The 56,811-nt window shown below is 60.5% G+C and carries 53 protein-coding genes (2 of these 53 running past the window's edge); 19 read left to right on the top strand and 34 right to left on the bottom strand.

Annotated elements, in window-relative coordinates:
* From F8N43_RS14600 to F8N43_RS14590, 3 genes are all read left to right on the top strand, one after another.
* Positions 1-1,137, top strand: the 3' portion of a protein-coding gene (locus F8N43_RS14600) for a GMC family oxidoreductase (protein ID WP_150653961.1). 459 nt of this gene lie to the left of the window's left edge; the window shows 1,137 of its 1,596 coding nt (coding positions 460-1,596); its start codon lies beyond the left edge, outside the window; it ends in the stop codon at positions 1,135-1,137.
* A 115-nt stretch (positions 1,138-1,252) separates the two neighbouring features.
* The gene (gene coaD, locus F8N43_RS14595; RefSeq protein ID WP_007945531.1) at positions 1,253-1,732 is read left to right on the top strand and encodes a pantetheine-phosphate adenylyltransferase; all 480 of its coding nucleotides are present in this window, start codon (positions 1,253-1,255) and stop codon (positions 1,730-1,732) included.
* Positions 1,733-1,834: 102 nt separating this feature from the next.
* Complete coding sequence (locus F8N43_RS14590; protein ID WP_003195146.1) at positions 1,835-2,086, top strand: YfhL family 4Fe-4S dicluster ferredoxin; 252 nt, start codon at positions 1,835-1,837, stop codon at positions 2,084-2,086.
* A gap of 123 nt (positions 2,087-2,209) precedes the next feature.
* On the opposite strand, the gene F8N43_RS14585 is transcribed toward F8N43_RS14590, so the two are convergent.
* Genes F8N43_RS14585 through F8N43_RS14575 form a run of 3 tightly spaced genes read right to left on the bottom strand, consistent with a single transcriptional unit; the run spans position 2,210 to position 4,240 of the window.
* Positions 2,210-2,533 carry a multidrug transporter gene (locus F8N43_RS14585; RefSeq protein ID WP_150653960.1) on the bottom strand — a complete coding sequence of 108 codons (324 nt, stop codon included), beginning with the start codon at positions 2,531-2,533 and terminating at the stop codon, positions 2,210-2,212.
* A 49-nt stretch (positions 2,534-2,582) separates the two neighbouring features.
* The gene (mutM, locus tag F8N43_RS14580; protein WP_150638018.1) at positions 2,583-3,395 is read right to left on the bottom strand and encodes a bifunctional DNA-formamidopyrimidine glycosylase/DNA-(apurinic or apyrimidinic site) lyase; all 813 of its coding nucleotides are present in this window, start codon (positions 3,393-3,395) and stop codon (positions 2,583-2,585) included.
* A gap of 29 nt (positions 3,396-3,424) precedes the next feature.
* The gene (locus tag F8N43_RS14575) at positions 3,425-4,240 is read right to left on the bottom strand and encodes an HDOD domain-containing protein (RefSeq protein ID WP_191623715.1); all 816 of its coding nucleotides are present in this window, start codon (positions 4,238-4,240) and stop codon (positions 3,425-3,427) included.
* 256 nt (positions 4,241-4,496) lie between these two features.
* On the opposite strand from F8N43_RS14575, the gene F8N43_RS14570 reads away from it, so the two are divergent.
* The 3 genes from F8N43_RS14570 to ilvD all read left to right on the top strand — a co-directional run bounded on the left by F8N43_RS14570 (position 4,497) and on the right by ilvD (position 9,127).
* A complete protein-coding gene (locus F8N43_RS14570) occupies positions 4,497-5,693 on the top strand; it encodes a class I SAM-dependent rRNA methyltransferase (protein ID WP_095052499.1) in 1,197 nt (398 codons plus the stop codon).
* Between the two features lie 133 nt (positions 5,694-5,826).
* Positions 5,827-7,026, top strand: a complete 1,200-nt coding sequence (locus F8N43_RS14565; protein ID WP_150653959.1) for an MFS transporter — start codon at positions 5,827-5,829, stop codon at positions 7,024-7,026.
* 259 nt (positions 7,027-7,285) lie between these two features.
* Positions 7,286-9,127, top strand: coding sequence for a dihydroxy-acid dehydratase (gene ilvD, locus F8N43_RS14560; RefSeq protein WP_150632750.1), 1,842 nt, complete (start codon positions 7,286-7,288; stop codon positions 9,125-9,127).
* Between the two features lie 205 nt (positions 9,128-9,332).
* Here ilvD and F8N43_RS14555 read toward each other — a convergent pair whose 3' ends face one another.
* Positions 9,333-10,388 carry a haloacid dehalogenase-like hydrolase gene (locus F8N43_RS14555; RefSeq protein ID WP_150653958.1) on the bottom strand — a complete coding sequence of 352 codons (1,056 nt, stop codon included), beginning with the start codon at positions 10,386-10,388 and terminating at the stop codon, positions 9,333-9,335.
* A 240-nt stretch (positions 10,389-10,628) separates the two neighbouring features.
* Here F8N43_RS14555 and F8N43_RS14550 point away from each other — a divergent pair, with 240 nt between their 5' ends.
* Positions 10,629-12,020 (top strand): L-cystine transporter, encoded by a 1,392-nt coding sequence (locus F8N43_RS14550; protein WP_150653957.1) that lies wholly within the window; start codon positions 10,629-10,631, stop codon positions 12,018-12,020.
* A 122-nt stretch (positions 12,021-12,142) separates the two neighbouring features.
* On the opposite strand, the gene F8N43_RS14545 is transcribed toward F8N43_RS14550, so the two are convergent.
* Positions 12,143-12,655: a dihydrofolate reductase gene (locus tag F8N43_RS14545; RefSeq protein ID WP_150632747.1), complete on the bottom strand. Its 513-nt coding sequence runs from the start codon at positions 12,653-12,655 to the stop codon at positions 12,143-12,145.
* 85 nt (positions 12,656-12,740) lie between these two features.
* Between F8N43_RS14545 and F8N43_RS14540 the strand changes: the two genes are divergently transcribed.
* Together F8N43_RS14540 and F8N43_RS14535 are read left to right on the top strand one after the other, a co-directional pair.
* The gene (locus F8N43_RS14540; RefSeq protein ID WP_150653956.1) at positions 12,741-14,111 is read left to right on the top strand and encodes a DUF2868 domain-containing protein; all 1,371 of its coding nucleotides are present in this window, start codon (positions 12,741-12,743) and stop codon (positions 14,109-14,111) included.
* Positions 14,104-15,480, top strand: a complete 1,377-nt coding sequence (locus F8N43_RS14535) for a GTPase/DUF3482 domain-containing protein (protein WP_150638026.1) — start codon at positions 14,104-14,106, stop codon at positions 15,478-15,480. The genes F8N43_RS14540 and F8N43_RS14535 overlap by 8 nt, the downstream gene beginning before the upstream one ends.
* A 40-nt stretch (positions 15,481-15,520) precedes the next feature.
* On the opposite strand, the gene F8N43_RS14530 is transcribed toward F8N43_RS14535, so the two are convergent.
* The 8 genes from F8N43_RS14530 to F8N43_RS14495 all read right to left on the bottom strand — a co-directional run bounded on the left by F8N43_RS14530 (position 15,521) and on the right by F8N43_RS14495 (position 25,312).
* Positions 15,521-16,054, bottom strand: coding sequence for a hypothetical protein (locus F8N43_RS14530; RefSeq protein ID WP_150632744.1), 534 nt, complete (start codon positions 16,052-16,054; stop codon positions 15,521-15,523).
* Between the two features lie 94 nt (positions 16,055-16,148).
* Entirely contained in the window at positions 16,149-16,748 is a 600-nt protein-coding gene (locus tag F8N43_RS14525) for a phosphonate degradation HD-domain oxygenase (protein ID WP_150653955.1), read from the bottom strand.
* Positions 16,748-17,881 (bottom strand): TIGR03364 family FAD-dependent oxidoreductase, encoded by a 1,134-nt coding sequence (locus F8N43_RS14520; protein WP_150653954.1) that lies wholly within the window; start codon positions 17,879-17,881, stop codon positions 16,748-16,750. Before F8N43_RS14520 ends, F8N43_RS14525 begins: the two co-directional genes overlap by 1 nt.
* 142 nt (positions 17,882-18,023) lie before the next feature.
* Positions 18,024-19,049, bottom strand: coding sequence for a putative 2-aminoethylphosphonate ABC transporter substrate-binding protein (locus F8N43_RS14515; protein ID WP_123719723.1), 1,026 nt, complete (start codon positions 19,047-19,049; stop codon positions 18,024-18,026).
* Positions 19,050-19,090: 41 nt separating this feature from the next.
* Entirely contained in the window at positions 19,091-20,815 is a 1,725-nt protein-coding gene (locus F8N43_RS14510) for a putative 2-aminoethylphosphonate ABC transporter permease subunit (protein ID WP_150653953.1), read from the bottom strand.
* Positions 20,815-21,891, bottom strand: a complete 1,077-nt coding sequence (locus F8N43_RS14505) for a putative 2-aminoethylphosphonate ABC transporter ATP-binding protein (RefSeq protein ID WP_150653952.1) — start codon at positions 21,889-21,891, stop codon at positions 20,815-20,817. Before F8N43_RS14505 ends, F8N43_RS14510 begins: the two co-directional genes overlap by 1 nt.
* A 255-nt stretch (positions 21,892-22,146) precedes the next feature.
* Positions 22,147-23,010, bottom strand: coding sequence for a LysR family transcriptional regulator (locus F8N43_RS14500; RefSeq protein WP_150632156.1), 864 nt, complete (start codon positions 23,008-23,010; stop codon positions 22,147-22,149).
* Between the two features lie 16 nt (positions 23,011-23,026).
* Positions 23,027-25,312, bottom strand: coding sequence for a heavy metal translocating P-type ATPase (locus tag F8N43_RS14495; RefSeq protein WP_150653951.1), 2,286 nt, complete (start codon positions 25,310-25,312; stop codon positions 23,027-23,029).
* An 84-nt stretch (positions 25,313-25,396) separates the two neighbouring features.
* Here F8N43_RS14495 and cadR point away from each other — a divergent pair, with 84 nt between their 5' ends.
* The gene (gene cadR, locus F8N43_RS14490; RefSeq protein WP_150638036.1) at positions 25,397-25,846 is read left to right on the top strand and encodes a Cd(II)/Pb(II)-responsive transcriptional regulator; all 450 of its coding nucleotides are present in this window, start codon (positions 25,397-25,399) and stop codon (positions 25,844-25,846) included.
* Between the two features lie 125 nt (positions 25,847-25,971).
* Here the strand turns inward: cadR and F8N43_RS14485 are convergent, their stop codons facing one another.
* From F8N43_RS14485 to F8N43_RS14475, 3 genes are all read right to left on the bottom strand, one after another.
* On the bottom strand, positions 25,972-26,943 hold the full coding sequence (locus F8N43_RS14485) for a thymidylate synthase (RefSeq protein ID WP_150638038.1): 972 nt from the start codon (positions 26,941-26,943) through the stop codon (positions 25,972-25,974).
* A 50-nt stretch (positions 26,944-26,993) separates the two neighbouring features.
* Entirely contained in the window at positions 26,994-27,800 is an 807-nt protein-coding gene (lgt, locus tag F8N43_RS14480) for a prolipoprotein diacylglyceryl transferase (protein WP_150638041.1), read from the bottom strand.
* A gap of 83 nt (positions 27,801-27,883) precedes the next feature.
* A complete protein-coding gene (locus F8N43_RS14475; RefSeq protein ID WP_150653950.1) occupies positions 27,884-28,666 on the bottom strand; it encodes a sulfite exporter TauE/SafE family protein in 783 nt (260 codons plus the stop codon).
* A gap of 121 nt (positions 28,667-28,787) precedes the next feature.
* Between F8N43_RS14475 and F8N43_RS14470 the strand changes: the two genes are divergently transcribed.
* Positions 28,788-29,534: an NRDE family protein gene (locus tag F8N43_RS14470; RefSeq protein WP_150632151.1), complete on the top strand. Its 747-nt coding sequence runs from the start codon at positions 28,788-28,790 to the stop codon at positions 29,532-29,534.
* Between the two features lie 109 nt (positions 29,535-29,643).
* Here F8N43_RS14470 and ptsP read toward each other — a convergent pair whose 3' ends face one another.
* On the bottom strand, positions 29,644-31,923 hold the full coding sequence (gene ptsP / locus F8N43_RS14465; RefSeq protein ID WP_150632150.1) for a phosphoenolpyruvate--protein phosphotransferase: 2,280 nt from the start codon (positions 31,921-31,923) through the stop codon (positions 29,644-29,646).
* A gap of 22 nt (positions 31,924-31,945) precedes the next feature.
* Positions 31,946-32,425 carry an RNA pyrophosphohydrolase gene (locus tag F8N43_RS14460; RefSeq protein ID WP_007897732.1) on the bottom strand — a complete coding sequence of 160 codons (480 nt, stop codon included), beginning with the start codon at positions 32,423-32,425 and terminating at the stop codon, positions 31,946-31,948.
* Positions 32,426-32,568: 143 nt separating this feature from the next.
* On the opposite strand from F8N43_RS14460, the gene F8N43_RS14455 reads away from it, so the two are divergent.
* Positions 32,569-33,225, top strand: a complete 657-nt coding sequence (locus F8N43_RS14455; RefSeq protein WP_150653949.1) for an HAD family hydrolase — start codon at positions 32,569-32,571, stop codon at positions 33,223-33,225.
* 120 nt (positions 33,226-33,345) lie between these two features.
* On the opposite strand, the gene F8N43_RS14450 is transcribed toward F8N43_RS14455, so the two are convergent.
* Both F8N43_RS14450 and ilvA read right to left on the bottom strand, forming a co-directional pair.
* Positions 33,346-33,771 (bottom strand): DUF2269 domain-containing protein, encoded by a 426-nt coding sequence (locus F8N43_RS14450; RefSeq protein WP_150653948.1) that lies wholly within the window; start codon positions 33,769-33,771, stop codon positions 33,346-33,348.
* A 39-nt stretch (positions 33,772-33,810) separates the two neighbouring features.
* Complete coding sequence (gene ilvA, locus F8N43_RS14445) at positions 33,811-35,325, bottom strand: threonine ammonia-lyase, biosynthetic (RefSeq protein WP_150632147.1); 1,515 nt, start codon at positions 35,323-35,325, stop codon at positions 33,811-33,813.
* 148 nt (positions 35,326-35,473) lie between these two features.
* On the opposite strand from ilvA, the gene rpiA reads away from it, so the two are divergent.
* Positions 35,474-36,148: a ribose-5-phosphate isomerase RpiA gene (gene rpiA / locus F8N43_RS14440; RefSeq protein ID WP_149416314.1), complete on the top strand. Its 675-nt coding sequence runs from the start codon at positions 35,474-35,476 to the stop codon at positions 36,146-36,148.
* Positions 36,149-36,276: 128 nt separating this feature from the next.
* On the opposite strand, the gene F8N43_RS14435 is transcribed toward rpiA, so the two are convergent.
* From F8N43_RS14435 to F8N43_RS14420, 4 genes are all read right to left on the bottom strand, one after another.
* On the bottom strand, positions 36,277-37,194 hold the full coding sequence (locus tag F8N43_RS14435; protein ID WP_150632145.1) for an SdiA-regulated domain-containing protein: 918 nt from the start codon (positions 37,192-37,194) through the stop codon (positions 36,277-36,279).
* A gap of 117 nt (positions 37,195-37,311) precedes the next feature.
* The gene (locus F8N43_RS14430) at positions 37,312-38,241 is read right to left on the bottom strand and encodes an SdiA-regulated domain-containing protein (protein ID WP_150638043.1); all 930 of its coding nucleotides are present in this window, start codon (positions 38,239-38,241) and stop codon (positions 37,312-37,314) included.
* A 257-nt stretch (positions 38,242-38,498) separates the two neighbouring features.
* Positions 38,499-39,164, bottom strand: coding sequence for a fumarylacetoacetate hydrolase family protein (locus F8N43_RS14425; RefSeq protein WP_150632143.1), 666 nt, complete (start codon positions 39,162-39,164; stop codon positions 38,499-38,501).
* A 37-nt stretch (positions 39,165-39,201) separates the two neighbouring features.
* Entirely contained in the window at positions 39,202-40,596 is a 1,395-nt protein-coding gene (locus F8N43_RS14420; RefSeq protein WP_150632142.1) for an FAD-binding oxidoreductase, read from the bottom strand.
* 204 nt (positions 40,597-40,800) lie between these two features.
* On the opposite strand from F8N43_RS14420, the gene serA reads away from it, so the two are divergent.
* Entirely contained in the window at positions 40,801-42,030 is a 1,230-nt protein-coding gene (serA, locus tag F8N43_RS14415; protein ID WP_150638045.1) for a phosphoglycerate dehydrogenase, read from the top strand.
* A 62-nt stretch (positions 42,031-42,092) separates the two neighbouring features.
* On the opposite strand, the gene F8N43_RS14410 is transcribed toward serA, so the two are convergent.
* A complete protein-coding gene (locus F8N43_RS14410; RefSeq protein ID WP_150632140.1) occupies positions 42,093-42,518 on the bottom strand; it encodes a DUF4399 domain-containing protein in 426 nt (141 codons plus the stop codon).
* A 135-nt stretch (positions 42,519-42,653) separates the two neighbouring features.
* Between F8N43_RS14410 and F8N43_RS14405 the strand changes: the two genes are divergently transcribed.
* A complete protein-coding gene (locus F8N43_RS14405) occupies positions 42,654-43,241 on the top strand; it encodes a transporter substrate-binding domain-containing protein (protein WP_150632139.1) in 588 nt (195 codons plus the stop codon).
* Between the two features lie 138 nt (positions 43,242-43,379).
* Here F8N43_RS14405 and F8N43_RS14395 read toward each other — a convergent pair whose 3' ends face one another.
* Positions 43,380-43,865 (bottom strand): DUF523 domain-containing protein, encoded by a 486-nt coding sequence (locus tag F8N43_RS14395; protein WP_150632138.1) that lies wholly within the window; start codon positions 43,863-43,865, stop codon positions 43,380-43,382.
* 2 nt (positions 43,866-43,867) lie between these two features.
* Positions 43,868-44,500 (bottom strand): 2OG-Fe(II) oxygenase, encoded by a 633-nt coding sequence (locus tag F8N43_RS14390; protein WP_150632137.1) that lies wholly within the window; start codon positions 44,498-44,500, stop codon positions 43,868-43,870.
* 108 nt (positions 44,501-44,608) lie between these two features.
* On the opposite strand from F8N43_RS14390, the gene F8N43_RS14385 reads away from it, so the two are divergent.
* A complete protein-coding gene (locus F8N43_RS14385) occupies positions 44,609-45,361 on the top strand; it encodes a DUF2059 domain-containing protein (protein ID WP_150632136.1) in 753 nt (250 codons plus the stop codon).
* Between the two features lie 129 nt (positions 45,362-45,490).
* Here the strand turns inward: F8N43_RS14385 and F8N43_RS14380 are convergent, their stop codons facing one another.
* Positions 45,491-46,438, bottom strand: coding sequence for an alpha/beta hydrolase (locus tag F8N43_RS14380; RefSeq protein ID WP_150653947.1), 948 nt, complete (start codon positions 46,436-46,438; stop codon positions 45,491-45,493).
* Positions 46,439-46,535: 97 nt separating this feature from the next.
* Here F8N43_RS14380 and F8N43_RS14375 point away from each other — a divergent pair, with 97 nt between their 5' ends.
* Positions 46,536-47,117 (top strand): DUF6436 domain-containing protein, encoded by a 582-nt coding sequence (locus tag F8N43_RS14375; RefSeq protein WP_150653946.1) that lies wholly within the window; start codon positions 46,536-46,538, stop codon positions 47,115-47,117.
* Between the two features lie 114 nt (positions 47,118-47,231).
* A complete protein-coding gene (locus F8N43_RS14370; protein ID WP_150653945.1) occupies positions 47,232-49,643 on the top strand; it encodes a penicillin acylase family protein in 2,412 nt (803 codons plus the stop codon).
* A gap of 127 nt (positions 49,644-49,770) precedes the next feature.
* Here the strand turns inward: F8N43_RS14370 and F8N43_RS14365 are convergent, their stop codons facing one another.
* Positions 49,771-50,736, bottom strand: a complete 966-nt coding sequence (locus F8N43_RS14365; protein WP_150632132.1) for a GlxA family transcriptional regulator — start codon at positions 50,734-50,736, stop codon at positions 49,771-49,773.
* A gap of 238 nt (positions 50,737-50,974) precedes the next feature.
* On the opposite strand from F8N43_RS14365, the gene F8N43_RS14360 reads away from it, so the two are divergent.
* Positions 50,975-51,616, top strand: coding sequence for an HD domain-containing protein (locus F8N43_RS14360; protein ID WP_150638048.1), 642 nt, complete (start codon positions 50,975-50,977; stop codon positions 51,614-51,616).
* 139 nt (positions 51,617-51,755) lie between these two features.
* Here the strand turns inward: F8N43_RS14360 and F8N43_RS14350 are convergent, their stop codons facing one another.
* From F8N43_RS14350 to F8N43_RS14330, 5 genes are all read right to left on the bottom strand, one after another.
* A complete protein-coding gene (locus F8N43_RS14350) occupies positions 51,756-52,649 on the bottom strand; it encodes an ABC transporter permease subunit (protein ID WP_150632129.1) in 894 nt (297 codons plus the stop codon).
* The gene (locus F8N43_RS14345) at positions 52,646-53,527 is read right to left on the bottom strand and encodes an ABC transporter permease subunit (protein ID WP_191623697.1); all 882 of its coding nucleotides are present in this window, start codon (positions 53,525-53,527) and stop codon (positions 52,646-52,648) included. The genes F8N43_RS14350 and F8N43_RS14345 overlap by 4 nt, the downstream gene beginning before the upstream one ends.
* Before the next feature lie 35 nt (positions 53,528-53,562).
* Positions 53,563-54,705 (bottom strand): ABC transporter ATP-binding protein, encoded by a 1,143-nt coding sequence (locus F8N43_RS14340; protein WP_111448387.1) that lies wholly within the window; start codon positions 54,703-54,705, stop codon positions 53,563-53,565.
* A gap of 73 nt (positions 54,706-54,778) precedes the next feature.
* Positions 54,779-55,876 carry a polyamine ABC transporter substrate-binding protein gene (locus tag F8N43_RS14335; RefSeq protein WP_150653944.1) on the bottom strand — a complete coding sequence of 366 codons (1,098 nt, stop codon included), beginning with the start codon at positions 55,874-55,876 and terminating at the stop codon, positions 54,779-54,781.
* A 188-nt stretch (positions 55,877-56,064) separates the two neighbouring features.
* Positions 56,065-56,811, bottom strand: the 3' portion of a protein-coding gene (locus F8N43_RS14330; protein ID WP_150632126.1) for a polyamine ABC transporter substrate-binding protein. 366 nt of this gene lie beyond the right edge of the window; 747 of the gene's 1,113 nt are visible here — the last part of the coding sequence; its start codon lies off the right edge, out of view; the stop codon is at positions 56,065-56,067.

The following is a 56,811-nucleotide window of genomic DNA, read 5'->3' as shown; positions in this document are numbered from 1 at the left end:
CCCTGGAGGGTCCCGCCCAACGCCAACAATGACGTGATCCGCAAGGGCTGCGAGAAGCTCGGTTACGCTTGGCACGTCATCCCGCGCAACGTGCGCGGTTGCTGGAACCTCGGCTATTGCGGCATGGGCTGCCCGACCAACGCCAAGCAATCGATGATGGTGACGACGATTCCGGCGACCCTGGAAAAGGGTGGCGAACTGATTTACCTGGCCCGCGCGGAAAAACTGGAGATCAAGGACGGTAAGGTCACCGGCCTGCAATGCGTGGCGATGGACGACCGTTGCGTCGCCCCCACGGGTAAGACGATCACGGTCAAGGCGCGGCATTACGTGCTGGCTGGCGGCGGGATCAACAGCCCTGCGCTGCTGTTGCGATCGAAGGCGCCGGACCCGCACAAGCGGCTGGGCAAACGGACCTTTCTGCATCTGGTCAACATGTCCGCGGGGCTGTTCGACGAGGTGATCAACCCGTTCTACGGCGCGCCACAGTCGATCTACTCCGACCACTTCCAATGGCAGGACGGCACGACCGGCAAGATGGCTTACAAACTCGAAGTGCCACCGCTGCACCCGGCGCTGGCGGCCACCTTGCTCGGCGGTTTTGGCCAGGAAAGCGCCCGACACATGGAGAACCTGCCGCATACCCACGCCATGCTGGCGTTGCTGCGCGATGGTTTTCACCCCGACAGCCCTGGCGGCAGTGTCGAGTTGCGCGGTGACAACACGCCCGTGCTCGACTATCAGGTTTCACCCTACGCCTGGGACGGACTGCGTCGCGCCTTCCACAGCATGGCCGAAATCCAGTTCGCCGGCGGTGCCAACGCTGTGATGCCGATGCACGCTGATGCGCGCTATGTGAAAACCCTGGCTGAAGCACGCACGCTGATCGACGGTCTGAGCCTTGAGTTGTATCGCACACGGCTGGGCAGTGCCCATGTGATGGGTGGTTGTGCCATGGGCGAGGACCCGAAAAACGCTGTAACCGACAGCCTCGGCCGGCATCATCAGCTCAGCAATCTATCGATCCACGATGGCTCGCTGTTTCCCACCAGCATTGGTGCAAACCCGCAATTGTCGGTCTACGGGCTGACGGCGCAACTGGCAACTTCGCTGGCCGAACGTTTGAAAAAACCTTGAAAAGAGCGAATATTCCCATCGTCTATAGTGCTTTCTTACCCAACAGGCGACTTGGCCGACCGGGAAGGCTGCGATACCATCCGACTCCCCAACGGACTCCCGCCAGGACGACGCGATGAACCGAGTGTTGTACCCAGGTACCTTCGACCCTATTACCAAGGGCCATGGCGACTTGGTCGAACGCGCCGCGCGCCTGTTCGATCATGTGATCATCGCCGTTGCTGCCAGCCCGAAGAAAAACCCGTTGTTTCCCCTGGAACAACGTGTGGAGCTGGCCCGCGAGGTCACTAAACATCTGCCGAACGTTGAAGTCGTCGGCTTCTCGACGCTGTTGGCGCATTTCGCCAAAGAGAAGAATGCCAACGTGTTCCTGCGTGGTTTGCGCGCCGTGTCGGACTTCGAATACGAATTTCAGCTGGCCAACATGAACCGTCAGCTGGCGCCGGATGTGGAAAGCCTGTTTCTTACGCCGTCCGAGCGTTATTCGTTCATCTCCTCGACGCTGGTCCGTGAAATCGCGGCCTTGGGCGGCGATATCACCAAGTTCGTGCACCCTGCGGTGGCGGACGCCCTGACCGAACGCTTCAAGAAGTAACGACCGCTCAAGCGGCGCCCGCGTGCACTGCGGGCGCCAATGCGGCACAATTGCGCGCATTGGTTTTTAGCGCCCGGGCCTGCCGCCCCGGCTGGAGTTAGCATGTCCCTGATCATCACCGACGATTGCATCAACTGCGACGTCTGCGAACCCGAGTGCCCGAACGCCGCCATTTCCCAAGGCGAAGAGATCTACGTGATCGACCCGAACCTGTGCACCCAGTGTGTCGGCCACTATGACGAACCTCAGTGCCAGCAGGTCTGCCCGGTGGATTGCATTCCACTGGACGAGGCGCATCCGGAGACTGAAGAGCAGTTGATGGAGAAGTACCGGAAGATTACCGGCAAGGCTTGAATGTGCGGAGTCTGTCCTGACGCCATCGCGGGCAAGCCCGCTCCCACAGGTATTGCGCGGTCACTTGTGGGAGCGGGCTTGCCCGCGATGAGGCCATCAAACACACCAAACATGTGACTGGTTTCACTCCCGCTGCTCAAACCCCTCCCCGATACACCCCAGACACCGCACGAACGCCGCTTTCGCCGGGTCAACCACCAACGCCTGTCCTGCATCGCCGACATTGCCGCCCAACGCGGTAAACGGCAACGACACCACAAACGCCCCCACGCCGATCACCGTTGCCACGACCAGCAAGGGTCGGGCAATCAGCAAGTCGCCAAGCATGGCGTACGCCGGGGGATTCTGGATGGTGTAGCGCGGATCACCGCTGCCCGTGTTTGCCGCCTGCGCTGGTGCACCGACACTCAGCAGCAAAACGACGACAGCGGTTCGAAGCAGGTTCATGGCTCAGTCCTATAGCAGTGAGAACACTGACTATAGACCGTAGGACATATCAGCTCTGACAGCGCGGGCAAAAGACGCTGGCGCGCTGCCCGAGTTTGACTTCCCGCAGCTCTGTACCGCAGACCTTACACGGCTGACTGCCACGGCCGTACACGAACAACTCCTGCTGGAAATAACCGGGCTGACCGTCGCCACCGATAAAGTCGCGCAACGTCGTACCGCCGCGCTCGATGGCGGCGGCCAGGATGCGTTTGATCTCGATCGCCAATTTCAGATAGCGCGCCCGGGAAATACTCTTGGCCTCACGACGCGGATCGATCCCGGCCGCAAACAGCGCTTCGGTCGCGTAGATATTGCCGACGCCGACCACCACCGCGTTGTCCATGATGAACGGTTTGACCGCCATCGAGCGCCCGCGGGATTGCTGGAACAAGCGCTCACCGTCGAACAGGTCGGTCAACGGCTCCGGGCCCAGGCGAATCAGCAATTCGTGGTTGAGCGGATCGAGGCTCCAGAGCATCGCGCCGAACCGTCGCGGGTCGGTATAACGCAGGGCCAGGCCCGATTCCAGTTCGATGTCCACATGCTCATGCTTGGCCGCCGGCATGCCGACTTCCACCAGACGCAGATTGCCCGACATGCCCAGATGGCTGATCAACGTGCCGACTTCGGCGTTGATCAGCAAGTACTTGGCACGCCGTTCCACCAGCACGATACGCTGGCCGGAAAGGCGCACATCCAGGTCTTCAGGGATCGGCCAGCGCAGGCGACGATCACGCACGACCACCCGGCTGACGCGCTGGCCTTCCAGGTGAGGCGCAATCCCGCGGCGGGTGGTTTCGACTTCTGGCAGTTCAGGCATGGCGCTCTCGAATCAGGCTCTGACGACACTCAGCGGTGAGTGCCGAGGTCGCGAATCGTTTGTTTGAGGGTTTCGAAGTCGTAGTCCGAGAGGCCGACGTAATCGAGCACCAGCGGCGCGATGGTGTTCCATTCATGGTCATCGTTCTGGTTGCCCAGAACCCGGTAGGACGCACAAATGTGCTCGGCCATTTTCAGGATCGCCAACAGGTTTTTCAGCTGGCTGTTGCGCGATGACTCATCGCTGAAAATCGCCAGCGCGTTGTGGTGGTTGGCGATCGCGGTGCTCACGTGCTCCGGCAGGCGCCAGGATTTGGCCGTGTAATAACCCACCACCGCATGGTTGGTATTGAACACCCGATTTTCTGTGTCCACTACCCGGCATTCGGCACTGGCGCTGGCGTAGGCTTCTTCCAGCGTGGTCATGTAGTCCGGGAATCGCTGAAGCATCAGCGGCACGCCGCAGTCGTGGAACAGGCCCAAGGCGTACGCTTCATCCCCCGCCTGGACGCCGATGCGCTTGGCCAGGGTCAGGCAAGTCATCGCCACATCCTGCGCGGTGTCCCAGAAACGGTTCAGGGTGACGATGGTGTCATCGTTCATTTCACCCTTGATCGACTGCGCGTTGATCAGGTTGATGATCGAACGGCTACCCAGCAGATTCACCGCACGCTGTATCGAGGCGATCTTGTTGCTCAGGCCGTAATACGGCGAGTTGACGATTTTCAGCAGGGAACCAGAGAGTCCCGGGTCCTGGGAGATCAGCTTGGCGATGACCTCCAGATCCGGGTCGGGCATGTACTGCTCCATCTGCAAATCCACCATGATCTGCGGCTGGGCCGGCACGCTGATGCCTTGCAGGGACTGTTGGATCTGTTCGGTGGTCAGCTCTTGGGACATAAGTACACACTCTGGGACAGGCGCCGATTCTAACCTTTATAAAGTTGGATCCGACACACTGGCGGGCAACATCGGCCAAAGTTTCGTGTCGGCGTTGCATTTGAAATCGCTTACGCGAGCAGGTCATCAGTGTTTCATCGCCTTCAAACCCGTCGTCACCCTCAACACGCTATACTCCCGCTCTTTTTTCCGGAGCGACGTCATGTCCCTGCCTAGCCTGCGCCTCAAAGCCAACGCCGACCGTCGCCTGCGAAACGGTCACTTGTGGGTCTACAGCAACGAAATCGATGTAGCGGCGACCCCTTTGCACGGTTTCAAGGCCGGCGACCAGGCGATCCTCGAAGCTGCCGGCGGCAAGCCGCTGGGCATCGTCGCCATGAGCCCGAACAACCTGATCTGCGCCCGCCTGCTGTCGCGCGACATCAAGTTGCCGCTGGACAAATCGCTGCTGGTGCATCGTCTGAACGTCGCCCTGTCCCTGCGTGATCGCCTGTTCGACAAGCCGTTCTATCGCCTGGTCTACGGCGACTCCGACCTGCTGCCAGGCCTGGTGGTCGACCGTTTCGGCGACATCCTGGTGGTGCAGATCGCGTCGGCGACTATGGAAGCCCATAAAGACGACGTGATCGCGGCGCTGACCCAAGTGCTCAAGCCAAGCGGCATTCTGTTCAAGAACGACTCCGCGGCTCGCGATGCCGAAGGCCTCAACCGCTACGTCGAAACCGTGTTCGGCCTGGTGCCAGAGTGGGTGGCGCTGGAAGAGAACGGCGTGAAATTCGAAGCGCCGGTCATCCAGGGCCAGAAAACCGGCTGGTTCTACGACCACCGCATGAACCGCGCACGCCTGGCCCCTTACGCCAAAGGCAAACGCGTGCTCGACCTCTACAGCTACATCGGTGGCTGGGGCGTGCAAGCGGCCGCGTTCGGTGCCAGTGAAGTGTTCTGCGTCGATGCTTCGGCCTTCGCCCTCGATGGCGTAGAGCGCAACGCCGCGCTGAACGGTGTCGCCGAAAAAATGACCTGCATCGAAGGCGACGTCTTCGAAGCCCTGAAAGAGCTGAAAGCCAGCGAAGAACGTTTCGACGTGATCGTGGCCGACCCGCCGGCGTTCATCAAACGCAAGAAAGACATGAAAAACGGTGAAGGCGCCTACCGTCGCCTGAACGAGCAAGCCATGCGCCTGCTCAGCAAGGACGGCATCCTGGTCAGCGCTTCGTGCTCGATGCACCTGCCGGAAGACGATCTGCAAAACATCCTGCTGACCAGCGCCCGTCACCTGGATCGCAACATCCAGATGCTGGAACGCGGCGGCCAGGGTCCGGATCATCCGGTGCACCCGGCGATTGCTGAAACGCGTTACATCAAGAGCATTACTTGCCGGTTGCTGCCAAACAGCTAAACCGCTCACTGCTTGCAGGAGCGAGTCAGCTCGCCCCTGCAACAGTTTCAGAACAGTCCTACACACCCCGCATTGACTTCCATGTCCATCAGGTCAACTCTCGGCCACCCCTCACGGATCGAGAGCGTTGTTGATGAACCCTTCCACGCATACCGCGAAAAAATCGGCGCTCATCCTGCTATTGATGACGATGACGCTGCTGGGTGTTTTCCCGCTGGACGTCGTGCTCCCCTCCTTTCCCGCGCTCTCTGACTACTTCCGTACCTCCGCGTCCGACATTGCCCTTTCAGTCAGCCTGTTCGCCATTGGCCTTGGGCTATCGGTGGTGCTGGTCGGGCCGCTGTCGGATAGGTGGGGGCGCAAGACCCTGTTGCTGACCGGCATCGCCATCTCGATGGTGGGTGCAACCGGTTGCCTGCTTTCCAGCGATTACAGTTGGTTCCTGGTGTTTCGCGTCATTCAGGCCGTGGGTTGCGGTTCCTTTGTGCTGTCGCAGGCCTTGATTCAGGATTTGTTCGTCGGCAAGCAACAGGAGCGAATCAGGATCTGGATGACGACCGGCGGCGGGGTGTTCATTTCCATATCGCCGCTGCTCGGAACCTGGCTGCAAATGCACCTGGGCTGGGAGGGCAGCTTCTATGTCTTTATCGCGTTAGCCGCCATTGTCTGGACAAAGGCTGGCGTCTTGCTCAAGGAAACGCCGCGCAGTCATACGGCGCCGCCCGCTCGCTTTTTCAGTGCCTATTGGCGGCTGTGTGCCGACGTACGCTTCATGGGTTACTGGCTTATTTCCGGCCTGGCCTTCGCCTGCCATTTTTCATTCATCGTCATGTCGCCGATCATTTTCATGGAGCGCCTGGCACTCACGCCCTACGAATTCGCCTGGACATTGTTGCTGTATGGCGTGGCTTATGTGTTCGGCGGGATAGTCGCCAGCGCGCTGCATCGGCGCCTGCCGGCCAACTCGCAGATCGTGATCGGCCTGGGGCTGATCGCCCTGTCGGGGCTGGTCATGCTGTGGCTGGCCAATCAGTTCGGGCTCACTGCGGCGGCGGCGCTGATCCCCATGCTCATTTGCACGGCCGGCACCACCATTGCCCGGCCTATCGCCAATTCCAAAGCCATGACCCTTTATCCACAGGATGCCGGTACGTCCTCATCGGTCGGCGGCGTGATGATCTTCCTCTGCGGCGGGGTGATCAGTGTGGTGATCAATCTCGCCTCCGAGGATCTCACCACCGCACTCGCCTTGTGCTTCCTGGTCCTGAGCGCCACAGGTCTGGGTCTGAACGCGCTGATCATGCAGCGCAATCTGGCGCTGAACGCGAGTTGATACACGCCGGTCGTCATCCCGCGCGCGCCACTGAGGCAGGATCAGCGTTTCCCGGCATTCCCTCCTGACGCCAGCCGTGTAGAATCGCGACATTCATCGCCAGTCATCCCCCGGCGGGTTTATGAGCTCAAGCTGAAGCGCGCGGCGATCCCGCAAAGTTATCGGCAACTTCCGGACACACGGCCATTTCTGAGTGTTCCAGACGTCAATAGAAGCTCACTTCCCTTTTGATACCTGAATTAGCCGCCCGGAGTGCTTCATGCCTGATTACCGCTCGAAAACATCCACCCACGGCCGCAACATGGCCGGTGCCCGCGCATTGTGGCGCGCCACGGGGATGAAAGATGACGACTTCAAAAAGCCGATCATCGCCATTGCCAACTCCTTCACCCAGTTCGTACCGGGCCACGTCCACCTCAAGGACCTGGGCCAACTGGTCGCCCGCGAAATCGAACGCGCCGGCGGTGTAGCGAAAGAATTCAACACCATCGCTGTCGATGACGGCATCGCCATGGGCCACGACGGCATGCTGTATTCGCTGCCGAGCCGCGAGATCATCGCCGACTCCGTCGAATACATGGTCAACGCCCACTGCGCCGACGCCATCGTCTGCATCTCCAACTGCGACAAGATCACCCCTGGCATGCTGATGGCCGCCCTGCGCCTGAACATCCCGGTGATCTTCGTGTCCGGCGGCCCGATGGAAGCCGGCAAGACCAAACTGGCCAGCCACGGTCTCGACCTCGTCGACGCCATGGTGATCGCCGCCGACTCCAGCGCTTCTGACGAGAAAGTCGCCGAGTACGAGCGCAGCGCCTGCCCGACCTGCGGTTCGTGCTCCGGCATGTTCACCGCCAACTCGATGAACTGCCTGGTTGAAGCCCTGGGCCTGGCCTTGCCGGGCAACGGTTCGACCCTCGCCACCCACAGCGACCGCGAGCAGCTGTTCCTGCAGGCCGGCCGCACCATCGTCGAGCTGTGCAAGCGTTACTACGGCGAGAACGATGAGTCGGTATTGCCGCGCAACATCGCCAACTTCAAGGCGTTCGAAAACGCCATGACCCTGGACATCGCCATGGGCGGTTCCACCAACACCATCCTGCACTTGCTGGCCGCCGCCCAGGAAGCCGAGATCGATTTCGACCTGCGCGACATCGACCGCCTCTCCCGTCACGTGCCGCAACTGTGCAAAGTCGCGCCGAACATCCAGAAGTACCACATGGAAGACGTGCACCGCGCTGGCGGGATCTTCAGCATCCTCGGCTCGCTGTCCCGTGGCGGCCTGCTGCACACCGACCTGCCGACCGTGCACAGCAAGACCCTGGCCGAAGGCATCGCCAAATGGGACATCACCCAGACCGACGATGAAGCCGTACATCACTTCTTCAAGGCTGGCCCGGCAGGCATCCCGACGCAAACCGCGTTCAGCCAGTCGACCCGCTGGGAAACCCTGGACGACGACCGTGAAAACGGCTGCATCCGCAGTGTCGAACACGCTTACTCGAAAGAAGGCGGCCTGGCCGTTCTCTACGGCAACATCGCGCTGGACGGCTGCGTGGTGAAAACCGCCGGCGTCGACGAGTCGATCCACGTGTTCGAAGGCAACGCGAAGATCTTCGAAAGCCAGGACAGCGCCGTGCGCGGCATCCTCGCGGACGAAGTGAAAGCGGGCGACATCGTGATCATCCGTTACGAAGGCCCGAAAGGCGGCCCGGGCATGCAGGAAATGCTGTACCCGACGTCGTATCTGAAATCCAAAGGTCTGGGCAAAGCCTGCGCCCTGCTCACCGACGGTCGCTTCTCCGGCGGCACTTCGGGCCTGTCCATCGGCCACGCTTCGCCCGAGGCCGCTGCCGGCGGCGCGATTGGTCTGGTGCAGGACGGCGACAAAGTGCTGATCGACATTCCGAACCGCTCGATCAATCTGTTGGTCAGCGATGAAGAATTGGCCGGGCGCCGTGCCGAGCAGGACCAGAAAGGCTGGAAGCCTGTGGAAAAACGTCCACGCAAGGTGACCACCGCACTGAAGGCCTACGCCCTGCTGGCGACCAGCGCCGACAAGGGTGCTGTGCGTAACAAGGCGATGCTTGACGGGCTGTAAGCCTTAGTCGCCGCCATAAAAATGCCCCGCCAAGTGCGGGGCATTTTTTTGCTAACAAAGCCGGGTCGGCAGTAGCACCTCTGTGAATGTCACGCCGCCATCGCGGGCAAGCCCGCTCCCACAAGGTCTCGGGTGAAACACAGATTGTGTGAACACCCAAGATCCCTGTGGGAGCGGGCTTGCCCGCGATTGAAGCGACTCGGTCTTACTGGATTTCCGCCGGTGTGACGACCACCCAGTTCTTGTCCGCCGTCACCGGCAACCCTTCCTTGGCTTGAGCCGCAGCGTGTTTGGCCATCATGCCGTTAATCTGGGTCATGTATTTGTCCTTGCGGTTGATCCACAAGTGAATGCCGCCCTTGGCCACGTCAACGCTGTGGAAGAGCATGTAACCGTCGCTAGTCGGGGTATCGCCGCCCACCAGTACCGGTTTTTTCCACTCATCGATGTAGGTCAGGATCGCCGCGTGCTTGCCGGCCATCCAGGTCGCCGGAGTCCACAGGTACGGAGTCAGTTCGAGGCCGAGGTTGGCCTTCTCGTCATACTTGCCAGCGGTGATCTGTTTGCGCGCGGTGGTCAGCTCGCCGGACTTTTGATCCTTGAGCAGCAGGCTCACACCGATCACATTCTGCGGTTTGACGTTGTAGCCGTACTTCGGATCGGCCGCGACCATACGCACCAGTTCTTCGGAAGCGGCGGTCATCACGTAGACCTCGATGCCGTTCTCCATCAGCTTGTTGTAGAGCTCTTGCTGGCCGGTGAAGATTTTCGGTGGGTTGACGTCGAGCTTCTTGACCACGTCGCCTTCGTAATAAGTCGCCGGCACCGGTTTGCCGGAGGCCATCAACTCGTCGACATAGCCCTTGAGCTCTTGGAGCGTGAAACCGGAGAACACCTGGGCGACCCATGGATAGCAAACCATGTCGTCGACTTCGCAGAGGCGGTAGTAGTAACTGAACAGGCTTTCCTTGTGGTCGGCGGTGTCCTTGAACGGCATCAGTTTCAGGGAGGGGTCGAGTTTCTCGCGGGTGATCAGGCCCTTGTTCTCCATGAACGGCAGCAACGACTCTTCAAGGTCGTAGCGGTAACTGGTGTTGTCCATGTCGAACACCGCGTAGTTACCCTTGTTGGCGTTGGCCGCGATCATCGCGTCCAGCGCCTTGGCCTGATCGGCTGGCCAATGCTTCAGATCCGTGGCGAGTGCTTGGCCGGCAAGCCCTAGGCAAAGTGCTGCAACTAAAAATTTCGGTGCGAATCTCATCGTCAAACCTCCCTGATTCAAAGATATCGACGCTAACAAATAACTGTGACAGTCCTCATCTGTCAGCGACCGCACACGTCCCCTTCGCGTCAGCTGCATCCCTGACAGCGACACCCGCTTATTCCAAAAACGACAGTTATCAGATTTTTTTGATATTAATTCATTGGAAATCAAGCTGTTAGGCTTGCCGGTTCGCAGCTGCCCCGGAAGGCAGTTGGCACATGTCTAATGGGAGTTCCAATGAATCTGCCGCTGATTCTCAACCTGCTGGTGTTCCTCGCCCTGCTCGTCGCACTCGCACAAACCCGTCACACGACGTGGAGCCTGGCGAAAAAAGTCCTGCTCGCTTTGGTGCTGGGCGTTGTGTTCGGTGTCGCATTGCACACGATTTACGGTGCCGGCAACCCGGTGCTGAAAGCCTCGATCGGCTGGTTCGATCTGGTGGGCAACGGTTACGTGCAGTTGCTGCAAATGATCGTGATCCCGCTGGTGTTCGCCTCGATCCTCAGCGCCGTGGCGCGTCTGCACAACGCTTCGTCGCTGGGCAAGATCAGCTTCCTGACCATTGGCACGCTGCTGTTCACCACCGCCATCGCGGCGCTGATCGGTATCGGTTTGACCAACCTGTTCGGTCTCACCGCTGAAGGACTGGTGGCCGGCACGCAGGAAATGGCCCGTCTGCAAACCATTCAGACCGACTATGCCGGCAAGGTTGCCGACCTGAATGTGCCGCAGTTGCTGCTGTCGTTCATCCCGCAAAACCCGTTTGCCGACCTGGCACGCGCCAAGCCGACGTCGATCATCAGCGTGGTGATTTTCGCCGCGTTCCTCGGGGTCGCCGCGCTGCAACTGCTGAAAGATGATGTCGAGAAAGGTCAGAAAGTGATCAACGCCATCGACACCTTGCAAGCCTGGGTGATGCGCCTGGTGCGTCTGGTGATGAAGCTGACCCCGTACGGCGTGTTGGCGCTGATGACCAAAGTGGTCGCCGGTTCCAACCTGCAAGACATCATCAAGCTCGGCAGTTTTGTCGTGGTGTCCTACATCGGCCTGGGCTTGATGTTTGTGGTCCACGGCGTGCTGGTCTCGGCGGCCGGGATCAACCCGCTGCGCTTCTTCCGCAAGATCTGGCCGGTGCTGACGTTTGCCTTCACCAGCCGTTCGAGTGCGGCGACGATTCCGCTGAGCATCGAAGCGCAAACCAGTCGCCTGGGTATTCCGCAGTCCATCGCCAGTTTCGCCGCTTCGTTCGGCGCGACCATTGGCCAGAACGGCTGTGCCGGCCTGTACCCGGCGATGTTGGCGGTGATGGTCGCGCCGACCGTGGGCATCAATCCGCTGGACCCGCTGTGGATCGCAACGCTGGTGGCGATTGTGACGCTGAGTTCGGCGGGTGTGGCCGGTGTCGGTGGTGGCGCGACGTTTGCGGCGCTGATCGTGTTGCCGGCGATGGGCTTGCCGGTGTCACTGGTGGCGTTGCTGATTTCGGTGGAGCCGCTGATTGATATGGGGCGGACGGCGTTGAACGTGAGTGGTTCGATCACGGCCGGGGCGATGACCAGCCAGATCATGCAGCAGACGGATAAAGAATTGCTGGATGCGGATGAGCATTCGGAGTTGGCGCACGCTTAAATCCTTTAGCGTCTGATCTGGCCTCATCGCCAGCAGGCTGGCTCCCACAGGGATTTTGGGTGTTCACACGATCTGTGTTTCACCTCAAACCCACTGTGGGAGCCAGCCTGCTGGCGATGCTTTTAGACTTTTTCCCAGACTTCGAAGTTGTACCCCGGTTTGTCGCCTTCGGCCGGATTCGGCACATTCGACACCAACTTCCACTGGTCCAAATCAAACGCTGGAAACCACGCATCCCCTTCCGGACTCAACGCCACGCGCGTCAGGTACAACCGATCCGCTTGCGCCAACCCCTGCGCATACAACTGCGCGCCGCCAATCAGCATCAACTCATCGACGCCCTGCTCTTTCGCCCATTCTTCAGCGCGAACCACCGCAGCCTCCAGCGACGGATAAACCTCCGCGCCTTCCAGCACCAGATCCGCCTGACGGCTGACCACGATGTTCAACCGGCCCGGCAGCGGACGACCGAGGGAATCCCAGGTCTTGCGACCCATGATGATCGGCTTGCCCAAGGTGGTGGCCTTGAAGTATTTGAAGTCCCCCGGCAAGTGCCAGGGCATGCTGTTGTCGACGCCGATCACACGGTTTTCACCGAGGGCTGCGATCAGGCTGAGGGGGAGTGATTTAGTCATGTCGGCGAGGATACCAGAGCCTCCCGTACCCCGATAAGCGCCACAGCGGTTATGCTCACAGCTCAATTGAGCGACGGGATGCCGCGTGACTGAACTGAATAACCTCTGGCTGACGGAAACCATTCGCCTGCGCGAAGAACACGCCGGCCCTCTGGATGATCTGGAAGCCAACCGACTGGCTCGTGCCGCAGGTGGCGACCTGCCGACACGGATTTCGCGCCGGGCCTTGTGGCTGGCCGAGCGCGATGGACTGACCGAAGCCCTCATACATTGGCTGCAAGGCGCGCGACTGGCGCTGCTGGTGTTGGCCGTGCTGGCCGTGGTCAGCGGCGCCGGGCTGGCGATTGCCGCGCTGGGTGACGGACAACCCCCGGTCAATGTGTTCTGGGCCTTGGGCAGTTTGCTCGGGCTGAACCTGATTCTATTACTGAGTTGGGCGCTGGGCCTGGTGTTTGCCGGCGAACATGGCGCAACGCTGGGACGCTTGTGGTTGTGGCTCAGCGAAAAACTCGCCCGCGACGCCAAAGCCGCGCAACTGGCGCCCGCCCTGCTGTTGTTGCTGCAACGACGCAAACTCAATCGCTGGGCGCTTGGCGTGCTGGTCAATGGCTTGTGGTTGCTGGCAATGCTCAGCGCCTTGGTGATTCTGCTGATGCTCATGGCGACCCGGCGCTACGGCTTCGTCTGGGAAACCACCCTCCTCGGTGGCGACACGTTTGTCGCCATGACCCAGGCGCTCGGCGCCCTGCCGGCGCTGCTGGGCTTCAACGTGCCAACGGTTGAAATGATCCGCGCCAGTGGCGACGCCGCGCTGAACATCGAAAGTGCCCGTCAGGCCTGGGCGACGTGGTTGGTCGGCGTGCTGGTGGTTTACGGCATTGTGCCGCGCCTGCTTCTGGCGCTGTTGTGCCTGTGGCGCTGGAAAAGTGGTCGCGCCATGTTGCGTCTGGATCTGAACCTGCCCGGTTACGCGCAACTGCGCGAACGCCTGATGCCCACCAGCGAACGCCTGGGCATCAGTGACGAGGCGCCCGAGCATCTGCATCGCGTCGAAAGCGGCGTCAGCGAACTGCAAAGTGACGGCGCGTTGCTGGTGGCCATCGAGCTGGACGATCAACGCCCATGGCCGCCACAACTGCCTGAAAACGTGAGCAACGCGGGCATCCTCGACAGTCGCGAATCACGCAACAAACTCCTCGAACAGCTGAGCCGTTTCCCTCCAGCCCGCCTGGCCATCGCCTGTGATCCACGGCGCTCGCCGGATCGCGGCAGCCTCGCACTGATCGCCGAACTGGCCCGCAACGCCAGCGCCACCCGCGTATGGCTGCTGCAAGCGCCGCCCGGCGAAGCATTGGATGCCGAGCGCCTCGGCGACTGGCACATGGCGTTGCAGCAACTGAATCTGCCCTTCGCCGATTGTGCGCCGTTGAACTGGCTGGAGAACGGTCATGACTGATTCGTGGAAAGCGCCGTTGAAGCTCGCGGTGGTCGGCCACACCAACGTCGGCAAAACCTCGTTGCTGCGCACGTTGACCCGTGATGTCGGTTTCGGCGAAGTCTCTCATCGCCCGAGCACCACGCGACACGTCGAAGGCGCGCGGTTGTCAGTGGACGGCGAGCCCTTGCTCGACCTGTTCGACACGCCGGGGCTGGAAGATGCCATCGCCCTGCTCGACTACCTCGAACGCCTGGAGCGTCCCGGTGAACGCCTCGACGGCCCGGCGCGCCTGGCGCGTTTTCTTGAAGGCAGCGAAGCCCGGCAGCGGTTCGAACAGGAAGCCAAGGTGCTGCGGCAACTGCTCACCTGCGATGCCGGCCTCTATGTGATCGACGCCCGCGAACCGGTGCTGTCCAAGTACCGCGACGAACTGGAAGTGCTGGCCAGCTGCGGCAAACCGTTGCTGCCGGTGCTGAATTTTGTCAGCAGTGCCAACCACCGAGAGCCGGCTTGGCGTGAAGCGCTGGCGCGTCTGGGCTTGCATGCGTTGGTGCGTTTCGACAGCGTCGCGCCGCCGGAAGATGGCGAGCGTCGGCTCTATGAAAGCCTCGCGCTGTTGCTGGAAAACTCTCGCGAGCAACTGGAGCGATTGATCGCCGATCAACAGGCCCAGCGCCTGGCCCGACAGCAAAGTGCGGCGCGGTTGATTGCCGAATTATTGATCGATTGCGCGGCGTGCCGGCGCAGCGTGGTCAGCGATGCTGAACAGGAACAGCACGCCATCAGTGAGCTGCGCAAAGCCGTTCGCCAACGGGAACAGCGCTGCGTCGAAGCCCTGCTCAAACTCTATGCCTTCCGCCCGCAGGATGCAGCGGCCAGTGATCTACCGCTGCTCGATGGCCGTTGGGGCGATGATCTGTTCAACCCGGAAACCCTCAAGCAACTGGGCGTGCGGGTCGGCGGAGGTATCGCGGCGGGTGCAGCGGCCGGGGCCGGGGTGGATCTGCTGGTCGGAGGCTTGACTCTCGGAGCGGCGGCACTGGCCGGCGCGATTGCCGGCGGCGCGCTGCAAACCGCACGCAGTTATGGCAGCCGGTTGCTGGGCAAGATCAAGGGTCAACGCGAATTGACGGTCGATGACAGTGTGTTGCGGTTGTTGGCGTTGCGTCAGCGCCAGTTGCTGCAGGCGCTGAATGCGCGCGGGCACGCGGCGATGGACAGCATCCAGGTCGCCACACCACAGGACAAGACCTGGCGCGAAGGCAAACTGCCCGAGGCCCTGAACAAGGCTCGGGCGCATCCGCAGTGGTCGTCGCTGAACCCACACGCGAAGTTGAGTCAGGCGGAGCGGCAGGAGCAAATCGAGGTGTTGGCGCAGCAGCTTTAGTTCTGTGGTGTAAACGCGGACCTACTCCAGACTCCGACGCTCACTTCCATTTGAACTTCAGGTAGGTATCACTCAGCAACGACACCAGCTCACGATCCGTCGCATCCGTATCGCCATCGTTATCCATATCAAAGTGGATCGACCAGTCCAGAGTTCCGTTGTTATCGGTGTCGTAGGCCGCCGCCGTGTAAGCCAGCGTCTTGTCTGTCGGCTTTCCCGTACCTTCGTGAAAGTGAAAACGCACCGTATCCGGGCTGCCATCCCCGGCGAAATCCTCTGTGAACATTTTCAAATAACGCTTTGTAGAAGCGCCGGGGTTGAACCAGTTGAGTCTGAGACAAGCATTAGCGAAGGTCTTCAACAGACGTTGGTCAACGCTGTTTTCCTTACCGTCGTGAGTGACGTCGCCCATTTTGTAATCGACTTTGCCATCGGCATCGAAATCCAGTGCGAAGGCTTTGTTGACCAGGACATCGTCACCGGGGGTACAGGCTGATTCATAGAACTGCAACAGGACAGAATCGGCCCGACCATTGCCGATCCGATCCTGAACGGTGACTTTCAAATAGCGCATGAGTGTTCCTCAACAATAAAAGAAACTCAAACACTAGCCGCCCGAAAACACGGTAGCCATGGCTCAACTTCGCCGCTGCAAGTAAGGGGTTTCGCTAAATACACGTCGCAAGAGGACTCTCTGTTGAAGGAACACTGGACTTGGCCAACAGCGCCGATGCCTTTGTCTTTAACACTTCAAGGTCGATCACCGGCACCCACATTTCCTTGGCCAACTCATCCCAGTGCCGCATGCGCAAACTGACCTCGCACAATGGGTCCTGTTCGAACGCTTCAGCCTCCGCCTCGGTCATTACCCCACCCTGATACACCAGGGTCCGGCGGCTGGCTTCGCTCAATCGCTCGTAGTACCCAGGCGTTTTGAGTGTCAGATAACGCTTGGCCTGAACGTGGTATTCCACCAGCCGCGCCATGCGTTCGCTGAAGCCTGCGCGACGCAAATAATCAGCGCCCAACCGCTCGTGGCTAACCACGCCGAAACCGCCCATGTTCTGCGCGCTGTCGGCGCAGATATGGCCGATGTCATGGAAGAACGCGGCCAGCACTACTTCGTCATCGAAACCTTCGGCCATGGCCAGTTGTGCGGCCTGGGACATGTGCTCGATCTGCGACACCGGCTCACCGATGTAATCGCTGTCGCCAAAACGTTCATACAAACCGAACACCTCGGCGATCACTTGCGTAATGCGGTCCATCAACGTTCTCCCAATACCGTTGCGACATTGCGTTCGGCCATCGCCGGGCCGACGCTCATGCCGACGCCGGTGTGCATCAGCGCCACGCTCACGCCCGGCATCGGCCGCAGGAATGAAAACGGTCCCGGCCCGCGTGAACCATAAACACCCTGCCACCGCTCGACCACTTGCACCTTGCAGCGCAACGTCTGCTCGGCCAGTTCGATCATCCAGTTATCCACCTGCTCGGCGTTGAATGGCGAGGGGTCGCGGCCATAGTGATGGGAGTCGCCGATGATCAGTTCGCCGTAAGGCGTCGGGCTGATCAGCAAGTGAATGCCGTTTTCGTGCAGGTGCGGTTCTTCGCGCAGGATCTGCGCCTGCACTGCCGCCGCTTCCGGCAGATCGGCAAAGGCGCCGTAGTGCACGCAACTCAAGCCGGTAAGCAGTGCATGTTGCAGATTGAGGTTGATCTGCGGGCGGGCGCGGAGCATTTGCAGGCGGCAGATTTGCGGGTTGAGCGCGGCAATCGGCTCGGCGAGCAAGGTCTGATAATCGTGACCGGAGCACACAATGATCTGCTCGGCGCTGAAGGTGCCGGCGGTGCTGTGCAAGCGGCCGGGCTCGATGTCGCGCACGAGGGTGGAGAAGTGAAAGTCGACGTTCATTTCGCGGCGCAGGTAATCGATCAATGCCGGTATCGCTTCGCGGGAATACAGTTGTTGATCGTCCATGCCGTGCAACGCGGCGCGGTGATGGCTGAACTGGCCGCCGTACAGGTCACGCAATGCGGCGCCGCGCAGCAGGTCGACGCGGTAACCGTGCTCCACGGCTCGTCCGGCGCAAAAAGCTTCCAGCAGGTGCTCTTCGGCTTCGGTGCGGGCGAACAGGTATGAGCCGTTGCGTTTCAGTTGCAGGCCGGCCAGTTGCGCCCATTGCCCCCAGATCTCGCGGCTGGCCATGGCCAGTTCGAGCATCGGGCCTGGTGGCTGGCCGGTGACGAGGGCCTGGCCGAAGTTGCGCACCGAGGCGCCCAAGGGCGTTTCGCTGCGTTCGAAAACCGTGACCTTGAGGCCGCGTCGGGCGGCAGCGTAGGCGTGGGACAGGCCGAGAATGCCGGCGCCTACGATCAGCAGGTTGTTGTGTTGTGTCATTGAGCTTTACCTTGAAGTCGAGACCGCCATCGCGAGCAGGCTCGCTCCCACAGGTTGTGTGGTGGACACAGGTTTGGCGAACGCCACGGACACTGTGGGAGCGAGCCTGCTCGCGATGAGGCCCTGTCAGCCGATAGAGATCTTACTTGGCAGCCACTTTCTCGGACTTGCCGTCATAGCGCTTGCGCCACTCGGTCAGGATCTCGTCGCGATTCTTCGACGCCCAGGCAAAGTCGTTCTTGATCAGACGCTGCTCGTAATCCGCCGGCAATTCGGTCTGCGGCTTGGCAATCCCCGGCTGTGCAAGCACCGCGAAGTTCTCTTTATAAAGCTCCATCGCCGCCGGGCTGGCCGAGAAGTCAGCCAGTTTCTTCGCCGCGTCTTCATGCGGTGTGCCCTTGATCACAGCCGTCGCTTCGATCTCCCAGCCCAGGCCTTCTTTCGGCAGGATGATGTCCAGCGGCGCGCCCTGACGCTTCAACTGAACGGCCGGGTATTCAAAGGAAATACCAATCGGGAACTCGCCCGCCGCCGCCAGTTTGCAAGGCTTGGAGCCGGAGTGGACGTACTGGCCGATGTTCTGGTGCAGGTCGTCCATGTACTGCCAGCCCTGCTTCTCGCCGAAGGTTTGCAGCCAGGCGCTGACGTCGAGGAAACCGGTGCCGGACGAGGCCGGGTTTGGCATGACAATCTTGCCTTTGTACTCAGGCTTGGTCAGGTCCTGCCAGCTCACCGGTTTGCTCAGGCCCTGCTTCTCGGCTTCAACGGTGTTGAAGCAAATGGTCGCGGCCCAGACGTCCATGCCGACCCATGCCGGAGGATTGGCGGCGTCGCGGTAGTTGCCGCCGATCTTGCCCAGGTCCTTCGGCGCGTAGCTTTGCAGCATGCCTTGCTGATCGAGAATCGCCAGGCTCGATGCCGCCAGGCCCCACACCGCGTCAGCCTGCGGGCGGGCTTTTTCGGCCAGCAGCTTGGCGGTGATGATCCCGGTGGAATCACGCACCCACTTGATCTCGACGTCCGGGTTGGCTTTTTCGAAGGCTTCTTTGTAGGTCTTCAGTTGTTCGGCTTCGAGGGCGGTGTACACCGTCAACTCGGTTTTCGCCGCGAAGGCGTTCAGGCTGAAAGCGGTGAGGACAGCAGCGGCCAGGGCCAGGGGCTTGAACATGATCTTTTCCTGTTTTGAGTTGAGGTTTGCGGGATGGGAAATCAATGACCGGGCGCGGTCTGCCGCCAGGCCTGGGAGCGGCGCAGCAAACCGCGCGAGGCCCACGCCAGTAGCAGGGACACGCCCGCCGAGGTGAACAGAATCAGGGTCGACATTGCCGCCGCGCCGCCAACGTTGCCGGCATCATCCATGTTCAGCACCGCCACCGCCGCGAGGATGGTGTCGGGGCTGTAGAGGAAGATCGCCGCCGAGACGGTGGTCATGGCCGAGACGAACAGGTAGCGCACGATGTCCAGCAGCGCCGGCAGGCAGATCGGCACGGTGACCCGCAGGTAGTGCCGATACAGCGGCGCCTTGAGCGACAGCGCGGCGGCTTCGAACTCGGCATCGAGTTGGCGCAGCGCGGTGGTCGCGGTCATTTGCGCGGTGGTCAGATAGTGAGCAATGGTGCAGACCACCAACAGGGTCATGGTGCCGTAGAGCACATGCAGCGGATTGTCGGTGAGGTTGAAGAAGAAGACGTAACCCAGGCCCAGCACCAGACCCGGCACCGCCATCGGTACGAAACTGAGCATGCGCAGGGCCAGGTTCAGTCCGCGCTGGCCCTTGGTTTTTTCCATCAGGTAGGCGCCGGTGAAGATCAGCACGCTGCCGATCAACGCCGTGCACAGGGCCATCTTCACGCTGTTGCCGTAGGCCAGCCAGCCGCCGCCCGCCGTGTCGTTGAACTGGTAATGGTTGAGCGAGAGCGACAGGTTGTACGGCCAGAATTTCACCAGCGACGAGAACACCGCCATACCGAACACCAGCAGCAACACCGCGCAGATCAGCAGCACGATGGCGAGATAGACGCCGTCGCGCAGTTTCGACGGTGCCGGTTGAAAGACCTGCGCCCGCCCGCTCATGGAGTCGCCGTGACGCCGACGCAACCACGCATCGACCGCGAAGCTGAACAGCGCCGGCAGCAACAGGATCATGCCGATCAACGCACCGCGACCGAATTGTTGCTGGCCGACCACGGCTTTGTAGGCTTCCAGCGCCAGCACCTGATAGTCGCCGCCGACCACCACCGGCACGCCGAAGTCGGTGATGGTCAGGGTGAATACAAGGCAGAACGCCGCGAACACAGCCTGACGCGTCGCCGGCCAGGTGATGCTACGGAAGGCCTTGGCCGGACTGGCGCCCATACTTGAAGCGGCATCGAAGAGGCGCGCATCCGCCAGGGACAGGGCTGACAGCAAAATCATCAAGGCGTGTGGGAAGGTGTAGATCACCTCACCCAGAACAATGCCCCAGAAGCCGTAGATATTGTCCGAGAGCAAACCACGCAACAGGCCCTGGTTGCCGAACAGGTAAACCAGTGCAATGCCGGGCAGCATCGACGGCGCCATCAGCGGCAACAACGACATCCCGCGCCAAATGCCTTTGCCCGGAATCAAGGTGCGTTGCAGCGCGTAGGCAAACAGGTAGGCCAGCGGTACGACAATCGCCGCGACGCTGAGGGACACTTTCAGGCTATTGCCGAGCAGCCAGTGGAAGTTCGCACTCGTCACCAGTTCACGCGCCGCGACCAGACCACCGCCCTGCCCGGCTTCCGAGCTGAAGCCACGCCAGAAGATCGCCAGCAATGGCATCAACACCGCAACGCCGAGCAACACCAGCAGAAGAACTTTGCCACCGACCACGAACACCCGGTCGCCGATCTCGGCACGGGAGGTCTGCCGAACCAGCTTGTGCGGTATCGGCAGCGCGATACGCGCGCTCATCAGGCAAACACCTGCAGGCTGCGCGGCGGCAAGGCGACCATGATCTGCTGAGCACCGAGGCGCGGCATGGCTTCCGGTGCCAGTTCCGCGAGCAACGCGTGGCCCGGCAGTTGATCGAGTTCGAAACTCATGCGGCAGCGGTTGCCAAGGAAGGTGATTTCGCGAACCTTGGCCGGGAACAGGTTTTCTTCATGCACCAGCGGGTTGACGTTGATCGCCTCAGGCCGGCAGAACAACCGGCCCGACGCGGCTTTGGCGCTGCCATCCGCCAGGCGCATGTTCATCCCGCCGACCTGCGCATGGCTGTCGCTGCTGCGCTGGAACGGCAGCCAGTTGCCCTGGCCGACAAACTCCGCCACGAACGGTGTGGCCGGGCGGTCGTAGATTTCCTGCGGCGTGGCGTACTGCTCGACCTTGCCGTTGTTCATCACGGCGATGCGGTCGGCCATCAGCATGGCCTCGTCCTGATTGTGCGTGACCATCAGCGTGGTGATGCCGAGGTTGCGTTGCAGTTGGCGCAGTTCGGTGCACAAGTGCTCGCGGACTCGGGCGTCGAGGGCCGACATCGGTTCGTCCAGCAACAACAACGACGGCGCCGGCGCCAAGGCGCGGGCCAGTGCGACCCGTTGCTGCTGGCCGCCGGACAATTGGCCGGGGTACTTTTTCTCGCTGCCGATCAGGCCGACCAGTTCCAGCATCTGACCGACGCGCTTGCGCACTTCATCGCGACCGCTGCCGGCGAGACCGTAGGCAATGTTCGCTTCGACGGTGAGATTGGGGAACAGCGCGTAGGACTGGAACAGAATGCCGTAGTCCCGGGCCTGAGGTGCCAGGTGCGAGACGTCGCGATCCCCCAGATACAACTCGCCGCTGTCCTGCTTCTCGAGACCGGCGATGCAGCGCAGCAAAGTGGTTTTACCGCAGCCCGACGGCCCCAGCAGACACACCAGTTCACCGGCCGCCACGTCGAGGGAAACATTATCCAGCGCAGTGAAGGCGCCGAAGCGCTTCTGCACGCCACGCACCCTCATTGGGGCGCCGGGGTTGGTCAGGGCAGTTGCGATCGATTGGTTCATGGACAGGCCTCATCAAGCAGATGAAGCTCATCCTAGGGATGTAATGCGTCCGTCATGTGGCAGTGAGGCCAAAACGGCTGATAGTGGTATTCAGGGATTTGGGTTGGGCCTTCATGGCAGGTGGTGTCCGGACTGACGCCTTCGCGGGCAAGCCCGCTCCCACAGGGTTCTCCAGTGAACACAGATCTATGAACACCAAAGACACCTGTGGGAGCTGGCTTGCCAGCGAAGAGGCCAGCACAGGCAACACAACTCTCAGGCGGGAGCCATTTCCTGCGCCAACCCCAGAAACGCCGCCGGCAACCGCGCACCTTTGCGCTCCTTGAGGCAGTACAAATACTCGGGAATCTGCGGTGCATTCTCGATGGTCAGCACGCGCAGTTGCGGATCATGCGGCACTTCTTGCCGGGCGATGATGCTAATCCCGATGTTGCGCAGCACCGCTTCACGGATCGACTCACGACTACCGATCTCCAGCAACGGCCCAAAACTCACCCCGGCAGTGGCCAGCAATTCTTCAGTCAGCCGCCGAGTGGTCGAGCCCGACTCGCGCATCAACAGCGTATGCCCGGCCAACGCACTCAGCGGCACATGATCATGCACCGCCAGCGGATGATTGCGATGCACCGCCAACACCAGCGGATCGCTGCCGAGCACCCGGCGAATCAGTCGCGCATCATCAAGCAATTGCGAGGAAGCGGCGACATCGACCCGGTAATCCTCCAAGGCTTCGAGCACTTGTTGCGAGTTGCCGATTTCCACCGACACTTCCACTTGCGGCAAACGCTCACGGAAAGTCTTCACCAGATCGAGGATGTAATACGGCGCCGTGGCGGCGATGCGCAGCGTACCCTGGACCTGGCCGCTGTTACGCAGGAAGAACTCGATGTCGGCTTCCTGTTGCAGCAGCGCCTTGACCATCGGCAGCAACCGCGCGCCTTCGTCGCTGACGCTGAGGCGGCGGCCGCCCCGGTAGAACAGCTCAACCGAGTACTGGCTTTCCAGATTGCGGATCTGCGTGGTGACCGTGGGCTGGCTCAGGCCAAGTTTTTTCGCCGCCAGGGTAATGCTGCCCAGGCGGGCCACCATGTAAAACGCCTTCAGCTCGGCACTCAGCACACCCGCTCCTCATCGATTATTTGCGCAACAGGCGCAAACCGTTGAACACCACCAACAGGCTCACGCCCATGTCGGCGAACACCGCCATCCACATGGTGGCGATCCCGGCGAAGGTTACCCCAAGAAAGATCGCCTTGATGACCAATGCGAGGGCGATGTTCTGTTTGAGGATGCTCGACGTCTGCCGCGACAAACGGATGAACGCGGGGATCTTGCGCAGATCATCGTCCATCAGGGCGACATCCGCGGTTTCGATGGCGGTATCGGTACCGGCGGCGGCCATCGCAAAACCGATTTCTGCCCGGGCCAGCGCCGGGGCATCGTTAATGCCGTCACCGACCATGCCGACGTTATGGCCCTGGGCATAAAGCGCTTCGATAGCTTGCAGTTTGTCGGTCGGCAGCAAATCGCCCTTGGCTTCGTCGATACCGACTTGTGCAGCAATCGCCTGAGCGGTGTGGACGTTGTCGCCGGTGAGCATCAGGGTTTTGATGCCCAGATCGTGCAGCTGCTGGATCGCCTCGCGGCTGGACTCCTTGACCGTATCGGCCACGGCGAACAGCGCCAATGGGCCGGATTTGTCGAGCAACAGCACCACGGACTTGCCCTGTTTCTCCAGCGCAAACAGCTTTTCTTCCAGCGCAGGCGAACACAGGCTCAACTCTTCCACCAAACGGTGGTTGCCCAAGTGGTAGACCTGACCGTTGATCTCACCGCGTACCCCACGACCGGCGAGCGCTTCGAAGTTATCCACAACGAGCGAGGCGAACGATTTATCCACAGCGGCGTTGGCAATGGCCAGCGACACCGGGTGGTCCGAGCGTCCGGCCAATGCAGCCGCAATTGCCGGCGCCGAGGCATCGGCCGTCGGATCAAGCGACAGGTAATCCGTCTGCACCGGCTTGCCGTGGGTGATCGTGCCGGTCTTGTCCAGCGCCAGGTAGTCGAGTTTGTAACCGCCTTCCAGATAGACGCCGCCCTTGACCAGAATCCCTTTGCGCGCCGCTGCCGCGAGGCCGCTGACGATGGTCACCGGGGTGGAAATCACCAATGCGCAGGGGCATGCGACCACCAGCAACACCAGCGCGCGATAAATCCAGTCGAACCAGACTGCGCCCATGAACAGCGGCGGAATCACCGCCACCGCGAGGGCGAAGATGAACACGGCGGGGGTGTAGATTTTTGAAAACTGGTCAACGAAGCGCTGGGTCGGTGCCCGTGCGCCTTGCGCCTGTTCGACGGCGTGGATGATCCGCGCCAGGGTCGAATTGTTGGCGGCTGCCGTTACGGAATACTCCAGAGAGCCGGCCTGATTGATGGTGCCCGCGAAGACCTTGTCACCAACGGTTTTCTCAACTGGCAGGCTTTCCCCGGTGATCGGCGCCTGATCGATGGTCGAACTGCCCGACACGACTTCGCCGTCCAGGCCTATCCGCTCGCCGGGGCGGACGCGCACTCGCGCGCCCAGCTCAATGGCTTTCACGTCTTGCAAGATCCAGCTGCCATCGGCCTGCTGTACCGTGGCCTGCTCCGGGGCCATCTGCATCAGGCCGCTGATGGCGTTGCGCGCGCGGTCCAGGGACTTGGCCTCGATCAACTCGGCCACGGTGAACAGGAACATCACCATCGCCGCTTCCGGCCACTGCCCGATCAGGATCGCGCCGGTCACCGCGATGCTCATCAAGGCGTTGATGTTCAGGTTGAGGTTCTTGAGCGCGATCCAGCCTTTCTTGTAGGTGGTGAGGCCACCACTGAGGATCGAAATCAGCGCGATGATCGCCACCACCCAGTCCGGCGCGGCGCTGGTGAAGTGGATCACTTCCGCTGCCAGCGCACCCACGCCGGACAGTGCCAGGGGCCACCAGTGCTTTTTCTCGGGGATCGGTGCTGGCGTTTCGGCGCCCTGCTCCATCGGTTCCGCCACCATGCCCAGCGACTTGATCGCCTCAATGATCGGCGCAGTGCTCGGCAGGTCATGGGTCACGCCCAACACGCGGTTGATCAGGTTGAATTCCAGCTGCTGCACACCGGCGAGCTTGCCCAGTTTGTTCTGGATCAGCGTCTGCTCGGTCGGGCAGTCCATCGCGTCGATGCGGAAACTGCTCAGCCGTGCATTGGCGGTTGGCGCTTCGCTGAGTTTGATCAGCGACGGCGCCGCCGCTTTGGAAGAACAGCAGGAATCCCCGTGGCCACCATGGTCATGCTTCTGCACAGGCTGCAGCTTGTGGCTGTGATCGTGATCGTGATCGTGATCGTGATCGTGATCAGCCTCGGGTTTGTGGGTGTGAAGGGAATCGCTCATTGGTTGCGTCCATGAAGGTGCCTGTTGCCAAGTAAAGACCCTGTAGCCACTATAGGGTCAAGCACCTATTTGGAGATGGCCGTCATGAAGATCGGAGAACTGGCGAAACTCACCGACTGCGCCGTGGAAACCATCCGCTATTACGAGCGCGAAAACCTCCTGCCGGAGCCGGCCCGCAGCGACGGCAACTACCGCGTCTACACCCAGGCCCACGCCGAGCGCCTGACCTTCATCCGCAATTGCCGCACCCTCGACATGACGCTCGAGGAAATCCGCAGCCTGCTGGCCTTGCGCGACAGCCCGCAGGATCAATGTGAAAGCGTGAATGCGTTGATCGATGAACACATTCACCACGTGAAAGCGCGGATCGATGGGTTGCAGGCGTTACAGGCACAACTGCTCGACCTGCGCCAACGCTGTGGCGAAGGGCCGGATATTGATCAATGCGGGATTTTGCAGCGGCTGGAAGTGAGTGGCGGGGTTGTGGCGACAGAGGTTGAGCATTCACATGTTGGCCGCAGTCACGGCCATTAAACCCACCACCAGACCAATGTGGGAGCGAGCCTGCTCGCGATGAGGCCATCACATTCAACATCTATGTTGTCTGTCAGGCCGCTATCGCGAGCAGGCTCGCTCCCACAGGGGTTATGCGTTGAGTTTTAGACCGCCATCGGTGCCGTCATCGGCGCGTGGTGTTGATACCCCTCAAGCGAAAAATCACTCGGCTCGATCAACTCCAGCCATTCCGGTTGGTACTCGCCAGTCTTGGCAAACTCCGGCACGCGGTCACTGATCACCAGCTTCGGCATCGGGAACGGCTCGCGCTTGAGCTGTTCGTTCAGCATGTCCAGATGGTTTTCGTAGACGTGGGCATCACCGATGAAATAGGTGAACCAGCGCGGCGTGTAGCCGGTCAGGCGACCGATCAGGCTCAGCAACGCGGCGCCTTCGGTGAGGTTGAACGGTGTGCCCAGGCCCAGGTCATTGGAGCGGATGTAGAGCGTCAGAGAAATCTCTTTGGTCTCGACATTCGGGTGGAACTGGTACAGCAAGTGGCACGGCGGCAAAGCCATTTCATCAAGCTGCGCAACGTTCCAGCCATGGAACAGGATACGGCGGCTACCCGGGTCCTTGATGATGGTGTCGACGCACTGGCGGATCTGGTCGATCGCTTTGTACAGGACGACGTAAGCCTGGCCGTTTTCTTCGCCTTCGGCGATCTGACGGTAGCCCTGGCTCAGGGTCTGCTCGATAGCAGCCTTGTTGCTGACCGGGATCTGCTTGTACGCCGGCCATTTGCGCCATTGCACGCCGTAGATTTCGCCAAGGTCGTCTTCACCCTGACGGAACGGATTGGCCAGCCATTGCGCGTTTTCGTTGGCGTTCTGATCCCAGACCTTGCAGCCCAGCGCGCGGAATTCGGCGGCGTTGTTCACGCCCCGCAGGAAACCACACATCTCGCCTATGGCCGATTTGAAGGCCATCTTGCGCGTGGTGATCGCCGGAAAACCTTCTTTCAGGTCATAACGCAGCATCGCGCCGGGAAAACTGATGGTGTTCACGCCAGTGCGGTTGGCTTGTTTGGTGCCGTTCTTGATGACGTGGGCGACCAGTTCGAGATATTGCTTCATGAGTTACCTGTGTCCTTGAACCCGGAGGCCGTCGCCCCCGGGGTTCGAATTTATACGGCAGCCGCTGGAGTCGCCGGGGCGCGGTGATACGCCAGCCAGATCAGGAACAGACCGCCGACGATCATCGGCACGCAGAGCACCTGGCCCATGGTCAGCCAGTTCCAGGCCAGATAGCCCAGTTGCGCGTCCGGCACGCGGACGAATTCGACGATGAAACGGAAGATGCCATAGAACAGCGCGAACATGCCCGACACCGCCATGGTCGGCCGCGGTTTACGCGAGAACAGCCAGAGGATGGCGAACAGCGCCACGCCTTCCAGGGCGAACTGATACAGCTGCGACGGGTGACGCGCCAGTTGCGCCGGATCGGTCGGAAAGACCATTGCCCATGGCACGTCGGTCGCCTTACCCCACAATTCGGCGTTGATGAAGTTGCCGATACGCCCGGCGCCCAGGCCAATCGGCACCATCGGCGCGACGAAGTCCATCAGTTGGAAGAACGACTTGTTGTTCTTTTTACCGAACCACAACGCCGCCAGCATCACGCCGATAAAGCCGCCGTGGAACGACATGCCGCCCTTCCACACTTCGAAAATCAGCGTCGGGTTAGCCAGGTAAGCACTCAGATCGTAGAACAGCACATAACCCAGGCGACCGCCGACGATAACGCCCATCGACATCCAGAAGACCATGTCGGAGAGTTTCTCCTTGGTCCAGGTCGGGTCGAAACGGTTGAGCCGGCGCGACGCCAGCAGCCACGCACCGCCGATGCCGATCAGGTACATCAAACCGTACCAGTGGATTTTCAGCGGACCGATGGCCAGGGCCACCGGGTCGATCTGCGGGTAAGGCAGCATTGCGACTCCTCGTTAGAGTTGAAAGCTTCAAAATTCCCGGGCGACGCTGCCACCTCAGGATTAAGCCAGGATTGTGCGATGGGTCAGATCAGAAAACTCAAACCCACGCAGAACAGCAAAGCGGCGAACAGTCTTTTCAGCAACTTCGGCGACAGCCGGTGGGCCAGTCGCGCACCGAGGCGGGCGAAGACCATGCTGGTCAGGGCGATCCCCAGCAGCGCCGGCAAATAAATAAAACCGAGACTATGGGCCGGCAGCAACGGATCGTGCCAGCCCAGAATCATGAAACTTAATGCACTGGCCAGCGCAATGGGCAGGCCGCAGGCCGACGATGTCGCCACCGCTTGCTGCATCGGCACGCTGCGCCAAGTCAGGAACGGCACAGTCAGCGAACCGCCGCCAATCCCGAAAATCGCCGAAGCCCAGCCAATCACCGTGCCGGCCACGGTCAGACCGACTTTCCCCGGCACCGTTCGGCTGGCCTTGGGTTTGACGTCCAGCGCCAGTTGCGCGGCGATGACCAGGGCGAACACGCCGATGATTTTCTGCAGGTTTGGCCCGGAGATCGCTTCGGCCGTCAGCGCGCCGAACCCGGCGCCGAGCAGGATGCCGACGGTCATCCAGGCAAAAATCGGCCAGCGCACGGCGCCGCGGCGATGATGCTCGCGCACCGCGTTGACCGAGGTGAAGATGATCGTCGCCAGGGACGTACCGACCGCCAGGTGCGTCAGGATCGAGGCGTCGAAACCCTGCAAGGTGAAACTGAACACCAGCACCGGTACGATGATAATTCCGCCACCGACGCCGAACAGTCCGGCCAGCACGCCTGCGCAGGCGCCGAGCGCCAGATAGAGCAGAAATTCCATGTACGACCCCCAAAGAAGAGCGGCATGGTAACGGATGCATGGCCTTCGGCTCCACTGGATGGCGATGGATACCCGCACAATGACTGCGTAGAGTGGGCAAAAAACACACAAGGACCACCTTATGTGCCTGATTGTCTTTGCCTGGCGCCCGGGTCACGCCCAGCCGCTGATCGTCGCCGCCAACCGCGACGAATTCTATGCCCGGCCCAGCCTGCCACTGGCGCCATGGCCCGAAGCGCCGCACGTCCATGCCGGACGCGACCTTGAGGCCGGCGGCACCTGGCTCGGTGTCGGGGCCAATGGGCGCTTCGCGGCGCTGACCAATATTCGCGATCCTCACCAACCGGCCGGTCGAAAATCCCGAGGCGAACTGGTCGCGCGATTTCTCGACGGCGATATGCCAATTGATGATTACTTGGACGACGTTGTCGGACGTTCGCTGGAATATGCCGGTTTTAACCTGCTGATCGGCAACACCAATGAACTGTGGCACTTCAATGCGCGGGAGTCTGAAGCGGTGCTGCTGCCGGCTGGGGTGTATGGGTTGTCGAACGCGGGACTGGATACGCCGTGGCCAAAGTTGCTCAAGGCGCGGGCGGCGCTGGAGACTGTCCTGGAGGATCCTCAGCCGGAGGCGTTATTGGCGTTGCTCAGTGATTCGCAGACAGCAGCATTTGCAGAGCTGCCGGACACGGGTGTCGGGTTGGCGACCGAGGCGTTGCTGTCGAGTGTGTTCATTGCCAGCCAGAGCTATGGGACTAGGGCGAGTACGGCGTTGATTGTTCATGCCGACGGGACGCGGCATCTGGTTGAACGGAGTTTCGGGCCGTATGGCGGGCATCTTGGGGAAGTGGAGATCAGAATTTAGCATTGTCTGATCCGGCCTCATCGCCAGCAGGCTGGCTCCCACAGGGGATTTGCGTCAAACACAAATCCAATGTGGGAGCCAGCCTGCTGGCGAAGAGGTCATCAGCCTTTTAGAGGGCCTTGACCGCAGACGGGCTGACCATCTTCGCCAACCCAAGGTTCTTCAGCGCCAATTGCAGCGAGCTGTGGATAACTTGCGGGTTGTCGATGGTCATCAGCTCCGCGAGCAATTCCTTGGCCTTGCTCAGGTTGATCTGGCGCAGCATCCACTTCACCTTCGGCAGGTTGGTGGCGTTCATCGACAGGCTGTCGAAACCCATCGCCATCAGCAGCACCGCCGCTGCCGGATCACCGGCCATCTCGCCGCAGATGCTCACTGGCTTGCCTTCGGCATGGGCATCACGCACCACGTTCTGCAACGCCTGGAGCACCGCCGGGTGCAGGTAGTCGTAGAGGTCGGCCACCCGTGGGTTGTTGCGGTCCACGGCCAGCAGGTACTGGGTCAGGTCGTTGGAGCCGACCGACAGGAAGTCCACTTGCCGTGCCAGTTCCTTGGTCTGATAAACCGCCGCCGGAATCTCGATCATCACGCCAATCGGCGGCATCGGCACGTCGGTGCCTTCGTCGCGAACCTCGCCCCACGCTCGGTGAATCAAATGCAGGGCTTCTTCGAGTTCATGGGTGCCGGAGATCATCGGCAACAGAATCCGCAGGTTGTTCAGACCTTCGCTGGCCTTGAGCATGGCGCGGGTCTGCACCAGGAAAATTTCCGGGTGGTCGAGGGTGACGCGAATGCCGCGCCAGCCGAGGAACGGGTTGTCTTCCTTGATCGGGAAGTACGACAGCGACTTGTCGCCGCCGATGTCCAGGCTGCGCATGGTCACCGGTTGCGGGTGGAACGCGGCGAGTTGCTCGCGGTAGATCGCCAGTTGTTCCTTTTCGCTCGGGAAGCGCTGGTTGATCATGAACGGCACTTCGGTGCGGTACAGACCGACACCCTCGGCGCCGCGCTTTTGCGCCCGCGCCACGTCCGCCAGCAGGCCGGTGTTGACCCACAGCGGCATGCGGTGACCGTCGAGGGTCACGCACGGCAGGTCGCGCAGGGAATCGAGACCGAGCGCCAGCTGCTTCTCTTCTTCCACCACCTCGGCGAACTGCTTGCGCAGCACGTCGCTGGGGTTGGTGTAGACCTCGCCGCGATTGCCATCGACGATCAATTCGATGCCGTCGACCTTGGCATAGGGCAGGTCCACCAGACCCATTACCGTCGGGATGCCCATCGCCCGAGCGAGGATCGCGACGTGGGAGTTACCGGAGCCGAGAACCGAGACCAGACCGACCAGCGTGCCTTCCGGCACCTCGCCGAGCATCGCCGGCGTCAGTTCTTCGCTGACCAGAATGGTTTTTTCCGGGTAGACCAGATTCTGCTGGCGCTCTTCCTGCAAGTAGGCGAGCAAACGGCGGCCAAGGTCCTTGACGTCCGAGGCGCGCTCACGCAGGTAAGCGTCGTCCATCAATTCGAAACGGTTGACGTGCTCAGTGACCACCTGGCGCAACGCGCCTTGGGCCCACTGACCGGTCTTGATCACCGTGGTCACTTCGTTGCCCAGCGCCTCGTCGGCGAGCATCATCAGGTAGACGTCGAACAAGGCCCGCTCTTCGGGGCGCAACTGCGAGGCCAGTTTGGCCGACAACGCACGCATGTCGGCGCGCACGCCTTCGATGGCGGTCTTGAACAGCGCCAGTTCGGCGTCGATGTCGGTGATGGTCTTGTCCGGCACCACGTCCAGATCGGCCGGTGGCAACATGACCACCGCCGTACCGACCGCCGCACCTGGCGAACCCGGCACGCCGACGAACTTGGCTTCCTGGATGCCTTTGCCCTGACGACCCAGGCCACGGATCGAACCGGTGGCCTCGGCGTGGGCGATAACCCCGGCGAGCTGCGCGCTCATGGTCACGAGGAAGGCTTCTTCACCTTCATCGAACTGGCGGCGTTCTTTTTGCTGAATGACCAACACGCCGACAACGCGGCGGTGGTGAATGATCGGGGCCCCGAGGAATGAGGCATAGCGCTCTTCACCGGTCTCGGCGAAGTAGCGGTAGCGCGGGTGATCCGCGGCGTTTTCGAGGTTCAGGGGTTCTTCACGCGTGCCGACCAGGCCGACCAGACCTTCGTTGGGTGCCATGCTGACTTTGCCGATCGAGCGCTTGTTCAAGCCCTCGGTCGCCATCAGCACGAAGCGGTTGGTCTCGGGGTCAAGCAGGTAGACCGAGCAGACCTGGCTGCCCATGGCCTCTTTGACGCGCAACACAATAATCCCCAACGCCGCCTTGAGATCCTTGGCGGAGTTAACTTCCTGGACGATCTTGCGCAGCGTATTGAGCATGGCTCGGGGTCGAACTCCGTCGTCAGTCGCGCGCTAAAAGGCGCGGGGCAAGCTCTTTGAGAGCGCGTCGATACACCTCGCGCTTGAATGTCACCACCTGGCCCAACGGATACCAATAACTGACCCAGCGCCAGCCATCGAATTCCGGTTTACCGGTCAAATCCATCCGCACCCGCTGCTCGTTGGAGATCAGGCGCAGGAGAAACCATTTCTGTTTCTGGCCGATGCACAGCGGTTGGCTGTGGGTACGGACCAGACGTTGCGGCAAACGATAGCGCAACCAGCCCCGGGTGCAGGCGAGAATTTCAACATCTTCGCGCTCAAGACCCACTTCTTCGTTCAACTCGCGGTACAAGGCGTCTTCCGGCGTCTCCTGAGGGTTGATACCACCCTGTGGAAACTGCCAGGCATCTTGATTGATACGGCGAGCCCATAGCACCTGTCCGGCATCATTCGTGAGAATGATCCCGACATTGGGGCGGAAACCATCGGGGTCGATCACGGCAACAACCTCGCAAACGCATGTCGCCGCATTGTTCCACAAAGGTTGTGAAGGCGGCAACGAGCCGGCCTACCTTATGTGCACTCTTGTGAAAAGTCCGTATTCTGGACACCTTTCTACAGACTTTTCAGCGAGTAACTGCAATGCGGCTGGCTTTATTCGACTTGGACAACACACTTCTGGGCGGCGACAGTGACCATGCCTGGGGCGATTACCTGTGCGAACGCGGCTTCCTCGACGCCGTCGCCTACAAGACACGCAACGACGAGTTCTATCAGGACTACCTGGCCGGCAAGCTGGACAACGCCGCCTACCTGAACTTTTGCCTGGAAGTCCTCGGCCGCACCGAGATGGCTACGCTGGACCAATGGCACAGCGATTACATGCGCGATTGCATCGAGCCGATCGTGCTGCCCAAGGCTATTGAATTGTTGGCCAAGCATCGTGAAGCCGGCGACAAACTGGTGATCATCACCGCCACCAACCGCTTCGTCACCGGACCGATTGCCCAGCGTCTGGGCGTCGAGACCCTGATCGCCACTGAGTGCGAAATGGTCGATGGCCGTTATACCGGCCGCAGCACCGACATCCCCTGCTTCCGTGAGGGCAAGGTGACGCGGCTGGTTCGCTGGCTGGAAGAAACCGGGCATTCGCTGGAAGACAGTTACTTCTACAGCGACTCGATGAATGATTTGGCGTTGCTGGAGCAGGTGGTGAATCCGGTGGCGGTTGATCCGGATCCTAACCTGCGCGCCGAAGCCGAGAAGCGTGGCTGGCCGGTGATCAGTCTGCGCGACTGATTACGCCATCGCGGGCAAGCCCGCTCCCACAGGTTTATCTGGTGTTCACCAAATTTGCGTTCGACAGAGATCCCTGTGGGAGCGGGCTTGCCCGCGATTGTGGCGACGCGGTTTAAAGCATCAAACCGGTTTGGCGCCCATCAACCCCGCAATCGCAACAAGACAGACAAAGCTGAACAACGCCAAGGCAAAGGTGAATTTCCCATTGCTCCCCGGTGCCTTGCGTAACTTGTTCAACCGCACCAACAGCCAGAACCAGCCCAACGCCGCCACGGTGTAGAGCACGCTGGACGCCAGCAACCAGGTCTGCCCCAGCGGCCAACCCACCAGATGCACCATCCACCAGCCCGTAAACGGCATGCTCAGCAACGCCACGCCCATCAGTAGCCAGACGAACACCCGTGGCCGCTGCAGCGTACGTGCCGCAGCAGTCGCATCGCCATTACGTCGCGTTTGCCAAACCCATATCCCCAGGCCCAGCGCACAGCCCAACAACATTGCCGTCGCCGCGGTGTGCGCCATTTTCAGGGCGGTTAACGTTTCCATTGTTCGATTTCCTTATGGCCTGCCCATCAGCGTAGCCGTTCAGCCGAGAAACAACTTATAGGCCGGGTTGTCGCTTTCGTCCCAGTACGGGTAGCCGATTTCTTCCAGCGCCGCTGGCACCAGATGACGCTCCTCGTGAGGCACTTGCAGCCCTGCGACCACCCGACCGTCCGCCGCGCCGTGGTTGCGGTAGTGGAACATCGAGATGTTCCAGCGCCCGCCGAGCTTGCTGAGGAAGTTGAACAGCGCGCCCGGACGCTCCGGGAATTCGAAGCGCAGCACCACTTCATCAACGACCTGCGCCGCGCGCCCACCGACCATGTGTCGGATGTGCAACTTGGCCAGTTCGTTGTCGGTCAGGTCCAGCACTGGAAAACCCTGCTCGGTCAGACTGGCAAGCAGCGCACTGCGCGGATCGTTTTCCGGATGCGTCTGCACGCCCACGAAGATGTGCGCTTCGCTGCCGGTGTTGTAGCGGTAGTTGAATTCGGTGATCTGGCGCTTGCCGATGGCTTCGCAGAACGCTTTGAAGCTGCCCGGCTTCTCGGGGATGGTCACCGCGATGATGGCTTCGCGGCCTTCGCCCAGTTCGGCGCGCTCGGCAACGTGACGCAGGCGGTCGAAGTTGACGTTGGCGCCGGAATCGATGGCCACGAAAGTATGGCCGGTGACGCCGTGCTGCTCGACGTACTTTTTGATCCCGGCAACGCCCAAGGCGCCGGCAGGTTCTGTGATCGAGCGGGTATTGTCGTAGATATCCTTGATCGCCGCGCAGATCTCGTCGGTGCTGACGGTGATCACTTCATCGACATAGTCTTTGCAGATGTCGAAGGTGTGCTGACCGATCTGAGCCACCGCGACGCCGTCGGCGAAGATGCCGACAGTCGGCAGCACCACGCGCTCACCCGCAGCCATGGCCGCTTGCAGGCAGTTGGAATCGTCCGGCTCGACGCCGATGATTTTGATTTCCGGGCGCAGGTACTTCACGTACGCCGCAATACCGGCGATCAACCCGCCGCCGCCCACCGGAACGAAGATCGCGTCCAGACGGCCGGGGTGCTGGCGCAGAATCTCCATGGCCACCGTGCCCTGCCCGGCGATGGTGTGGGGATCGTCGTACGGGTGAATGTAGACGTAGCCCTTTTCGTCGACCAGTTTCAGCGAGTAGGCCAGGGCTTCGGGGAACGAGTCCCCGTGCAGCACCACTTTGCCGCCGCGGGAACGCACGCCTTCGACTTTGATCTCGGGAGTGGTCTTGGGCATGACGATGGTGGCTTTCACGCCGAGCACTTTCGCCGCCAGGGCCAGGCCTTGCGCATGGTTGCCCGCCGAAGCCGTGACCACGCCGCGCGCGCGTTCTTCGTCGCTCAGTTGCGTGAGCTTGTTGTAGGCCCCGCGAATCTTGAACGAGAACACCGGCTGCAAGTCTTCACGCTTGAGCAAAATACTGTTGCCCAGCCGCTCGGAGAGCTGGCGGGCAGGCTGCAATGGGGTTTCTACGGCAACGTCATAAACGCGCGAGGTGAGGATCTTTTTGACGTACTGTTCGAGCATCGGAAAGCATCACTGAGCGGGTTGGGCAGGGCCAAGGAGTCTAACCCGGCTTTCGGCCGGGCGACCACACGAATCAAGAGGTTTTAGCCCGACATGGGGCTATAATGCCGGCCTTTCCGTTCTCCCCTTGCCCGCTTTCGGAGCCCGCATGACCCAGGATCAACTCAAACAGGCAGTGGCCCAGGCCGCCGTCGACTTCATCCTCCCGAAACTCGACGACAAGAGCATCGTCGGGGTCGGCACCGGCTCCACCGCCAACTGCTTCATCGACGCCCTGGCCAAACACAAAGGCGCATTCGACGGCGCCGTTGCCAGCTCCGAAGCCACCGCTGCGCGCCTCAAGGGCCACGGTATTCCGGTGTATGAGTTGAACACCGTCAGCGACCTGGAGTTCTACGTCGACGGCGCGGACGAAAGCGACGAGCACCTGAACCTGATCAAGGGCGGCGGCGCAGCCCTGACCCGCGAGAAGATCGTCGCGGCCGTGGCCAAGACCTTCATCTGCATCGCCGATGGCAGCAAACTGGTGCCGGTGCTCGGCGCGTTCCCGCTGCCGGTCGAAGTGATCCCGATGGCCCGCAGCCATGTGGCCCGCGAACTGGTGAAGCTCGGCGGCGACCCGGTTTACCGTGAAGGCGTGTTGACTGACAACGGCAACATCATTCTGGATGTGTTCAACATGCAGATCACCAACCCGGTGGAGCTGGAGACGCAGATCAACGCGATCGTCGGCGTGGTGACCAACGGTTTGTTTGCGGCGCGTCCGGCGGACTTGCTGTTGCTGGGTACCAGCGAAGGCGTGAAAACCCTGCGCGCCCAATAATCAGACACGCAGATAAACCCTGTGGGAGCGAGCCTGCTCGCGATAGCGGTCTTTCAGTCAACATCTCTATCGACTGACACGACCTCATCGCGAGCAGGCTCGCTCCCACATTGGTTTTGGGGTGTTGCTTAGGGTTGTGCCGGTTTCTTGAAGACGTAGAACAGGTTCGGCTCGCTCACCAGGTACAGCGTGCCGTCGTCATCCATGGCGATCCCTTCCGCTTGCGGTACCGTCTTCTGCAACCCCTGACGCCCTTTGTTCAGTGACAGGGTGCTCAGCGGACGCCCGTCCACATCCAATTCCAGAATCAGTCGCGACTCGTCGGACAGCGCCAGCAAATGTCCGCTGCGCTCGTCGTATTGCAGGCTCGACAGGTCTCGCACAAACATCCCGGCATCGCGCTTGGGGTTGTTGACCACGTGCACCGCGTAGGATTTTTCCGGGTTGAAATGCGGAAAACCCTGCACTTCGTAGATCAGCATCGGGTCACGTTCCTTGGCGACAAACAGTCGCTTGCCCACTGAATCGTAAGCCAGGCCTTCGAAACCCTTGTTGCTGCTCATGTGCACGCCGAGGGTTATCTGTTCGGCATCCGCCGCATCAAGGAACGTGGTGTCCTTTTCCAGATGAATCTTGATCAGCCGTTGCTGGCGCTCGTCAGTGATCACATACGTGTCGGCGCTGATGAACTCCACTGCCTCCGGATCACCGAAGCCGACCAGCGCGATCCGCCGAATGATCCGGCCCTCCAGCGACAACTCGATCAGCTCGGAGTTTTTGTTGGTGACGGTGAACAGGCTTTTACGCACCGGATCGAAGGTCAGCGCTGACACATCGTCGTCCAGACCGTCGATGACGCTGGCCTCCACCGTGACTTGATAGCGATCCAGTCCGATCGACTGGGCGCTCTCGGCCTGCCAAAGCGTATGCAGATTGAACCAGGTGCGCTCGAACAGCCGCAGGTACTGCCCAAACGCAACCAGCACGATCAGCGCAATCACCAAGAAGATCAGGATCAGGGGTTTGGGGCGGGCAAGTCGGCGCATTCAGGCAAGCTCGGAATCAGGACGGACGGATGAAATACCACGGCAGTCTGAATTGAAGCTTAATGGCCATTAGTCTGAGACTACAACCGAGTAAGGCGTTTCCTACAAAATCGCGAATCAGCGTTGCTTTTCGAAACGATAGAACAGATTCGGCTCGCTCACCATGTACAGCGTGCCAGTGTCGTCCATGGTCACGCCTTCGGCACGGGGAATGGTCTTCTTCAGGCCATTGAAGCCACCCAGCAAGGTCATGAAACTGACCTGCTCGCCCTTCTCGTCCAGCTCCAGCAGCAAGTGGGAGTCGGCGGACAGCACCAGCGTATGACCCGTGCGCGGATCGATGGCCAGGGCCGAGAGGTTGCGGATGTCCAGCTCATCACTGGCAAGCTTCTGCTTGTCGCCGGCGAGTGTCAGACCGTCGGCGCTTTTCCAGGTGAACAGCGCCGGTGGCCGCTCCTCACCCAGCAGCATTTGTTGATTGCGTGCATCCCAGACGACCGCTTCGAAGGCTTTGTTCTGGTCTTTCGACGGGCCGAGGTCGTACTTCGGGAAGTTGGCGATGTTCAGCTCACGGGTATCGGCGTCGACCTTGACGATGGTCAGCAAGTGCTCACGCTCATCGACGATGGCCAGCAGACCATTGCCCATGACCGTCACGGCTTCCGGATTGCTCCAGCCCACCAGTGGCATTTTGCGCAGCACGTCGCCCTGCAGGGTCAGCTCCACCAGGAACGGGTTCTTGCCCATGACCGAGAACAGGGTTTTGGTTTGAGGGTTATAGGCCAGGTCGGACGCTTCGTCCTTTTCCATCCCTGGCAATAGCTTGGCATCGATCACGGCCCGATAGTCCGGCAGCCAGATACTTTCCTGGCGTTCGGCCGGGCTTTCGAAGCGCTCCAGCACCCAGAGCACACCGCGGTCATCCCAATGCATCGCAAAAGCGAGGCCATACGCAGCGGCCGCGACCAGCAAAAGCCAGCCATACCAGCGCATGAAAAAGCGCGGGCGACGGGCAGTTTTAAGCGTGGGCAACGGTTGGGTGGCCATCAAGGGATGCGTTCCAGAAATTCAGGCTAAGGGTAATAGCACAATTGGGACCGGCTCAGACGCCGGATTCCGCGGAATTATCCAGACAAGATGTGAAAAAAACGGCAAATGGCGGGATTGCCCTTCTTCGGTCGACCACAAAAACCAGTGTGGGAGCGAGCCTGCTCGCGATGAGGCCGTGTCAGTCGACAAAGATGTTGAATGACAGACCGCCATCGCGAGCAAGCTCGCTCCCACAGGGTTCAGCGGTGTTTCGGTTAGCGGACGCTGCTGGTGAAGCTGCTGGCGCCTGGCAATTCGATGACCAGTTCATCACCGACATTCAGCGGACCGACGCCCACCGGGGTGCCAGTCAGAATCACATCACCGGCCTGCAGCGAGAAGCAGCCGGCCATGTGCTGGATCATCGGCACTATCGGGTTGAGCATCGCGCTGCTGTTGCCATCCTGGCGCACTTCGCCGTTGATGGTCAGGCGAATGCCGATATCGGTCAGGTCAGCAAAGGTGCTGCCGGACACGAACGGGGCAATCACTGCCGCACCGTCGAAGGACTTGGCGATTTCCCAAGGCAGGCCTTTGGACTTCAGCTCGGCCTGCTTGTCGCGCAAGGTCAGGTCCAGCGCCGGGGCGAAACCGGAGATCGCATCGAGTACTTCTTCACGGCTTGGCTTGGTCGACAAAGGCTTGCCGAGCAACACCGCGATTTCAGCCTCGTAATGTACTGAACCGCGCTCGGTCGGAATGCTGAAGCCGCCTTCCAGCGGCACGACGCAGCTGCCTGGCTTGATGAACAGCAGGGGCTCCGTTGGCACAGGGTTGTCCAGTTCCTTGGCGTGTTCGGCGTAGTTGCGGCCGATGCAGACCACTTTACCCAATGGAAAGTGGATACGCGTACCGTCGACATACTGGTGCTGATAGCTCATTGACCGACTCCTGGTTCGTAGCTCTTAAGTTCGAAAGTCAAACAGCGAAAATCTTGCCCGGGTTCATGATGCCGTTCGGGTCGAACACCGCTTTAACCGCTTTCATGTACTCGATCTCAACCGGCGAGCGGCTGTAGGTCAAGTAGTCACGCTTGGTCATGCCCACGCCGTGTTCGGCGGAAATCGAGCCGTTGTATTTCTCGACGGTCTCGAACACCCACTTGTTCACGGTCGCGCACTTGGCGAAGAACTCATCCTTGCTCAGGTTATCCGGCTTGAGGATGTTCAAGTGCAAGTTGCCGTCGCCAATGTGGCCGAACCAGACGATTTCGAAGTCCGGGTAGTGTTCGCCGACGATCGCGTCGATTTCCTTCAGGAACGCCGGGACTTTTGACACGGTGACCGAAATGTCGTTTTTGTACGGCGTCCAGTGGGAGATCGTTTCAGAGATGTATTCGCGCAGTTTCCAGAGGTTCTGCAACTGGGTTTCGCTCTGGCTCATCACGCCGTCCAGCACCCAACCCTGCTCGACGCAGTGTTCGAAGGTTTCCAGCGCGTGGTTGGCCACTTCTTCGGTGGTCGCTTCGAATTCCAGCAGCGCGTAGAACGGGCAGTCGGTTTCAAACGGCGCAGGTACGTCTCCGCGCCCCATGACCTTGGCCAGGGCTTTGTCGGAGAAGAATTCGAACGCGGTCAGGTCGAGTTTGCTCTGGAATGCGTGCAATACCGGCATGATCGAGTCGAAGTCGGTGGTACCCAGCACCATCGCGGTGAGGTTTTTCGGCGCACGGTCCAGGCGCATGGTCGCTTCGACCACAAAACCCAAGGTGCCTTCGGCGCCGATGAACAGCTGACGCAGGTCATAGCCGGTGGCGTTCTTGATCAGGTCGCGGTTCAATTCCAGCAGATCACCCTTGCCGGTGACCACCTTCATGCCGGCCACCCAGTTGCGGGTCATGCCGTAGCGAATAACCTTGATCCCGCCGGCATTGGTGCCGATATTGCCGCCAATCTGGCTCGAACCTGCAGAAGCGAAGTCCACCGGATAGTACAGGCCCTTTTCTTCGGCGACGTTCTGCAGGTGCTCGGTGACTACGCCCGGTTGGCATACCGCCGTGCGATCGGTGAGGTTTACGTCGAGAATCTGGTTCATGTAGTCGAAGGAGACGACGACTTCGCCATTGGCGGCCACCGCTGCGGCGGACAGCCCGGTACGCCCGCCGGACGGCACCAGCGCGACCTTGCGTTCATTGGCCCAGCGGACAATGGCCTGAACCTGTTCAGTGGTCTTGGGAAACACGATGGCGGTCGGGGCCGGGGCGAAGTGCTTGGTCCAATCCTTGCCATAAGCGTTCAGGGAGTCGGCATCGGTCAGCACCTTGCCAGGCTCAACCAGGGTCTTCAGCTCTTCAATCAAGGCAGGATTGGTCATCGACAGAACTCTCGAACAATTCATGGTCATCCTGAGAACGCTTCACGTCGCAGGAATGAGTGTTTAGCGGGGTGCGTATGCTAGCATACCGACCCCGCAGCATAGTGCCGAAAGGCAATTCTGCGGCGACGGCTTTCCTGCCGTCCGGGTCAGCGTCTGCTGGCTATTTCCTGCCATTTTTCTCCGGGATACAGGTTTACGCAGATGAGCAAGACTTCTCTCGATAAGAGCAAGATCAAGTTCCTTCTTCTCGAAGGCGTCCACCAATCGGCTGTCGACGTTCTCAAGTCGGCTGGCTACACCAGCATCGAGTACCTCACCGGTTCTCTGCCGGAAGCCCAGCTGAAGGAAAAGATCGCTGATGCTCACTTCATCGGCATTCGCTCCCGCACTCAACTGACCGAAGAGATCTTCGATCACGCGAAGAAGCTCGTGGCGGTAGGGTGTTTCTGCATCGGCACCAACCAGGTTGACCTGAACGCTGCCCGCGAACGCGGTATCGCGGTGTTCAACGCGCCGTACTCCAACACTCGCTCCGTTGCCGAGCTGGTGCTGGCCGAAGCGATTCTGTTGCTGCGCGGCATCCCTGAGAAGAACGCTTCCTGCCACCGTGGCGGCTGGATCAAGAGCGCAGCCAACTCCTTCGAAATCCGTGGCAAGAAGCTCGGCATCGTCGGTTACGGCTCGATCGGTACTCAATTGTCGGTCCTGGCTGAAGGCCTGGGCATGCAGGTGTACTTCTACGACACCGTGACCAAGCTGCCACTGGGCAACGCAACCCAGGTCGGCAACCTGCACGAGCTGCTGGGCATGTCCGACATTGTCACCCTGCACGTTCCGGAAACCGCTGCGACCCAGTGGATGATCGGCGAGAAAGAAATCCGCTCCATCAAGAAGGGCGGCATCCTGATCAACGCGGCTCGCGGCACCGTGGTCGAACTGGACGCCCTGGCGGACGCGATCAAGGACAAGCACCTGATCGGCGCGGCCATCGACGTATTCCCGGTGGAGCCACGCTCCAACGACGAAGAGTTCGAAAGCCCGCTGCGTGGCCTGGACAATGTGATCCTGACCCCGCACATCGGCGGCTCCACCGCGGAAGCGCAAGCCAACATCGGTCTGGAAGTGGCAGAGAAACTGGTCAAGTACAGCGACAACGGTACTTCGGTGTCGTCGGTGAACTTCCCGGAAGTGGCTTTGCCGGCTCACCCTGGCAAGCACCGTCTGCTGCACATCCACGAGAACATTCCGGGTGTGATGAGCGAGATCAACAAGGTCTTCGCCGAAAACGGCATCAACATTTCCGGTCAGTTCCTGCAGACCAACGAGAAAGTCGGTTACGTGGTGATCGACGTCGACGCCGATTACTCGGAAATCGCCCAAGAGAAGCTGCAGCACATCAACGGCACCATTCGTTGCCGTGTGTTGTTCTGATCGCGACTCGATCGACAAAAAAGGAGACCTTCGGGTCTCCTTTTTCATGGGCGCTACTAACGTTACTTGACGTTGACCGTGATCTTCTCAGAGACGATCGGCGGATCGAAGGCCATATGGTTCATGTCGCCCAACTCCAACTGCAAGGTGTGCTTGCCCGGTGTCAGCGTCAGCTCGGTTTCTGTCTGCGCCTTGCCAAAATGAACGTGATTGGCATCTGCCGGGATGACTGCACCTGCTGCGACTACATCCTTGGCATCGACCAACAAATGGTGGTGGCCAGTATTCTTGGTGGTATCGCCCGCTGGCGCCAACGCAACGTTCTCAACAGCGAATTTGATTTTGAACGTTTGCGGGACCGTCCCACCATCCTTAGGAGAAACGATGGACACTTCAGCACCCTTGGGTGCCGGCGTAGCCGCACTGGCCAGCACCGAAACGCCCATCAACAGGCCAGCCAATGCCGCTCGTGACATAAAGGTTTTCATTCTCTTCTCCAGTTTTTTCGTAAAATCCGCGTAGCCATGACAACTTCACGGCCTTTCGTTGTCGAAGGCACCGACAACCATAGCAAAGCGAGCCTGAACCAGCGCATCGCGATAAATGTATTCAAAGGAGTGACCATGCGCTTTTTGCCTGGCCTGATCTGTCTGCTACCCCTTTTGAGCCCTTTGGCTCATGCCGAACTGATTGACGATGTAAACGACCGCGGCGAATTGCGCATTGCCCTTGAGGCTAATACACCGCCCTTCAATTTCAAGGACGACGGCCAACTCAGTGGCTTCGAAGTCGAGTTGGGTCAACTGCTGGCCAATGAACTGGATGTGCGGGCCGACTTTGTCGTGACCGACTCCAGCGATCTGTTGACCGGCGTTGAAAGCGGCAAGTACGACATCGCCATCAATCACATAACAGAGACCCCGGCGCTCAAGGATCGTTTCGACTTCAGCGAACCTTACCTTCACACCGATGCGCATTTGATCGCGCAGAAAGACGAGCCGCCACGCTCCATCCTGTTGGTGCAGTCGCTGACGGAAGAAAAGCCCAAAGCAGCCCCGGCCGAGAACCTGGCAATTCCGTTTCAGAAGGGCAACCCGGCGTTTCATGCCAGCCTGGAGAATGCATTGCAGCGGATCAAGGCCGATGGGCGGCTGGAGGCATTGGAGAAAAAATGGTTCGAGGCGGAAACGAGCGTAGCGCCGAACCCCTGACTCACTCATAACCTGAAGTGACAAAAAACCTGTGGGAGCGGGCTTGCCCGCGATGGCGGTCTTACATTCAACATTGATGTTGGATGTTATGGCCTCATCGCGGGCAAGCCCGCTCCCACATTGGTTTTGTGACGGGCGTTAGTCCAGGGTTGTCAGCGCTGCCGCCGCTTGAGGCAACTCCAGTTCGCTGAAAACTTGCACACCATGGCGCTTGAGCAACGCCGCTGTCACGCCTTCACCGCTGACCTTCACACCACTGAACGTGCCGTCATAGGTCAACAGGTTGCCGCAGGATGGGCTGTTGGCCTTGAGCACGGCGATGCGGATGTCGTGTTTCTGCACCAGCTCCAGCGCCTGAAAAGCCCCCGAAAGAAACTGCGCGCTGACATCCTCGCCGTCGGTGGTGATCACCGCGGCCTGCCCCTCCAGCACTTCACCACCCTGCCCGCCCGGGATTTCCGCCGCCGCGCGTGGCGTCGGCAAGCCACCGGCAACTTCCGGACACAACGGCACGACCCGACCTTCGTCGAGCCACTGTTGAAGCTGATCGAACGGCCCGCTGGCCCCGCCGTCGTAACGCACGCGATGGCCGAGCAGGCAGCGGCTTACCAGAATTTTCTGCATGATCAGAACGGCTCGTTGCCACGGCGCCGGAACCAGCCGGTCAACGACAGGCGATCCCGCGTCGCGGGCAGGACTTCGTGGGGCACTTCGCCCGACAGGAACACCACCAGGCATCCGCCGGTGGGCACCACATCGTATTCGACGCCTTCCTTGAGGTACATGCGCAACTGACCGCCGTGTTCCGGCAGCCAGGCGTCGTTGAGGTAAACCACCGCCGAGACCATGCGTCGATCATCGTCGCGGAAGCGGTCGACATGCTTGAGGTAGAAAGCGCCGGGCGGGTACAGCGCGAAATGGCTTTCGAAGTCTTCAAGGCCCAAATACAACCCGCGATTCATCGCCTCGCGCAGGCTGTCCATCAGCTGCAGATAGCTGTCGCACGCCAGAGCCTGACCCGGTTCGATCCACTGGATTCGGTCACCGCGAATCCCCTCGCGAATCTCCGATGTCGGCCCGCGCCCCACGGCGGCCGGGGCCAATTCACCCTCGGCAGCACGTTTACGGCACTCAGCCGCCAGTTCTTGGGTCAGACCCAAAGGCAGGAAAATATTCTGCTGCGACCAGCCGTGTTCAGCCAGGTCGTCGACGATACGTAACAGCAGCGGGTGATCAGAGGGTATTGGCATGGCGCGCATAGTATTCCTGTGCCGGAAAATCCGACAGAGCCACGCGGCGGCTTGATACGAATTCTCGACAAGTCCGTATGCCGCACGGAGAATAGTCGCCTGCTGACAGGAGTCCCTATGCGCCGTTTGCTTTTCTCACTGCTGATGTTCTGCGTTTTGCCCGCTTGGGCAGACGGCCACGACCAGTTGTACAAGGTCGCCGGCTGGCCAGAACAACGCGCGCATTTCAGCGATGCCCTTTCAGCCGCTCAACAGCGTTACCAGAACAGTCTGCCACCCGCCGTGTTCCAGGCGCTGGTGAACAACAGCAATCAGCGCTTTGCCCCGCAAGCGGTGGACCAGCGCGCCGAAGCGCAACTGCGTAAAACCCTCGCCGATCCGAAGCCTGCACTAACCTTCTTCCAGTCGCCGCTGGGCAAGAAAATCGTGGCTGCCGAGTTGCTGGCAACCCGTCGTGATCAGTTGGCGAAGAACGCCAAAGGCCTGCCGAAGATTGAGGCCAGCGACAGCCGTACGCTGATCATCGGCCACCTCGCCCAGGCCTTGCCCGCGCGCGAGGCCGGCGCGGAAGTCAGCCTGGCGATTGCCGGTGTCGCGGCCGACAGCCTGAGCTCGATGATCCCCGGCCTGCTCGGTGGCGGTCAGGCGCAGGGGTTGTTGAACGGTCAGCGTCAGCGCTTGATGGACCAGATCGGCAGCGACCTCAACAACACCTTGTTGTATGTCTATCGCGACCTGTCGGATAACGAGCTTGAGGAGTTTGCTACCTTTGCCGAGTCGGCGGAAGGCAAGGCGTATTACCAGGCGGCGCTGGCAGCGATTCGGGCGGGGTTGGCGGTGGGGCAGAATCCTTCGAATCCTAGCCAGTAATCTTCGGCGTCAGATAGGCCTTCATCGCGAGCAGGCTCGCTCCCACAGGTTTTGTATCGATCACAAAATGGTGGCATAACACCAATCACTGTGGGAGCGAGCCTGCTCGCGATGAGGCCCGAAAACTCGCTAAAGATTCCGGCCTTTGATCCGCTTGCTCAAAAACCCGAAATACTCCCCGCGTAACGCCACGGTCTCATTCGCCAAATGATGCCGCGCCTCAGGCAACATCAACACTTGCGGCCGATCGAACTTGGCTTTCAACACCTCAAGGTTGTGCTGCCAATCCACTGTCATGTCTGCCTGCCCTTGCACGATCAGTGGCCGCCGAGTGCTGTCCGGCGCGGCTTCGATGCGTTTGATCCAGCGCGCCAGCGCGCCGACCCAAGCCGTGGGCAAGCGCAACGGTTGCAGCGGGTCGGCTTGCAGGAACGGCAGGAAATCCGGGTCGTTGGAGTTTTCGCTGAAGCGTCGGGCGATGGCTTTGACGAACGGCCTGAGCAGGTAATAACTGAGCTGTGACCAGCCCCAGGCCCGCGGCCTCACCAGCGGCGACAACAGGATCACCTGACCCTGTGCCGGACTGCTCGTCCCGGCGTAGAGCACATGGTCGATCACGATGGCGCCACCGGTGCTCTGCCCGCACAGGTGCCACGGCTGCGGCAGATCGAGGGATTTCGCCTCGGCGAACAACCCTTGCAGCGTGTCCTGATACTCCGCGAAATCCTTGATGCTCGCCCGTTCGCCGCTGGACAGACCATGCCCCGGCAAGTCGCAGGCGATCACCGCAAAATCCTGATCCAGCGCCCACTCGATCACATGCCGGTAAAGCCCGGTGTGATCGTAGAAACCGTGAAACACGAACAACGTCGCCTTTGCCCGCTCCGGCCACCACACCTGGCTGACCACGTCATAAGCATCCACCTCAAAACGTCCAAGGCCTCTGCGTAGCTGACGCGCCGGAAAATCCAGACCGTAGAACCGCTGATACGCCTGCGCCTCCACGGACAGCGGCTGCCACTCGGCCAAAGGCCGCAGGCTGGCACGCAAATGATCAGGGGCGAAAGTGGCAGACATGGGCAATTCCAGAGCACGAAGCGGACTTTGTAAGCCTGCGATATTCATCTGTCGCGGCAAGCATGGCAAGCTGGGCGACCTTCGAGGATCGACACCCATGCGTTCGCCCTACCGCACCCCACTGCTTGCCTGCCTGCTCACCCTCGTGTGCGCCGGTGTTTTGTGGGCCGCTTACGACTGGTTTCAAGGACGCTACCTGCGGGCGTTCAGCGAGCACACGGCGGTGTTTTCCGGCGACCCATTGCACCTGCCCGACAACCTCGCCAGCCCCGGCGCCATTCGCCTGGTGCATTTCTGGGACCCGGCCTGCCCGTGCAACGTCGGCAATCAGCAACACCTGAGCGAACTGGTCGAGCAGTACGGGCCGCAGGGCGTCGAGTTTTATGCGGTACAAAAACCCGGCAGCCACGGCCAGTTGCCGAGCACCCTGAGCAGCCTGAAAACCATCAGCGTCCTCCCAGGCTCGGAACAAATCCCCGCCAGCCCGGCCGTGGCGATCTGGGACCGCAGCGGCAAACTCGCCTACTTCGGCCCTTACAGCGAAGGCCTGACCTGCAATTCGAACAACAGCTTTATCGAGCCTATCCTGCAAGCGTTAAACGCGGGGCGCGCGGTGAATGCCACGCACACATTGGCGGTCGGGTGTTACTGCCCGTGGCCGGTCGATACGACGAAGTAGGGACAAACACGGCAACAAGAATCCCTCCTACGGGTGATGGGCCGATGTGGCGGCTCGTGTTAAACAGTGACGCCAGGGAATTGCTGCCACTCATAACAAGAACAAGGAATCTCCATGAAACGTCTCCTGACTGCGCTTGCTCTGCTGATTGTCGTGCTCGCCGCCGGCGCCGGCTGGTACGTCTACAGCAAGCAGCCGACACGCCAGGGCATGGTTGAACTGCAACACCTGCAAGGCTCCGTCACCGTCCGTTACGACGAGCGCGGCATCCCGCACATCCGCGCCGAAAACGAAACCGACCTGTACCGCGCCCTCGGCTATGTGCACGCCCAGGATCGGCTGTTCCAGATGGAAGTCCTGCGCCGCCTCGCCCGCGGGGAACTGGCCGAAGTACTGGGCCCGAAACTGCTCGACACCGACAAACTGATGCGCAGCCTGCGCATTCGCGAGCGCGCCGAAACCTACCTGGCGAATATGGACAAACAGTCGCCGGCCTTCATTGCCATGCAAGCCTATCTGGACGGCATCAACCAGTATCAGGACAGCCATGCAAAACCTGCGGAATTCGATGTCCTGGGCATTCCAAAGCGCCCGTTCACCGCGCAGGACACCATCAGCATCGCCGGTTACATGGCCTACAGTTTTGCCGCGGCGTTTCGCACTGAACCGTTGCTGACGTACGTGCGCGACCAGTTGGGCGCCGAGTACCTGAACGTCTTCGATCTCGACTGGCAGCCCAAAGGCGTTCTGGCGAACAACCGCAGCAGCACCCCACCGCCCCTCGCCAGCGCCGACTGGAAAGACCTCAATGCCCTCGCCCGCCTGAGCGAACAGGCCCTGGCGGACAACGGTTTGCCGCAATTCGAGGGCAGCAACGCCTGGGTCGTCGCGGGCAATCGGACCAAAAGCGGCAAGCCGCTGCTGGCCGGTGATCCGCATATCCGCTTTTCCGCGCCGGCGGTGTGGTACGAAGCGCAACTTTCGGCGCCGGGCTTCGAGCTCTACGGCCACTATCAGGCGTTGATGCCCTTTGCCTCGCTGGGGATGAACCGCGACTTCGGCTGGAGCATCACCATGTTCCAGAACGACGACCTCGACCTGATCGCCGAGAAGGTCAACCCGGACAACGCCAACCAGGTCTGGTATCGCGGCAAGTGGGTGGACATGGTCACCAGCGAACAGCAGATCGCGGTCAAGGGTCAGCCGCCGGTGAAGTTGCTGCTGCGCCAGTCGCCGCACGGGCCGATCGTCAACGATGCGCTGGGCAACAGCGTCGGCAAAACACCCATCGCCATGTGGTGGGGGTTTCTCGAAAGCCAGAACCCGATCCTTGAAGGCTTCTACCAGCTCAACCGTGCCGACACCCTGGCCAAGGCGCGCAGTGCCGCCGCCAAGGTCCAGGCGCCGGGCCTGAACATCGTCTGGGCCAACGCCAAGGGCGACATCGGCTGGTGGGCGGCGGCGCAACTGCCGAAACGTCCGTCGGGTGTGCGGCCGTGGTTCATCCTCGACGGCAGCAGTGCCGAAGCGGACAAGGACGGCTTCTACCCGTTCAGCGCCAACCCGCAGGAAGAGAACCCGGCGCGGGGCTACATTGTCTCGGCCAACTTCCAGCCCGTGTCGCCGACCGGCATCGAGATTCCCGGTTACTACAACCTCGCCGATCGTGGTCAGCAGCTCAATCGCCAGCTCGGCGACAAGTCCGTGAAGTGGGATCTGGAGGCCAGCCAGAATCTGCAACTGGGCACTACCACCGCCTACGGCCCGCGTTTGCTCGCGCCGTTGTTACCGGTGCTGCGTGAGGTGGTGAGCGATCCGGCCGAACTGAAACTGGTGGAACAACTGGCCCAGTGGACCGGCGATTACCCGCTGGATTCCACCAGCGCCACGCTGTTCAACCAGTTCCTGTTCAACCTGGCTGACGCGACGATGCACGATGAACTGGGCAACGATTTTTTCGAGACGTTGCTGTCGACTCGGGTGATCGACGCTGCGCTGCCGCGTCTGGCGGCGAACGCTGACTCGCCATGGTGGGACAACCGCAACACCCTCGGCAAGGAAACCCGTGCCGACACGGTCAAGGTGGCGTGGCAAGCGAGCCTCACCCACCTCAAGAGCACGCTGGGTGCGGATTTCACGCAATGGCAGTGGGGAAAGGCGCACACGCTGACCCATGGTCATCCGCTGGGGCAGCAGAAGCCGTTGGACCGGATTTTCAATGTCGGGCCGTTCGCGGCGCCGGGCACGCACGAGGTGCCGAACAACCTCTCGGCCAAGATCGGCCCCGCGCCATGGCCGGTGACTTATGGGCCGTCGACCCGACGCCTGATCGACTTCGCCGACCCGGCGCACAGCCTGACCGTCAACCCGGTGGGCCAGAGTGGTGTGCCGTTTGACCGGCACTTTGAGGATCAGGCGGAAGCGTATATCGAAGGGGTGTACTTCCAGGCGCATCTCAATGATGAGGAAGTGTCGGCGAATACGCGCAGTACGTTGAAGCTGTTGCCGGCGCGCAGTGCTCAGTAGATTTGTACTGACTGAACTGACCTCATCGCTAGCTGGCTAGCTCCCACAGTGGTCCTGTGCACGCAGCTCCATTGTGGGAGCTAGCCTGCTAGCGATGAGGCCCGAGAGAACAACACAACTGCATGACTCAAACCATCGCCGCAAAATTCAACCTGAACTGCTGCGGCGTCACCCCCAACCGGCGATTGAACACGCTGCGCATATGCTGGGCATCGCGAAACCCGCACTGATACGCCACCGTCTTCAACGGCGCGACGGTGCTTTCGAGCATCACCCGCGCCGCATCCACCCTCGCCCGCTCGACGAATTCCGCCGGGGTGATTTTCGCCTCTTTGGCAAACACCCGGGAAAAGTTGCGGGCGCTCATGTTCGCAGCGTTAGCCAGGTCGGCGATGGTCAGGTCGCCCGTCAGGTTGGCCAGCACGTAATGCTGAACCATCGCCACCGCCGACGTCGGCTCGGCGTGGGGCGTGAGGAACGGACTGAACTGCGATTGCCCGCCCGAGCGCTGCGTGAACACCACCAGACGCTTGGCCACGCTGAGCGCCACTTCCGGCCCATGATCACGGGCCAACAAGTACAACGACAGATCGATCCCCGCCGTGACCCCGGCCGAGGTGTAGAGCTCGCCATCCTGCACGTACAACCGATCCGCTTCGACCCGCGTCGAAGGGCACAACGCCGCGAGCGCAGCGGCATCGCCCCAATGAGTCGTCACCGTCCGTCCCTCGAGCAATCCTGCTCGGGCGAGCATGAACGCACCGTTGCAGATCGAGCCGAATCGTTGCGCCAACGCGCTGGCATCACGCAGCCAGGCATCGAAGGCAGGGCCGAAATTCATGAACGGCAGCTGCGGACCGCCGGCCACCAGCAACAAGTCGTACACCCCCAGCGCCTCGCTGAAATGCCGATGGGCGTTGAGCGACAAACCGTTGGAACAGGGCATCACTCCACGTTCGACGCCAATCACCTCCAGCCGATAGTGATCTTCCGGTGCCAGGAAACGATTGGCCTCGGAAAACACATCCATGGGGCCGGTGACATCCAGGGACTGAACGCCGGCGAAGACCACGATGGCAACGGTTTTACTCATGGCAAGAACGCCCTCAATGACACCGAATGCACGCAACCTTTGTAGGAGCCAGCTTGCTGGCTCCTACAGGTGTGCGCAGGACTCCAACCGTAGCCAATCCACGCCCAACAAGCGAGGTTGGCGCGATATGCATGCTCATTGGCAAGGATTGCAGCCATGGATCGATTGTCCGGTTTTGCGGTGGGGAACAGACTTGTTTCATCAGCGCCGCCACGGCGTTCCCCATGAGGACAGCACCATGAGCAGCACCATCGCCGGTATCAAAATCCCTGACAGCGCACTGGCCCGGGCCACCACGGAATACATTCGCGACGTCGAATCCGACCTGCTTTACCACCACTCGCGCCGGGTGTTTCTATTCGGCGCGTTGAGCGGCGAACGCAAGCAACTGGCCTACAACCCGGAGCTGTTGTACGTCGGCGCGATGTTCCATGACCTGGGTCTGGTGGAAGGTCATCGCACGGATGAAGAGCGCTTCGAAGTCGATAGCGCCAATGCCGCCAAAGCGTTTCTCAAACCTTATGGACTCAGCGACGACGATGTCGAGCAGGTGTGGTTGTCGATTGCCCTGCACACCACTCCGGGCGTGCCGCAACACCTGCGCCCTAACGTCGCGCTGGTCACCGCCGGGGTTGAAATGGACGTGCTGGGTATCGACTACGCCGCGTTCCCCACCGTGCAGCGTGAGGCGGTGGTGCATGCGCATCCACGGGGTGAAGGGTTCAAGGAATGCATTTTGTGTGCGTTCGCCAACGGCTTCAAACACAAGCCGGACACCACGTTCGGTACGGTGAATGCGGATGTGCTGGTGGACAGTGAGCCAGGGTTCAAGCCGATGAACTTCGTCGAGATCATCCGCAAGTCGCCTTGGGTTTCCTGAACATCAAAAAACCTGTGGGAGCGAGCTTGCTCGCGATGAGGCCATCACGATCAACATCAATGTTGAATGACAGTCCGCTATCGCGAGCAAGCTCGCTCCCACATGGGATCTGGAGTGGCCACTTATTCGTGGCCAACCCTCAAGCCGCTTCCGGCGCCTGCTGTGCGCGACGCACGTCCGGTTGCTTCCACGAATCCGCAGCGCTTTCTTCGATGGCCTGCTGAATCGCACGCTTGCGGCTTTCTTCGGCGCGACGGCTGAAGAACCAGACCAGGAAGGTCATCAGCGACACCGCCAGCAGAATCAGACTGGCCACAGCGTTGATCTCGGGCTTCACGCCCAGACGCACCGCCGAGAACACTTCCATCGGCAAGGTCGTCGACCCCGGACCCGACACGAAGCTGGCCAACACCAGGTCATCCAGCGACAGGGCGAACGACATCATGCCGCCCGCGCCCAGCGACGGGGCGATCATCGGGATGGTGATCAGGAAGAACACCTTCCACGGCCGCGCGCCAAGGTCCATGGCCGCTTCTTCGATGGACAGGTCCAGCTCACGCAAGCGCGCCGACACCACCACCGCCACATACGCCGCACAGAACGTGGTATGGGCGATCCAGATGGTGACGATGCCGCGTTCCTGTGGCCAACCGATCATCTGCGCCATGGCCACGAACAGCAGCAACAGCGACAGACCGGTGATCACTTCGGGCATGACCAGCGGCGCGGTGACCAGGCCGCCGAACAGCGTGCGGCCCTTGAAGTGGGTGATACGGGTCAGGACGAACGCCGCCAATGTCCCCAGCGCCACCGCCGCAATCGCGGTGTAGCAGGCGATTTCCAGCGAACGCACCACCGAGCCCATCAGTTGGGTGTTGTCCATCAGGCCGACGTACCACTTGATCGACCAGCCGCCCCACACCGTCACCAGTTTCGAGGCGTTGAACGAGTAGATCACCAGGATCAGCATCGGCGCGTAGATAAACAGCAAGCCCGCGATCAGCATGAAACTCGAGAAACGGAAGCGCTTCATTCTTTACCCTCCATTTCCTTGGCCTGACTGCGGTTGAACAGGATGATCGGCACAATCAGGATCGCCAGCATCACCACCGCCAGGGCAGACGCCACCGGCCAGTCGCGGTTGTTGAAGAATTCTTGCCAGAGCACTTTACCGATCATCAGAGTTTCCGGACCGCCGAGCAGTTCCGGGATCACGAACTCGCCCACCACCGGAATGAACACCAGCATGCAACCGGCGACGATACCGTTCTTGGACAGCGGAATGGTGATCTTCCAGAAGCTGTTGAACGTGCTTGAACCGAGGTCGGACGCCGCTTCCAGCAGACTGCTGTCGTGCTTCACCAGGTTGGCGTAGAGCGGCAGGATCATGAACGGCAGGTACGAATAAACCACGCCGATATACACGGCCAGGTTGGTGTTGAGGATCTGCAGCGGCTCGTCGATCCAGCCCATGGTCATCAGGAAACCGTTGAGCAGACCGTTGTTGCTGAGGATGCCCATCCACGCATAAACGCGGATCAGGATCGCGGTCCAGGTCGGCATCATGATCAGCAGCACCAGCACCGTTTGCATCTCTTTACGGGCACTGGCAATGGCGTAGGCCATCGGATAACCGATCAGCAGGCAGAGGGTGGTACTGATCAGCGCCATCTTCAACGAACCGAGGTAGGCAGCGATGTACAACTCGTCGCCGGCCAGCATCGCGTAGTTGCCGAGGTTGAGTAGCACCTGCAGCTTCTGGTCAACGAAGTTGTAGATCTCGGTGTACGGCGGAATGGCCACGTCGGCTTCGGCGAAGCTGATCTTCAGGACGATGAAGAACGGCAGCATGAAGAACAGGAACAGCCAGATGAACGGAACCCCGATGACCAGCTGACGGCCACCGGGAATTATTCGGTTGAGGCGGCGTTTGAATTTGCGCATGTTCATGAGCGAAGTACCACGCCGCTGTCGTCTTCCCAATACACGTAAACCTGGTCACCCCAGGTTGGGCGCTGACCGCGGCGCTCGGCGTTGGCGACAAACGACTGGACGATCTTGCCGCTCGGCAATTCGACGTAGAACACCGAGTGACCGCCAAGGTAGGCGATGTCATGCACCTTGCCGCTGGACCAGTTGTATTCGCAGGTCGGCATGGTCGGGGTCACCAGCAGTTTTTCCGGACGGATCGCGTAGGTCACGGATTTGTCCTGCACCGAGGTGCTGATGCCGTGGCCCACGTAGATCTGCCGGTCCAGGTCCTTGCAGGTGATGATGGCGTGGCCTTCGGCGTCGTCGATCACTTCACCGTCGAAGATGTTGACGTTGCCGATGAATTCGCAGACCAGGCGGCTGGTCGGGGTTTCGTAGATGTCGATCGGGCTGCCGATCTGGGCGATCCAGCCCAGGTGCATGATCGCGATGCGCTCGGCCATGGTCATGGCCTCTTCCTGATCGTGGGTCACCATGACGCAGGTTACGCCGACGCGCTCGATGATCTCGACCAGCTCCAGCTGCATCTGCGAACGCAGCTTCTTGTCCAGCGCACCCATCGGTTCGTCGAGCAGCAACAGCTTCGGCCGCTTGGCCAGCGAACGCGCCAGGGCAACACGCTGACGCTGGCCACCGGACAACTGATGCGGCTTGCGCTTGGCGTACTGCGTCATCTGCACCAGCTTGAGCATGTCCGCGACACGGGCATCGACTTCAGCGGCGGGGATTTTGTCCTGCTTGAGACCGAAGGCGATGTTCTGCGCCACGGTCATATGCGGGAACAAGGCATAGGACTGGAACATCATGTTGATCGGCCGCTCGTACGGCGGCATGTCGGTGATGTCTACGCCATCGAGGAAAATGCGCCCCTCCGTGGGCCGTTCGAAGCCTGCGAGCATGCGCAGCAACGTGGACTTGCCCGATCCCGAACCGCCGAGCAGGGCGAAAATCTCGCCTTTCTTGATTTCCAGGGACACATCGTCCACGGCAATCGTCTCGTCGAACTTCTTCGTGACCCGGTCGATTTTGACCAGCACCTGTTTAGGTGACTGGTCGCCCTCGAGGGCTTTCTTATAGGCGCCGGAGGCAACTGCCATTTACGAAACTCCCAGAAAAAAAGAGTGCAGTTCGCTCAAGGTGAGCCAACCTTGGATAGTTTGAGCCTTGAAGCTATTTACCCGACTTGACCTTGGTCCAGCTGCGGGTCATCAAACGTTGAATGTTTGGTGGTAACTCGACCGACACATACGTCTTGTCGAGGACGGTTTGCGGTGGATAAACCGACTCGTCGGTGCGGATGGACTGCTCCATCAGCTTGTCCGAGCCTGGGTTGGGGTTCGCATAGCCAACAGAATCGCTGACCTGTGCGATCACCTCGGGTTTCAACAAATAGTTGATGAACGCATGGGCCTCTTTGACGTTGCTCGAATCCTTCGGAATCGCGAGCATGTCGAACCACAGCGCACCGCCCTCTTTGGGAATGGTGTAGGCGATGTTCACGCCTTTCTTCGCTTCAGCCGCACGGTTGCGGGCCTGGAACATGTCGCCGGAGAAACCGATGGCGATACAGATGTCGCCGTTGGCCAGGTCCGCGATGTATTTGGAGGAGTGGAAGTAGGTCACGTAAGGCCGAACTGCCAGCAACTTGGCTTCGGCCTTTTTGTAATCTTCGGGGTTGGTGCTGTTGGCGTTCAGGCCCATGTAGTTGAGGACCGTCGGCATCATTTCATCGGCGGAGTCGAGGAACGCCACGCCGCAACTTTGCAGCTTCTTGATGTTCTCCGGCTCGAATACCGCCGCCCAGGAATCGATCTTGTCGACACCCAGCACAGCCTTGATCTTGTCGACGTTGTAACCGATGCCGTTGGTGCCCCACAGGTACGGCACGGCGTACAGGTTGCCCGGATCGTTTTGCTCCAGACGCTTGAGCAGCACCGGGTCGAGGTTCGAGTAGTTCGGCAACTTCGACTTGTCGAGTTTCTGGAAAGCGCCGGCCTTGATCTGCTTGCCGAGGAAGTGGTTGGACGGCACGACCACATCGTAGCCGGTACGCCCGGCCAACAACTTGCCTTCCAGGGTTTCGTTGGAATCGAACACGTCATAGACCGGTTTGATGCCGGTCTCTTTCTGGAAGTCGGCCAGGGTGGTCTCGCCGATGTAATCCGACCAGTTATAAATATGCACCGTGCCGGCGGCCTGGACACTGACAGCCAGTGTCAGTCCGGCACCGACCAGCAATGCATTGCGTAGCAAAGAAAAAATAGGCAAGTGGAGGTCCTCTAAAATTAGTTGGGCCCAAGTTGCCCCGCGTTACATGACAGTCGTAGCTGCCCAGCAACAAAACCGGCGCGCAACTTACCCTCGAAAAACCGTTCCAGCAAAACTTTCTGTCATTTAATTACACCTGCTGCCATCACCGAGCAGGCGACGACAACAGGTTGTTACCTCAAACCGGCTTATTTACCCGACTTGATCTTGGTCCAGCTGCGAGTCAGGATCCGCTGGGTCGCGGCCGGCAAGTCGGCGATCGCGTACAGCTTGGCCAGCACGTCCGCTGGCGGGTAGATGCCTGGGTCATCGGTGATTTCTTTTTCGACCAATGGGGTGGCGGCCGCGTTACCGTTCGGGAAACGCACGGCGTTGGTGATTTCAGCCATGATTTCCGGCTTCTGCAGGAAGGTCATGAACTTGTAGGCGCCCTCGACGTTTTCGGCATCTTTAGGGATGGCGACCATGTCGTAGAAGCTGCCCGCACCTTCTTTCGGAATGTTGTAGCTGACTTTCACTTTGTCACCGGCTTCAGCCGCACGGGACTTGGCCTGGTAGATGTCACCCGAGTAACCCACGGCTACGCAGATGTTGCCGTTGGCCAGGTCAGAGATGTACTTGGACGAGTGGAAGTAGCCCACCGAAGGACGAATCTTCAGGAACAGCGCTTCGGCTTCGGCCAGTTGTTTTTTGTCCTGGCTGTCGGTTGGATAGCCCAGGTAGTGCAACGCCACCGGAATCATCTCGGTTGGCGAATCGAGGAAACTGATACCGCACGATTTCAACTTCGCGGCGTTTTCAGGTTTGAACAGCAGGTCCCAGGAATTGGTCGGTGCATCGGCACCCAGTGCAGCCTTGACCTTCTCGGCGTTGAAGCCGATACCGATCGAACCCCACATGTACGGGAAGGCGTGTTCGTTGCCCGGGTCGCTCAC

Source organism: Pseudomonas fluorescens (assembly GCF_902498065.1).
GTDB classification, from domain to species: domain Bacteria; phylum Pseudomonadota; class Gammaproteobacteria; order Pseudomonadales; family Pseudomonadaceae; genus Aquipseudomonas; species Aquipseudomonas fluorescens_BJ.
This window is presented reverse-complemented; position numbering and strand designations above follow the sequence as displayed.

Excerpts from the sequence above, each read along its gene's own strand:
- serA (WP_150638045.1), top strand. The coding sequence starts at position 40,801 with ATGAGCAAGACTTCTCTCGATAAGAGCAAGATCAAGTTCCTTCTTCTC.
- F8N43_RS14370 (WP_150653945.1), top strand. The coding sequence starts at position 47,232 with ATGAAACGTCTCCTGACTGCGCTTGCTCTGCTGATTGTCGTGCTCGCC.
- F8N43_RS14365 (WP_150632132.1), bottom strand. The coding sequence starts at position 50,736 with ATGAGTAAAACCGTTGCCATCGTGGTCTTCGCCGGCGTTCAGTCCCTG.
- F8N43_RS14520 (WP_150653954.1), bottom strand. The coding sequence starts at position 17,881 with ATGACACAACACAACAACCTGCTGATCGTAGGCGCCGGCATTCTCGGC.
- F8N43_RS14450 (WP_150653948.1), bottom strand. The coding sequence starts at position 33,771 with ATGGAAACGTTAACCGCCCTGAAAATGGCGCACACCGCGGCGACGGCA.
- F8N43_RS14475 (WP_150653950.1), bottom strand. The coding sequence starts at position 28,666 with ATGGAATTTCTGCTCTATCTGGCGCTCGGCGCCTGCGCAGGCGTGCTG.
- F8N43_RS14405 (WP_150632139.1), top strand. The coding sequence starts at position 42,654 with ATGCGCTTTTTGCCTGGCCTGATCTGTCTGCTACCCCTTTTGAGCCCT.
- F8N43_RS14430 (WP_150638043.1), bottom strand. The coding sequence starts at position 38,241 with ATGGCCACCCAACCGTTGCCCACGCTTAAAACTGCCCGTCGCCCGCGC.
- F8N43_RS14510 (WP_150653953.1), bottom strand. The coding sequence starts at position 20,815 with ATGAGCGCGCGTATCGCGCTGCCGATACCGCACAAGCTGGTTCGGCAG.
- rpiA (WP_149416314.1), top strand. The coding sequence starts at position 35,474 with ATGACCCAGGATCAACTCAAACAGGCAGTGGCCCAGGCCGCCGTCGAC.
- F8N43_RS14380 (WP_150653947.1), bottom strand. The coding sequence starts at position 46,438 with ATGTCTGCCACTTTCGCCCCTGATCATTTGCGTGCCAGCCTGCGGCCT.
- F8N43_RS14530 (WP_150632744.1), bottom strand. The coding sequence starts at position 16,054 with ATGCGCTATTTGAAAGTCACCGTTCAGGATCGGATCGGCAATGGTCGG.
- F8N43_RS14515 (WP_123719723.1), bottom strand. The coding sequence starts at position 19,049 with ATGTTCAAGCCCCTGGCCCTGGCCGCTGCTGTCCTCACCGCTTTCAGC.
- F8N43_RS14565 (WP_150653959.1), top strand. The coding sequence starts at position 5,827 with ATGAACCCTTCCACGCATACCGCGAAAAAATCGGCGCTCATCCTGCTA.
- F8N43_RS14525 (WP_150653955.1), bottom strand. The coding sequence starts at position 16,748 with ATGGACCGCATTACGCAAGTGATCGCCGAGGTGTTCGGTTTGTATGAA.
- cadR (WP_150638036.1), top strand. The coding sequence starts at position 25,397 with ATGAAGATCGGAGAACTGGCGAAACTCACCGACTGCGCCGTGGAAACC.
- F8N43_RS14505 (WP_150653952.1), bottom strand. The coding sequence starts at position 21,891 with ATGAACCAATCGATCGCAACTGCCCTGACCAACCCCGGCGCCCCAATG.
- F8N43_RS14395 (WP_150632138.1), bottom strand. The coding sequence starts at position 43,865 with ATGCAGAAAATTCTGGTAAGCCGCTGCCTGCTCGGCCATCGCGTGCGT.
- F8N43_RS14360 (WP_150638048.1), top strand. The coding sequence starts at position 50,975 with ATGAGCAGCACCATCGCCGGTATCAAAATCCCTGACAGCGCACTGGCC.
- mutM (WP_150638018.1), bottom strand. The coding sequence starts at position 3,395 with ATGCCTGAACTGCCAGAAGTCGAAACCACCCGCCGCGGGATTGCGCCT.
- F8N43_RS14585 (WP_150653960.1), bottom strand. The coding sequence starts at position 2,533 with ATGAACCTGCTTCGAACCGCTGTCGTCGTTTTGCTGCTGAGTGTCGGT.
- F8N43_RS14435 (WP_150632145.1), bottom strand. The coding sequence starts at position 37,194 with ATGCGCCGACTTGCCCGCCCCAAACCCCTGATCCTGATCTTCTTGGTG.
- F8N43_RS14410 (WP_150632140.1), bottom strand. The coding sequence starts at position 42,518 with ATGAAAACCTTTATGTCACGAGCGGCATTGGCTGGCCTGTTGATGGGC.
- F8N43_RS14340 (WP_111448387.1), bottom strand. The coding sequence starts at position 54,705 with ATGGCAGTTGCCTCCGGCGCCTATAAGAAAGCCCTCGAGGGCGACCAG.
- F8N43_RS14545 (WP_150632747.1), bottom strand. The coding sequence starts at position 12,655 with ATGACTAAATCACTCCCCCTCAGCCTGATCGCAGCCCTCGGTGAAAAC.
- F8N43_RS14455 (WP_150653949.1), top strand. The coding sequence starts at position 32,569 with ATGCGGCTGGCTTTATTCGACTTGGACAACACACTTCTGGGCGGCGAC.
- F8N43_RS14350 (WP_150632129.1), bottom strand. The coding sequence starts at position 52,649 with ATGAAGCGCTTCCGTTTCTCGAGTTTCATGCTGATCGCGGGCTTGCTG.
- F8N43_RS14375 (WP_150653946.1), top strand. The coding sequence starts at position 46,536 with ATGCGTTCGCCCTACCGCACCCCACTGCTTGCCTGCCTGCTCACCCTC.
- F8N43_RS14390 (WP_150632137.1), bottom strand. The coding sequence starts at position 44,500 with ATGCGCGCCATGCCAATACCCTCTGATCACCCGCTGCTGTTACGTATC.
- F8N43_RS14555 (WP_150653958.1), bottom strand. The coding sequence starts at position 10,388 with ATGAGATTCGCACCGAAATTTTTAGTTGCAGCACTTTGCCTAGGGCTT.
- F8N43_RS14535 (WP_150638026.1), top strand. The coding sequence starts at position 14,104 with ATGACTGATTCGTGGAAAGCGCCGTTGAAGCTCGCGGTGGTCGGCCAC.
- F8N43_RS14385 (WP_150632136.1), top strand. The coding sequence starts at position 44,609 with ATGCGCCGTTTGCTTTTCTCACTGCTGATGTTCTGCGTTTTGCCCGCT.
- F8N43_RS14590 (WP_003195146.1), top strand. The coding sequence starts at position 1,835 with ATGTCCCTGATCATCACCGACGATTGCATCAACTGCGACGTCTGCGAA.
- F8N43_RS14550 (WP_150653957.1), top strand. The coding sequence starts at position 10,629 with ATGAATCTGCCGCTGATTCTCAACCTGCTGGTGTTCCTCGCCCTGCTC.
- ptsP (WP_150632150.1), bottom strand. The coding sequence starts at position 31,923 with ATGCTCAATACGCTGCGCAAGATCGTCCAGGAAGTTAACTCCGCCAAG.
- lgt (WP_150638041.1), bottom strand. The coding sequence starts at position 27,800 with ATGCTGCCTTACCCGCAGATCGACCCGGTGGCCCTGGCCATCGGTCCG.
- F8N43_RS14470 (WP_150632151.1), top strand. The coding sequence starts at position 28,788 with ATGTGCCTGATTGTCTTTGCCTGGCGCCCGGGTCACGCCCAGCCGCTG.
- F8N43_RS14495 (WP_150653951.1), bottom strand. The coding sequence starts at position 25,312 with ATGAGCGATTCCCTTCACACCCACAAACCCGAGGCTGATCACGATCAC.
- ilvD (WP_150632750.1), top strand. The coding sequence starts at position 7,286 with ATGCCTGATTACCGCTCGAAAACATCCACCCACGGCCGCAACATGGCC.
- F8N43_RS14425 (WP_150632143.1), bottom strand. The coding sequence starts at position 39,164 with ATGAGCTATCAGCACCAGTATGTCGACGGTACGCGTATCCACTTTCCA.
- F8N43_RS14485 (WP_150638038.1), bottom strand. The coding sequence starts at position 26,943 with ATGAAGCAATATCTCGAACTGGTCGCCCACGTCATCAAGAACGGCACC.
- F8N43_RS14420 (WP_150632142.1), bottom strand. The coding sequence starts at position 40,596 with ATGACCAATCCTGCCTTGATTGAAGAGCTGAAGACCCTGGTTGAGCCT.
- F8N43_RS14570 (WP_095052499.1), top strand. The coding sequence starts at position 4,497 with ATGTCCCTGCCTAGCCTGCGCCTCAAAGCCAACGCCGACCGTCGCCTG.
- ilvA (WP_150632147.1), bottom strand. The coding sequence starts at position 35,325 with ATGCTCGAACAGTACGTCAAAAAGATCCTCACCTCGCGCGTTTATGAC.
- coaD (WP_007945531.1), top strand. The coding sequence starts at position 1,253 with ATGAACCGAGTGTTGTACCCAGGTACCTTCGACCCTATTACCAAGGGC.